This is a genomic window from Limosilactobacillus rudii (genome assembly GCF_014145455.1).
Taxonomy (GTDB): domain Bacteria; phylum Bacillota; class Bacilli; order Lactobacillales; family Lactobacillaceae; genus Limosilactobacillus; species Limosilactobacillus rudii.
In genome coordinates this window covers 1-56420 of sequence record NZ_JACIVB010000040.1, presented here as the reverse complement: position 1 = coordinate 56420, position 56420 = coordinate 1, and the positions used below count along the sequence as shown (strand labels likewise).

Genomic DNA, 56420 nt, shown 5'->3' with positions numbered 1-56420 from the left:
AGACTTCCTTCAGATTCCACCTCGCAGTGGACACCCTTGTCCTCGGCTCATGGTTCCGACTACTATGGCCCATAGCGGACTCTCACCGCCTAGCTAATATCCATGCCGGGCGCACTAACTTAAAAGGGAGAAGCATATTTCTACAGCTTCTCCCTTTTAAGCATTATTTAAACGATGTTGGCAAGTCAGACGTAAACACCAATTGCTTTAGCGTAAATGGGTCCTTAAAACTAATCTTACTAGCATGCAATAGTTGGTGGGCAAACTTACTAGTATCACCACCATACAAATGATCGCCAATTAATGGATGCCCAATTGACGCTAGGTGAACACGAATCTGGTGGGTACGTCCAGTATGCAACCGTAATCGTAGGAGCGTCCAATCAGCTCCTTCTTTCTCTACCCAGTACTCCGTCAATGCTGGCTGACCACCCTCATCTATTACCCGGGAAATTTCACCCTCACGACGAGCAATTGGTTTGTTAATTTCACCATGCCCTTCATTGAAACGTCCCTCAACTATCGCTGTATATTCCTTTAGCATTGTATGTTGCTGCACCTGTTGACTAATCATGCTTGACGCAATATGGTGCTTAGCCACTAATAACAACCCGCTCGTAAACCGATCTAACCTGGTTATTAGGTGTGGACGAAGGTCAGCTGAATTATTACGGATGAGGTAGCCTTTAACACGGTTCAAGACTGTTCCGTTTTTTATGGTTGGACCTGGGATGGAAGTCACCCCAGCAGGCTTATCAATCACCAACCAATTATCATCCTCAAAAATAATATTTATTGGTTCATCGCTGATCCCTACTGATTCATCTGGCAGCTCTGGTTGTGCTTTAATTGTAAGTGGCTGATTAGGTAAAATCTTTGTTGTAGGACGGACTGATCGATGGTCAACTAAAAACTCACCTTCACCATTTTTAAGATCGTTAAATAATCGATGGCCCATTCCTAGAGATTGTAAATATTTTTTAATTTTAATCGGTTCATTTCCCTGATACACCCATGTATTCTCCATTAGAACTCCTCCTATTAATGAGTACAAAAAAAGCTGGGATACCCCAGCTCTCACAAAACTATATACGGTCCGTACGAGACTCGAACTCGTGATCTCATCCGTGACAGGGATGCGTCCTAAACCAACTAGACCAACGGACCATTTGACAACAAATAAAAGTATACGAAACTTTAAAGTATTAGTCAATAACTAAATTAAAATTATTGCAAAAAAATCATTTTCCCTATCAGTATCGCCGATATCGCCAATAGTTTATAATGAAAAGTATAGGTATTTATTATTAAGGAGGAGTTTTTAATGCAGCAGTTGGGCAAACGCCTATTAAACTGGTGGTCTAAATATTCAAAAATAATAAAGGTTGTCTTTGTCACCTCAGTTTTAGTATTCGTAATCCTTGCATTAGGTAATTTTTTCAAAACTGTTAAATGGCATGAAGTCGGAACTGGCTTAGCTAATCTTTCATGGGAAAGTATTGTAGCTTTACTAATTGCTGGTTGCTTTGCTGTTACCCCGATGCTGGGTTATGATTTTGCAATTACCCATCTATTACCCGGGAAATTTAAGCTATCATATATTATTCGCTGTGGGTGGATAACCAATACTTTAACTAATATCGCTGGCTTTGGCGGTATCCTTGGTTCTACTTTACGAGCATATTTTTATCGCAAAAACGCGACTAAAAAAGAAATTTTACTAGCAATTTCAAAGATTGCTGTTTTTTTGCTATCAGGCTTATCAGTTCTCTGTTGGGTAGCTTTAATTATCATGTTCGTTTTTCATGATGGCGGACATTTTAACCAATATGCGATTTGGCTTGTCGGTGGCGGATTATATTTTCCGGTGGTCTTTTACGTTACCGTTATTCACAAAAACAAACTATTTAAAGATGTCACCCCTAAAGTCGGTCTCTTTTTAGTTACGAGTTCAACCTGTGAGTGGCTCTTTGTTGCCCTATTTTTCCTTCTTGTTGGATGGTGCTTAGGAATTCGGCATAACTTAATTAGTGTTCTGCCATTATACGTTGTTGCACAAGTGTTAGGGGTTTTATCCATGATTCCCGGTGCCTTAGGATCATTTGACCTTCTAATGATGCTTGAATTATCCTTACTTGGGGTTCCACGAGCAACATCCGTAATTTGGCTGTTATTATTCCGAATCTTTTACTACATTGTTCCACTTCTTATCGCTGGAATCTCATTCCTGCATAATCTGGCACACCAAGTTAATAATTTCTTTGATGGTTTACCAATCTTAATGGTCCGTAAAGCAGCTTATTTCCTGATTACGACCTTTATGTATGCTTCAGGAATTTTAATGCTTCTTACAGCTTCAATCCCTGATATCACCGCTCAAAACAAGCTTATTGCTCGGCTTTACCCCTATACGTTCTTCTTCCTTCACCAGCTTACGACAATCCTTTTTGCCCTAGCAATGCTTGCTTGTGCACGGGGATTACAATCAAAGGTCAAGAAGGCGTACTTACCAACTTTAATCCTATTGGTCATTGGAATTGCCAATACAATTTGGAACTTAGGAACATGGGGATTAACCATCTACCTTAGCATCGTCCTTGTCTTAGTATTACTATCCAGGCACGTCCTCTACCGCCAGAAGTTAGAATACTCAATTGGTAAATTTGCGATCGATAGTCTTATCTTCGCTGGTGCTTGCATTCTCTATGTTATTGTTGGTGTAATTAATGCTCCACAATATTCGAGTAAGCACCATATTCCTGATTTTCTTTTCTTCCCTGGTGAAAAGATTTGGCTTTCAGGACTATTCGGTTTACTAATTGGCCTTTTATTAATTTTTGTAATCCTGCGATACTTTATGGCTGGTACTGATCCGTTTAGTATGCCACTAGCCTTTAATGCTAACCGTGTTCGTGCCATTATAAAAGAATATGGTGGAAATGAAACAAGTCATCTCGCATTTTTACGTGATAAGTCTCTTTACTATTACAACATTGATGATCATGATAAGCTTTTCTTTATGTATCGGCGCAAATATGACCGTCTTGTTGTGATGGGAGATCCTGTCGGTGATAAAAATAGCTGGCGTCCGGCACTTCGCCAATTCGTAAGAGAAGCAGATAAATATGGCTATCAATTAGTCTTTTACGAAGTATCAAGTGATATGACAATGCTCCTCCATGAATTTGGCTTTGACTTTATTAAGACTGGAGAAACTGGACTAGTAAAGCTAGCTGACTTTACACTAGCCGGTAAAAAGCAACGATCACAGCGTGCCTTAATTCATAAATTTGACCGTGAAGGATATACTTTCTCCGTCGAAAAGCCACCATTTAGCAAAGAACAATTAGCAGAAATGAAACAGGTTTCTGATAGTTGGTTAGGTAATGAAACTGAAAAAGGTTTTTCTCTCGGCTACTTTGATTCTTACTATATCAACCAGGCTCCCGTAGGGGTGGTTCGTGATAAAGACGGTAAGATGGTAGCCTTTGCAACCTTTATGCCTACTGGTAGTAAAGAAATCCTCACTATTGACCTTATGCGTCATAGCAAAGATGCCCCTTCTGGAATTATGGATAAAATTTTTATTAGTATGTTCCAATACGGTCAAGAGAATGGCTATACCTACTTTGACTTGGGAATGGCTCCTCTTTCAAATGTTGGTGAATCACAGTTTAGCTTTATTGAGGAAAAAGCTGCCCACTTTATTTATGAATACGGCTATCACCTCTACGGCTTCCAAGGCCTTCGTCGTTATAAAGACAAGTACGCAACCGCTTGGTATTCACGATACACGGCCTTCCGAAAGAAAAATTCAATCATCGCTACCATGATGATTCTTGTCAGCGTTGTTAATCAGCGCGTCGACCAACAAACCCACCGCTCAATATTTTGGTGGTTAAATAAGTAATGACGCTATTGTTATTAACAATTATAAATAGGGTTCAAACATCCTGGAAAATTCTGGATATTTGAACCCTATTGTTTTTTATAAAATGGTAAAGTCAAAACTTGTCCACTATGTTATCGCTCATTCATTAAATAGTCATAGAGCATTTCATGTTTGATTTTATCAGTGTTATAGCCAAGTACTTCTGCAATTTGATAAGCAAATGCTAAGGCCGTAGCTGGACCACGACTAGTAATAATCTTTCCATCCTGGTCCACAACTGTAATCTCAGTTTTAAAGTTTGCCGTTGGCGCAACTTTGGCGATTTCTTCATTAATTCCGGGAAAACAAGTGTAATTATGGTCATCTAATAGTCCATAACGCGCTAAAGCAATTGGTGCAGCACACATCGCTGCATCCCACTTATTTTCTGCGTTTCGCTTTTGCATCAGTTTCATTAATTGGTCATTATCGCGCAATTTCTGGGCACCGCCACGACCACCAGGAAAAGCAACCACGTCATAATCTAAAAGCTTATCATCCATTATTTCATCACAGGTTAGTTCAATCCCGTGTGCCCCAGGAACATGAATACCCTCTAGGCCAACCATCGTTGTCTCAATTCCCATTCTTCGCAGAACATCAACAATAGTCAATCCTTCCACTTCTTCACAACCTGGTGCGAAAACTACAGCAACTTTTGGCATAATATCACCTCATTAATCATTAATAATAGTAACAACCTGTTCCATCACTACCTTAGCTTCGGGAAGCTGGTAGAGCGGATAAATATGAAATAGTCCACGGCCCACACTAAATTTGACTGGAATCCCTGCTTCACGTAACTTCTGTGCAAACAAGGCTGTATCCGGGTACATAATTTCTCTTGTACCAACAAAAATCGTCACATCGCGTAATTGGTCAAAATTACCATAAAGCGGACTCAATCGATAATCACGGTGACCAGTATCGCTCGCCCACATTGTGCCAATTTTCCGTAAACCATTTACTGCTAGTGTAACATCAGATGTGGAATATTTGTTAATAAGTGGGTTAGTTAAATCAAGGTCAAGCCACGGAGAAAATAAAATTAAGTGTCCCGGCTGAGGAAGACCCTTTTTGCCAAGATATTCGCAAAAACCAGCTGCTAGGCCACCACCAGCAGAATCGCCCATAATCGTAATTCGACTAGCCGGAAATAAATTATAAAGTTTACTATACAAGTTCGCTATCTCTTGATATGCCTGCTGATAAGTTGCTTGCGGAACTAGAGAATAAATTGGAACATAAATTTTAGCGCCACTTTTTCTAGCTAGACGGTCTAAATATTGCCAATGGGTCTTATCTGGCCGTTGAACATAGGCCCCACCTGTTAGATAGAGGATAACTGCCTGTTCATCCCCATGGTTATTTAATACATAAGTTGTTAAATTATGATCTTCTAATCGCTGTGTATTAACTTTCATTCCTATTGATGGCAAGTAATAGGGAACATTGTTATCAATCCGTGCATTGCTAATCATTGCATTAAACTTATTATTTTCTGCTAAATCTGCCTTAAAGCCACTTAGCTGAATTCCCATTTCTACAAAGGTCGCTTTGTTAGAGCGGTGTGCCCCACATCGTCGCAAGTCCCGAAGACTGTTTTCAAGATTATTAGCTAGGTGGCTAGCAACTTGAGCATTCAATTTTTTAATTTTCTCCACAAAAATTAGCTCTCCTTATTTTAATAACTGTTATTACTATCGTATCACGCTTTTAGATTCAGGTTCCTTAAATTTATCTAAAGCAGTTGGTGCTTCTTGTTGACAATGGTTTCTCCACCCTAACGAAATAACTAAGACTAGCGCAATAACAATTAAGATAACAGCTGCCACAATAATGTTATGGTATCCCGAATATAGGATTGTCCGCATCGTTGGCAATAATGTTGTCGGCAGGTTACCAGCAGTTTTCGCATTGGACAATTGGTTTAACATTTTAAGCGTGATGTCATGATGAGCCTGCACGCCACGGAATAATTCCTGATTAAGAATCACTCCATAAACTGCTGACATTAAAGTCTGGCTAAGAATTCGTAAAAGATAGCCTAATGAGGTAGCAATTGGTACATCACGCAACTCAGCATCAGTTTGCACGTTTATCTGTAAAATATTAAAAACTAAGCCAACGCCAAAGCCTTCAAACGCGCCCATGACTAAAAGCAACCAGAATGGCGTATGCTGACCGCCAATCATGATTCCTAAGTATGCAATAAAAATAGATGCAGCACCACAAGTAACAATCCAGTACTTGCCCCATCTTTCTTGAAGGACGGGTACTAGTTCCGAGCCAATAAAGTTAGTCACTGCCCCCGGAATTTGCGTCATTCCTCCAAGAAGAGCACTAAGACCTAAAATTCCCTGTGCCCACATTGGAATATAAGTCACAAAAGCAATAAATGAGCCCCAAATAATGACAAATAATGCAAAATCAATTACTAATTCGCGATTCTTAAATAGACGACTAGGGACAATCGGATCAGCTGCTTTACTGTCAACCTTAGCCATCCATCCTAGAAGGAATAAGCCAATAATCATTAGTATTGCCACTACCATTCCAGAAGTAGTACCGATTAATTGAACCGCCACAAGAATCATTACTAAACTGATTACCAAAAGACTTGCTCCCAAATAGTCAACCGGCTTACCAGCAGCCTGCATTCTAACATTCTTGTAAAATAAACTAACAATCGTAATCGCCACAAGCGCTATCGGAACATTAACGTAAAAGACCCAGTGCCAGCTTAAAGCATCAACAATCCATCCCCCTAATAAAGGACCGATAATTGAAGCCGTTCCAAAACAAGCACTAGCAATCCCCAAAACTTCGGCCCTTTTCTTAAGGTTTTCGTATAATTCAGCGAACACAATAAACGGGATGGTATTCATTCCTCCGGCACCAATTCCCATGATGGTTCGTGCAATTATAAACCAAAGAATATTAGGCGCTAACCCCTGAAAAATCGCCCCCACTAAAAACATTGAAGTGGCAATAATATATGCTTGCTTATTTCCTTTATGTTCACCAAATTTACTCCACAGTGGTGTTGCAACCGCCATTCCCAAAAGGAACGTAGCGATAATCCACCCCATATACTGCAATCCATGAAGGTCACTGGTAATTGCTGGTAATGCTGTATTGACAATTGTTCCGTCCATTCCGGCCATAATATTAGATAGTAATAATGCTCCAGTCACAATCGTCCGTCGTTGCTGCTGTTCCAACCTATCATCTCCTAAATTTATTAGCATATTATCTTTTCTCAATTAGCAACAATAGGGCCCCTAGCGCTCGGCTTTGCCAAACGTTAGAGGCCATAATTTTTATTTTCAAACTGTAGACCATTATACGACGACCATTCGTAAATGTATAATAATTATTTAAATCTTTTTATCTGTTGTCCCAATCGCTGCCAATCAGCTTTAATAGTCGGTTCTAATCGTCGAGCATAGAGAACGGCAGCTGGATGGTACATTGGCATTAACCAATACTTTTCTCTCGTCATTTGATAACCGTCATGATCATGATTAGCATGCTGGATTGGTTCGTGAAGTAATTGACCATGAAGTTCGCCGATATTGGCTTTCCTACCTAGTAATCGTTGTAAGGCGGTATTTCCTAACGGCACGATTACGCTGGGCTTTACAGTCGCCAATTCCCAGTCAAACAACGGCGCAAATGCTAAAACTTCTTTTTTTGTGGGAGTCCGATTAGGATATTTTTCTATTATCTCACCCGTCTTTTTATCACGAACCTTTTTTATACTATAAGGCCGTTGTCGTACCACACTCGTTATGTAAACAGTTGATCGTGAGTAGCCGATCGACTCAATGAAACCCATTAATTCTTGACCTGATGCACCGGAAAACGGGATGTTAACCTGTTCTTCATGCCTTCCTGGTGCTTCACCAACTAACATTAAGTCAGGCTCTAATAATCCTTGTCCAGGAGTAAAGCCCGTTAAGCGACAACCAATAGTTTTTTCTTTTACCTCTGCTAACAACTCTGGTGGGTACTCTGCAATCATACAATAACGGCCTCCTTACCCATTATGACGCCACTTGGTATCTGTAAGGATACGTGCAGCAATTAACCCCATTGGCAAGAATACGACAATCATTAATGCTTTAGTCATCCATAATGTTCCCACACTAATCGAAGTCAGTCCAATATTATACATTGCCCGATACATATATAGCCCAGGTACCATGATCACAATTGAAGGTACCGTAATGGAAATTTGCGGGTATTGAATCTTTTTCTTAACAACCGCCGCTAGTAATCCCGCGACTAATGCGCCAATAAAAGCAGCAGCACCCGCTGGAATTCCTGTTAAATCCGTTATCTCCAAACGAAGGGTATTTGCAATTGCCCCAATAAAACCAGCTGTTGCTGCCATCCTTGGCGTACTATTAAACATAATTGAGAAGCCAAACACCCCACAAAAACTTGCCGGAAGCCGGAGCAAAAACATCATTAACGCCGATAACGGTAAAGCTGCAAAGTTTTCCGGCCGAAGATTGACCATTAATGCAACAATCCACCCAACTAAGGTCGCAACAGTAATAATTGCAATTGCATATGTCATTCGCTCAAGCCCTGATCGCATATCCAGCTTAGAAATATCAAGGCCACTAGTAATAAATGGAAAACCGGGAATAATAAATAGCATTGCCCCAATATAGCCAGCTTCATGACGGGAACTAACATTAAATGCCAATTGCATTAAGCTTAATGCTAATAAGTAAGATAAGCAGGCGACCGCTACGGCAACGGCTACCCCCGCAAATAAGGTAATATGACGATCAATTAATTTACGACGAACATAATTACCTAACCCTGCACCAATAAAGCTGCAAAACATTTCAACAGGACCACCACCAAGTAAAAAGACGAAGGCGCTGCAAGCAAGAGCCGCCGCTAACCCTACCTGGTATGGGGCATAATTTCCCTTTGAATGGGCAATTTTTTCTAATCGTGCATGAATTTCGCCAATAGTCATCTCGCTTCCCTTTTTATCAAATTCCTTGATAAATCGTTCCATTTTAGAAAGCTTTGTTGTATTAACGCTTGTACTAGGAAGGGAGATTGCCTGAGTATAACTGTGATGCGCATCCATACAAGTATATTCAAGAGAAACCAAACCGATATCAACCGAACAAGTCATTTTTAGGGTTCGCGCAACTGTATTCATTGAGTCACGGACCCGCCATGCTCCAGTACCATAGGAAAGCATCATCAAACCAATTCGACCAACAATCGCCGCTCGTTCAATTAAGTTTGCTTCATATGCGGGAGTAAAATTATCATTCGTAAAAAAATCATGCCATGGGATTGCCATATGGTGCTTGTCTGACAAATGTTCCGTTGGTTCAAAATCATTTATCGTTGTGTCATTATCGATGCTCAAGCTAATCTAACTCCTTCATTAATTCTCTTAACTATTATACGGCGCTTGTCAAGCTGTTGGGGTAATTTTCTTTAATTGCGCGACTAATTGTTCTTCATCTTCACTCAAGATATAATCTTCCCTTGTCGCAATTGAAATATAGAATTTTTCTGGGATGGGATCAGTAATTTTTAATGCTACAATTCCGGGTTCATCTTTAACCGCGTCTTCAACCATTAAGCTAATTCCCTTATTCTGCCGAACTAATTCCTTAATCCACGAAATATTAGGAACTTTATACACTGCCGTTCGTGGCTTTATCTGAGCATAGGTACAATAAGCTTGAAAGGCTGCTTTATGAACATATTGCTGATCATAATTAATAAATAATTCGTTTGTTAAGTCCCGAAAACTAACTATTTTTTTCTTTGCCAAGGGGTTATCAGCACTTACAATTACACTAAAAGGTCGCGTTGTAATTAATTCCGCGAAGATCCCTGGTTGATTAATCGGGGCAGTCGATCCAAGTATCGCAATATCCAGTTTACCTTCCTGTAACTGGGTTAAAAGGTCATGCGAACCAACAGAAACAATTCTTATACGCTGTAAAAGGCTTTTAGAAAACTCTCCCACAATATGCGAAATATACATTTTTCCGATTATTGGCGGCAATCCAAATTTAATCTGGCGCTGATCGGAACGAGCAATTTCATAATGAGCAATATCAATTTTATTATTAATCGTAAGTGCCTTTTTATACAATAACTGACCGCTGCGTGTAATCATTTCATCTCGGTGCACCCGGTCTTTGCGCACCAATTTAGTATCAAACTCTTGTTCAAGGCGACGAATAGCTTGAGTAATGCTAGGTTGAGAAACATTAAAGTAATTTGCTACTTGGGTATAATTTTTTAGTTTTACCAACATAACAAAATATTGTAAATCACGAGTGTTCATCGTCTTAACCCTTTCTAATTGTACAAAACTTATTTTAACTGCTCTACAGCTTTCTCATAACAGCTAGTTGCTTCCCGCTCACTTAATCCACTGAACTTCAATACTGATAGAATTTGTTCCTTAGGTAGATGTTGTTTTACCATTCCCTTAACCATCTCAATTTTTCCTTCTGTTTTTGCTTCCTCAATTTCATGACGTTGATCCATTTCAAATAATGAAAGTCGCATATACTCAGCCCTCCATTCCTTACTTTGCTTAACAAGTCGTATTCTCTCCTTTAATTTTACGATAAGCGGGTCATGAGGTTCAACAGTTCTATTCGCCATCAAGTCAAGTAAATTTTGAAGTTGCGGACTCACAGCGTGTTTTTTACTTGGAATGTTTAGATAAATATCGGTACTTCCGTCTTTGACAATTTCATTAGGAAACTCACCAATGTGTTTATGAACAGTATAGTACTGATTTCCATAACCAAACTGATCAAAACAGCAAAAAAAAGATTACATACGAATCATTAGCTTTAAGATAGTCCTTACCTTTCTCATAGCTATCAAGAGCATTAACAGCTTGGTAATACCGCATTCGCTTAATCAAATTTGTCTTATTTTCCATTTGCATTTCCACATCATAACGATTATTATGGGCATCCTTAGTGTAAATATCAAATCGAATTCCTTTTGCATCTGGTGCAAATTTCATTTCTTTTTGTGCATTGGGAATTTCAATCTTTTGAATATCAAGGTCAGGCAACACTCGTCGAATAACCTCTAAGCAAATTTCTTCATCCAGCATTACTTTATTAAAAATAAAGTCATCAGTTAATCCCGCTGTTTTCCAATTACGAATTGTCTTCGTCATAATTACACCTCGTACTTTATTATTGGAGATTTCCCCCTATAATTTAAATACGTAAAAAATTTAAATTTGCACGAAAAATACCCAATAAATAACTGTATTAACAGAAATTTATTGGGTATCTTATATATTAAATTGTTAGCAGTGTTTTACCACATACCAAGTACCTTCATCCACAGGCTTCCAATTCCAATCCATACAACGAGATAGAAAATACCAAGGACAAAGTTTAATGACCACCACTTAGATTGAGGAACATAACCTGAACCAAAAAGTACAGGGGCAGGACCTGAAGCATAATGAGTGGTAGAAGCCATTAAGTTACCAAAGAAACCAAGCATTAAGGCGGCTAACATTGGTGGTACATTAGCAGAAATAGCAACAGCAAGGAATGCACTGTACATTGCCGTTACATGAGCAGTTGAACTAGCAAAAAGGTAGTGTGAGTAGAAGTAAACAACGATTAAAATAATTAATACTAATACCCAGTTCATTCCATGAAGTGAACTTCCGACAGCCTTACTTAACCAAGGAATAAAACCTAAGCTAGTTAATGAACCAGCCATCATGACAAGAACAGAGAACCATGTCAAAGTGTTCCAAGCACCGGTCTCATGAAGAACATCTTGCCAGCTAAGAACCCCACATAGCAGTAAGAGGCCTAATGCAATAAAGGCAGCAAGAGTAGCATCAATGCCAATAAAGCTACCAACAATCCAAAGAATCAAAGCTAATACAAAGATAACAGCCATCAACTTTTCTGGCAGACTCATTGGTCCCATTTCGGAAAGCTGATCTTCAGCCCATTGTTTTGCATTAGGTGTTTCTTTGATCTCAGGTGGATACATCTTATAGATCAACCATGGTACAACAATCAATGAAATAATTCCTGGTACCAAGGCTGCTAAGAACCAACCAATCCACGTAATATTTACACCGTTACTCTTAGCAAGAGTCTGAACTAGCGGGTTTGCAGCCATCGCCGTCATAAACATTGCCGCGGTAATCATATCACCATGGTATTCTGCAAAGATTAAGAACGAACCAATTTTTCGTGATGTTCCATTCTTAGGATCTGAGCCAAATGATTCTGACAATGATTTGATGATTGGATATAAAACACCACCAGCACGAGCAGTGTTACTTGGTGTGGCAGGAGCAAGAATTAAGTCAACTCCAATTAATGAGTAAGCCAACCCAAGAGTTCGCTTACCAAAAGCCTTAACAAAATTCAAAGCAATCCGTCGGCCAAGGCCTGTTTTAATGAAGCCTCGTGCAATGAAGAATGCCATGGCAATCATCCAAATTGAAGCATTACCAAACCCAACAATTGCCTTTTCCATTGGTACTGTCTTAGTCAAGACCGTTAATGCAAAGGCAATAATTGAAACCCCACCGATTGGTAATGGACGAGTAATACATGCAATAATCGTCGCAACGAACAAGGCAAACATATGCCAACCAGCAACCGGTACAGCAGCTGGTTTTATAGGAGTCATAAACCATAAGATCAGGCCAATAATGACAGGCCAAATAAACCCTTTATAATTTACACTTTCTAATTTTTTCATTTTTCAATTCCTTAATTTATATCAAAATAATTGCTTTGACGGCTATTAACCGCCATTAATCTTTTACTTTAAGCTACGAGCATAAACAGTAACTTGTTGACCGGCTTGCCGACCAAAGACAATTGTTTCGGCAATCGAGTTACCACCGACCCGGTTGTTACCATGTAATCCACCAGCAACTTCACCGGCAGCAAAAAGCCCCTTAATAACATTTCCGTTACCATCAAGCACTTGGGTCTTAGTATTGATATGAATACCACCCATCGTGTAGTGAATTGCAGGTGCAATGTGGATTGCAAAGAATCCTGGCTTACTAATTCCACGATCCATTCCTGTTGTCCGGTGGAATTGCTTATCATCATGATTTTCAACTGCTTCATTCCACGTCGTAACAGTCTTCTTTAAGTTTTCTGGATCCATATTAAGTTTCTTAGCAAGGTCTTCGATTGTGTCACCATGAACAACTAATCCTACCTTGTCGTAAAACTCAATTGCTTTAGCATGATCACGGATGCCTTGGTCAAATACCAAGTAAGCACTGTGTTCAGGTAACGCAGTAATTGCATTGGATACAATCTTTCGTGTATTTAATTCGTTCACGAAACGTTTACCGTCTGCGTTAACCAAGATTGCACCTTCACCACGCACTGCTTCACCAATTAAATAAACATGAGGGTTATCTTGTTGAACAGTTGGGTGTACCTGAACTAAGTCCATTTGCATTAGTTCTGCCCCAACACCTTCACCAAGTTTCAAACCATCCCCAGTAGCTCCTGGTTGGTTAGTTGTCTTGTAATCTGCAAGATCTGGTCGGAAACGTTTGATGTATTCCTTTGAAGCACCAAATCCACCAGTAGCTAAGATAACAGCTTTGGCACGAATAGTTTTAATCAAGCCATCGGCATTGGCTTCAACACCATTTACTCGTCCTGCATCATCTTGCAGTAATTTAGTAACTTTGACTTTATTGAATACTGGAATATTTTCCTTTTGAACAACCTCTAATAAACTCTTAACCAAGAAACCACCAATTGGCGCCATACTTGCTGGACGGTGTGTTCGCTTACGAGACATTCCTCCAGTAATCGTAATATCATCTAACTTGATACCATGATCTGCTAGCCAATCAATTGCTGGCGCGGTGTGATATACAAAATAGCCAAGCATATCTTTATCGTTTAACCGACCACCATCTTGGTATGTTTCGTGGTAAAAGTCAGCAACATTATCAATTACGCCATGATGTAATTGGACGTTGGTTTCAGCAGCGTTCATCCCCGAAGAAGCGCGATTAGTATTACCGCCAAGCTCTTCTTCTTTTTCTAGCACTACAGTCTTCATTCCCAATTCATTTGCTTGAATGGCTGCTGATAGACCAGTACCACCAGAACCAATAACAATAACATCATAATCATTATCTAAATTACTTACTGATAATGGTTGAAATTTTTCTGCCATGATATTGTTCTCCTTTATTTTGAATTCTCTTCTCACTAACAGCCAAAAGGAGTGGAATAAGTCGCTTTATTTACTCATTGCCACTCCTGCCAGAAGTCTTATAAACTCCTTAGCTTAACATCGTTATTTATTTGTCACGATCAACATTAGTCATCTTAAGCATGTTCATCCATTCATTGTATTGCTCTTCGGTAAGCTTGCCAGACTTCAAAGCGGCTTCCTTTAATGTACTACCCGCTTTATCAGCAGCTTGAGCAATTTTAGCACTGTCATGGTAACCAATGTGTGGTGATAATGCTGTTACAGTCATAAGTGAATTATCAACTAATTCAGCCATCCGTTCTTCATTAACTGTCATTCCGTGAATCATCTTGTCAGCAAAGCCCATGATTGTTCCAGTCATTAAGTCAGCTGATTCAAGGAATGCATCGATCAATACCGGCTTGTAAACGTTCATTTCAAAGTTACCTTGAGATGAAGCCATTGTTACAACAGTATCATTACCAAAGACCCGTAAAGCAGCCATTGTTACAGCTTCAGCTTGAGTTGGGTTAACCTTACCTGGCATGATTGAAGACCCAGGTTCGTTAGCAGGAATATTCAATTCGCCATATCCAGCCCGTGGACCAGAAGCCAAGAAACGAATATCTTGCGCAAGCTTAAACATGTCAGCGGCTAATGTCTTCAATGCCCCATGAACAACGTCTAAACCAGAGTGGTTAGCCAAACCGTAGAACTTGTTTGAGTCAGCTGTTAAGTTTAAGCCGTATACTTCACTAAGTTTTTCAGCAATTTTTTCAGGCATTCCTTCGGCAGCGTTCAAACCAGTACCAACGGCAGTACCACCAATAGCCAATTCATTTAATGTTGGTTCCAACGTCTTGATATAATTGAGATCATGTTCTAATGAAGCAACATAACCAGAAAGTTCTTGGCCGAATGTCAACGGAACAGCATCTTGTAAGTGTGTCCGACCAACTTTAACAGTCTTCATGTACTTTTCTTGCTTAACCTTTAATTCATCAATTAAGTGTTGAACAGCAGGCTTCAGCTTATCAAGTGCTTCTAACGCAACCACATTCATTGCTGTTGGGAAAGTATCGTTTGAACTTTGACCCTTGTTAACATCATCATTTGGTAGAATTTCAATGTCAGGGTTAATTTCGTGGGCCTTGTGCGCAACTACTTCATTAGTGTTCATATTAGTTTGCGTACCAGAACCAGTTTGGTAAACCTTTAATGGGAAGTCTTTCCGTAATTCCTCATCACTTAATGCTAATAATTCATCAATCGCTTTAACAATTAAGTTACCTTTTTCTTCTGAAATTGCTTGCGTTTCCATGTTAGCTTGAGCCGCTGCTTTCTTAATGTTCAATAAAGCACGAATAATAGCTAATGGCATGTATTGACCAGTTGGAAAGTTATTACGACTCCGTTCTGTTTGCGGTCCCCACAATGCGTCTGCAGGAATTTTAACAGGACCTAGCGTATCTTCTTCAGTACGGTATTCTGACATCTCAAAAACCTCCAATGTTTTGATTGAGCAATTATAACTTGTGAAATGTTACACATCATTTACACCTATATCCTACCTTGTAAATACAGGTATAGTCAAACGTTTATAATTCCATAAATTTCACTTATAGTTATCGCGTTGCTCACTGTTATAATAGCGTTTTCAAACATTACTTGCAAAAACTTCACAATTGATAATTACAAAAAGCACCCAAGATTTTTAATTTCTCAGGTGCCAATTTTTAAATATTGTATAGCAATTAACTTTTATTATTCACAAAGAAACCATTTGCATTATTTAGACTAAAAACAACTAATATTTTGGTAACCAAATATTTTTCTCAACCGCGGATCTGGCATCTGTAATTCCTTTACCAGCTAATCCTTGATCAATTGCCGATTGAGCTACTTTTTCAGCAACCCGCTTTGAGAATTCGGTAAGCTTGGAAACAGGTGGCAATACTGCGGCGCCTGGCTTGTTAGGATCCACAATACCACTTAGCGCATGAGCTGCAGCAGCTAGCATGTCATCATTTAATACCTTTGCTTCTGCTGATAATGCGCCGAACCCAACTCCCGGATAAATTAACGCATTATTAGCCTGACCAATTTGGTAGCGAACTCCATTGTAATCTAAGTCCTTAACAGGAATCCCAGTTGCAATCAAGGCTTTTCCATCGGTCCACTTAAGCAAGTCAGCAGCTTTTGCTTCCGCTAACTTTGTCGGGTTTGACAACGGGAAGATAACAGGACGTGGCGTATAAGCTGCCATTTCTTTTACTACCGCTTCATTAAAGCTACCTGGTTGCGTAGAAGTCCCAATCATTACCGTTGGATGAATAGCCTTAACTACTGCTAAGAGGTTCGTTAATTCTTCAGCATTGCTAAATTCACTCCGCTGACGAGTAAATGGCTTTTGCTTTGGTGTTAAACCAGGAGTATCGTCAAACAACAATCCCTGTTTATCAACTAAGTAAAAGTGTTGCTTTGCTTCTGCTGGTGTCAAGCCCTGACGAATCAATTCATCATATAGCATCTTGGCAATTCCCATTCCAGCGGTCCCTGCACCAAATGTTAAGAAGGTTTGATCGGTTAACTTTTCTTTAGAAATATTCATTGCGCCAAGAACCCCGGCTAAGGCAATAATACCCGTTCCTTGAATATCATCATTAAACGTTAAGATTTTATCTTGATACTTATCAAGAATTCTGGCCGCCGTTCCCCGACCAAAGTCTTCAAAGTGAAGAAGGCTCTTAGGGAACGATTCTTCTACCGCATCAACAAACCGATCAATAAAATCAAAATATTCTTCGCCTTCAACCCGCTTAATTCGATTGCCAAGGTAATTAGGGTCTTTCAATAACTTCTCATTGTTAGTTCCTGCATCAATTGAAACCGGTAAAACCTGAGAAGGATTGATTCCTGCAGCGGCAGTGTAAACCATTAACTTACCAACAGAGATATCAACACCATTTACTCCCCAGTCACCAATACCAAGGATTCCCTCCGCATCTGTTACCACGATCAGCCGGATATCACGGCCATCAGCAGCATCGGTAAGTTCTTCCTTAATTAGTTCCGGGTGTTCAATACTCAAGTAAGCTGCGTCTTGTGGCTTAATGTAACGTTCATTGTACTTTTCAATTGCCTCAGCGATTACAGGGTCATAAACGATTGGCATAAATTCAGTAATATGTTGCTTCATTAAATAGAAAAACAGCGTCCGATTATTATTAAAGACTTCCATCAATAAATGACGTTTTTCTATTTGTGAATCTTTCGACTGATATAGATTATATGTTTCCGTTGCTTGCTCTTCGATTGTCCGTACACAAGATGGCAGCAAGCCTAACAAACCATACTTTTTCCGTTCTTCCATTGTAAAAGCAGTACCCTTATTCTTAAACGGATCATTTAACACTTGCATTCCTTTACGCATTATTATCGCCTATCCTTTTTTTCTTCTTAATTTCTAACAATCTCAGGTTAAATCGGTTAATAATATATAGTCAAATTTATGCTATGATATAAATAAATTTGATAGTACTATCCTTAAATACTATTAGAAAGGCATTTTCATGAAGCTAAAAGACCTACAATATTATCAATCATTAGTAAAAACAAGAAACTTTTCCCGGGTTGCTAGCGCGTTTAATGTTAGTCAACCTACAATCACTATGGCAATTCAACGACTAGAAAAAGATTTTGGAACTACTTTTTTCGTTCGTGACCATGTCCATAAAGAACTACATCTCACTCCCGCTGGCAAGCAATTTGCAATGCACGTTAATGTTATCCTAAGCGAATTAGAAATTGCCCACCAGGAAATTGAACAAAGTAAATCTACTAAAATTAGTTTCGGGCTGCCGCCAATTATTGGTAATTATTATTTTCCACCACTTACGCCAGCGCTAATGAGACAGGGACTCTTAAGCCACCTTGAAACTTACGAACATGGCTCAAAAGAAATTTTAAAAATGCTTGAGCATGGTGACTTAGATATTGCTTTACTTGGCTCGCTCACACCGCTTAAAGAGTCCCGGCTTAAAACGATTGAACTAACTAAGTACCCATTCAAGGTTATCGTCAGTACACAACATCCCCTTGCGAAAAAAAACAAAATTGATTTTGCAACCCTTAAAAACGAGAAGTTCATTGTTCCTGACTCGGAATTTTTTCATGACCAAGCTTTTAAACAAATTTGTCGCCAAGCTCACTTTCGTCCACAGGTTATTTACCGTACTGCTGATATTCACGTCATTAAAGCCATGGTGGCGGAAAATCTTGGTATTGCCTATCTCACTAGTCTAGCAATCACCCCTGAAGATAACATTACTGCTCTCGATATATCCGCGCCGCTCAACCAATCTTTCCGTTTAGCCGCTGCTATACGATCAACAGAAGTGCTTACTCCTTATAAACAACAACTGTGGGATCTATTAACAAAAAAAGAGAGTAAGCAAAACTAGCTTACTAGTTCGCCTCCTCTCTTTAGATAGCTAAATTATTTTTCAATAGTAATTGTTTTAATTACGACATCTTTTTGTGGCTTATCGGCTGCATCCCGCTTAACCTTACTAATTTTTTCAACAACATCCATTCCAGACAATACTTGACCAAATACTGTATGATGAAAGTCCAGCCACGGAGTTCCACCGTTTTTTTCGTAATATTCAATAATCTCTTCTGGATAGCCAACCATCTTCATTTCACCAATCATATTTTCTGGAATATGCTTATTAGTAACAATAAAGAACTGACTGCCATTGGTATTAGGACCGGCATTAGCCATTGAAAGAGCTCCAGTAAAATTAAACAGCTCTTCTGAAAACTCATCTTTAAATGGCTGACCATAGATACTTTCACCGCCACGACCTGTTCCCGTCGGATCGCCCCCTTGAATCATAAAGTCAGGAATAACACGGTGGAAAATCACATCATCATAATAATGTTTCTCAGCTAACTTAACAAAGTTTTCAACTGTTTTCGGTGCCTGTTTAGGAAAAAGCTGGACCTTAATCGTCCCCATCGTCGTATCAATTGTTGCTTTGGGACCCTTAACTTCACTTAACGCTAATTGTGGATATTTCATAATCAAAACCTCATTTCTCATTTACCATCTCTTATTATCTTAGCAAGATGTCAGAGAATAAGGCAATCATTTAATCTTCACTAACGCGTAAAACACATGCCCCTTTAATATCGCCATTTTTAACATAACGTAACGCCTCATCAGCCTTAGCTAGCGGATATTCATGAACTTCTGGGTGAATATTAAGCCGGTCAGCCAACGTCAAAAACTCTTCACCATCTCGACGAGTATTACTTTCAACACTTGTCAGCGTCTTTTCATGGAAAATCTCTCGTTGGTAATTCATTGCCGGAATATCGGTCATATGAATTCCTGCTAATGCTAAAGTACCTCCAGGAACTAAACTAGCTAAGGCAGGTAATACCATGTCGCCAACCGGTGCAAAAATAATTGCTGAGTCAAGCGGAACTGGTGACGGGTCATACGAACCCTGGGCTGAAGCACAACCAAGTTCAAGTGCAAACTTCTTAGCATCATCACCACGGGTAAAAACATGTACTTCAATTCCTTGAGCCAAAGCAATTTGTGCTGTAATATGCGCCGACCCGCCAAAACCATACAGTCCTAGACGACCACCCGCTGGGATATTAGCACGTTCAAATGCTCGATAGCCGATGATACCGGCACAAAGCAGGGGTGCAGCTTCCAAAGAACTAAATTTCTCTGGAATTCGATAAGCAAATCCTTCAGGAACAGTTACATATTCAGCATATCCACCATCATGATCCCAACCGGTATAGATGGAATGAGGACACAAATTTTCATGCCCTGACCGGCAAAACTTGCAGACTCCGCATGCATGACGGAACCACGGAATTCCAATACGTTCGCCTAATTTAAATCGACTTGTCTCCGGCCCAAAACCAACAACCTTTCCAACTATTTCATGGCCTGGAGTTACATGCTCTTGATGAACCGGTAAATCGCCCTCAGTGACGTGAAGATCAGTATGGCAGACACCACAGGTAAGAACTTTAACCAGTACTTCGCCTCGCTTTGGCCTTGGAACTGGTTTTTCTGTGAACTCGATTGGGGCACTTTTCCCGTCAATTGGTCCCGGAGTTGTCACTGCCCACGCCTTCATCACATCTGGGATTATATTTTCTTGTTTTACCATTCAAAAGACCTCGATTAAATTAAAGTTATCACTATTATTGTAATGCTTTTTCCTATTCATAACTGTTACGAATTTTATCAATTTTGCGTAACCATTCTTTTTGAAATGCACTTACATCTAACTTTTTATTAATAGCCGGATCATCCTTTGCTACTTGGGTCAAACCGTCTGTCCCACCGATATCATCAAGAATTCCAGCACCAGCACCGTCTAACATCTTAGGATTAGCATGTGATGAGACGCGCTTAGGCTTAATTTCTTCGAAGCGAATATTAAACCGCCACATATCACCAAAATCATATATTAAAGTATATTCATCTTTTATATCACAATCACCCATCCAAATCTGGGTCAAGTCCTTTGTCTGACCAAACCCACTATCAAAAATTGGTAACTGGTAATGAATATCAGCTTGTTGTAACTCAAATAAATGTGTCCCATCGGTATTAAATGCAGCTAAAATCATAAAAGAAAGCATATCTAACCGTGTATCACCGCTAACTGTAAAACGTCGCCACATTTTAGGCGCATAATCAGCTAATTCGACGTAAACAACGTATTGTTTGTTAACATACTGAATAGCATGTTCCCGTTGTGCTCGCACTTCCCGCCGCATATCGCGAATAATTCGTTGTAAATGATACATTCGCTGCTTTGAATTGAGGTCCTTTACTCCTTGATTAATCGCCTGAACGAACTTGTCGTAATCTTCACTTGAAAATAAATCTTCAGCTCTCAAGAACCGCCCAAACGTACGAAAGGCATCACTCACCGCCCTAAAACTTGTTTCGGTTGGCCGAGTATTATGCAGCTTTTCATAATTGATAAAGTAATGATACGCCAAGGTAATATCATCAAGCACCGACTCACCTAACGCCTCACAATATCCCAAGTAATCAGCAGCACAATCTAAATCCCGTTCAATCACACTTTCGCTCTGATTATGACGCTCTAGGTACTCCTCGTAATCGTCTAAAATCTTTTCCCCCACTGCTGTAGCATTCATAATGTCATTAATTGAAAGTGAGCGGTAAAGATACCGCCGATTATGCTCATTAAGCTTAGGATGAGAAGCAACCTTAAAGTCCGTTACCGAATAGTCTTCAAAGATATCCATCACAACGTATTCGTCATCCGTCGATTGATTTCTAATTTGTGTCTGTTCAGCAAGCTGCAGGGCAATCTCAGCGTTACTTGGATCTTTTTCCCAATCGATTACCGAATTAGGACCCACCATCATATTTTGGTACATTTGTAGTTGCTGTTGCGTCTCCGGCTGTATTTGCTTAGTAAATGTAACTTTTCCGAATTGTTCATCACGAATCATTCGAATTTTTGCATGAGGGATTGGCGATATCTCTAACAATTGTAAAAATTCACGTTTAAATGCCGTCATAAACGAACGTGAATCATTAAAGCGTTGCGGGTAACGAACAATAATTGGCAATGCCATTAAATTGTTCATTACAATCATAAACTCACCAGCAACTCGAACTGTCCATACATTAGTGTCTAGTAGCTCAGATGATGATATTATTTGCGAATTAACATGCAAATGCTGAGCCAGTGAATTTTCTACTGCAATAATCACCGTATCGATTCCTCCTATTATTTTTCTTATATTAATTTTATTTTAAAAACTACTATTTATCAACTTAATCAAACCATATTTACAAACAAAATAAAAGAATTAAAATAGGGTATAATGTACCGTCACTGAAAGGATGAGCCGCTTTTGCTTAATCAAAAACTCGATATATTTGATTTACGAAAAATTCAAGTTACACAAACAAAATCTGAACTCGAAAATATGGGGAAACGTCAGCAAAAAGAGATTACTAGCGATATGCTCGGAACCTTTGTTGCTGTTGATCGTGATCCGGTCAAAACAATTCAAATTACGGAAGCCAATATGATTACCGAATTATTATCATTACGCCATCAACGAATGATTACTAATCGGTTTGCCTTTTTCCGTGGTACTGCAGAATTGATGGAACATGACTTAAAACAACAATACCAAAGCCATTTGCCGGTGATTATATGTGGGGATGCTCACGTAAATAATTTTGGTTTCTATGCATCTCCCGAACGGAAACTTCTTTTTGGTCTTAATGATTTTGATGAAGCACGGATTGGTAATTGGGAAAGTGATCTTAAGCGTCTCTTGGTTAGTGCTGAACTAGCTGGTGAAGAAAATAACTTTACTCAAGAAGACCTCTATCAACTTTTGCAAATTACCGCTAAAACTTATCGTCACACAATTAAAAACGCCAATAAGATGAGTCTTTCCCAACTTTTTTACTTTTCATTTGACTATGAGACCATGGGGAGAGCAATTGAATCGTTTGGTGATATCTCTACCCAAATGCAAACAGTACTCAATAAAGTCCTGAAAAAGAGCCAACGTAGCAATTCAGAAGAAATTATCCAAAAAATGGCAACAGTTAATAATCAAGGACAACTGGTCTTCCAAGATAATCCACCGCGCGCCCGCCACCTTAGCGCAATCCGTTATCAACAAATTGTTGAAGGATACAATAAATATTGTAAAAATATCCGCCAAGATGTCCGCGTTTTGTTAGCCAACTTTCATATTTCTGATATTATTCGTTATAGTGTCGGTGTTGGCAGTTTCGGAACCCGGTGTTACTTGTTAATGCTGACAGGCAATGACGGCAGCCACATCGTTCTCCAAATTAAAGAAGCAATGCCATTGAGATATAATATGCTCTCATTACCCGTCCAGCAAGTAATTAAAAACGGTGGAATTGCAGGACAACGGATTGTTACCGCTCAGCGTGTTCTCCAATCATCTTCAGATCCCTTTCTAGGAAGTACTACATTTGGTGGGCGAAGTTACTACATTCGTCAATTCCGCGATATGAAAGAATCAATTAATGTTAGCAAACTTGACTTTGAAAGTTTCCAATTCTACTGTCAAACATGTGCTTATCTTCTTGCAATGGCTCATTTTCAAAGCCCTACAGCACCAATGATTCGTGGCTATTTAAAGCACCAGAAAAAACTAGACTCCCTTTTGGCAAACTGGGCACTTAAATATGTCGACCAAGTAACGAAGGACTATGAATTATTCAAACAAGCAATCGCTAACGGTAAACTAATTAAATAGTCATTTAAAAAATAGGACTTGCAGTCATTTCTCGCAAGCCCTTATTTCTTTAACTAACCTATTTATTTTCGCTTAATCGTTTGCGATATTCAGCCCGCGTCATCTTCACAGACGCTGGCTCTTTTTTCTTCTTTGGCACTGGTCGTGGTGCTTTTTTAGCAAGTTTAATTTCTCCATAACTTGTTGAAATCCGTGTATATGGTTCTTTCAGCGGTTGCTGGTTTTCTTTTTCCACTTTTACTGCCTTTTTAGCGTTTTCCAAGTTCATTCGCGCCGCCTTAACGTTCTCCTTAGCAACCAATAAGTTTGCAGAGATACGATCAAGGTTTTCCTGGACGCTTTTAAGGAGTTGTGTACTGGCGGCAATTGTTGTCTTATCGCCAATATTTTGTACACCAGCAAACGTACTTTGCGCCGAAATTACCACTTGCTTCGCTTCATGATACTTTTTATTGAAATTATCATATGATTTTTGTGCTTGCTCATACGTTTCCTGAGCTTGCTTCAATGTTGCTGTTAAATCAGCCATAGTTTTCTCACCCAATTCAGTTCTAGATAAACTAAAAGGCTGTGGCAAAGTAAACCTTCGTCACAACCCTCTAGTACGTCCGAACAAATTATATATTAAACCGTCAATTATTTATAATGAAGATTAGTATTCGCGCTTCTTACCAGCTAAGCCAAAACCAAACATTGCAGCAGCAGCACCTAATGCAACTACAGCAGCACTGTTTTCGTTACCAGTTTGTGGTAATGTTTCAGCCTTTGCACTGTTTTCCTTGTTAGCCTTGTATTCGGCACGAGTAAGGTTAGTAGCAACCTTCTTAGCAGGAGTTACTTCACCATTCTTAGTAGCAGCTACAGTACCTTTGTTTGCTGTAGTTTCCTTGTTAGTGTTAACTTCACCCTTATTGGTGTTTTCTTCACCCTTGTTAGTGTTGTTATCACCTTTGTTAGTATCTTCTTCGCCCTTATTAGTGTCATCACCAGTTGATGGCTTATCAGCAGGCTTTTCACTGGCAGCCTTCTTAGCAGCTTCAAGGTTAGCCTTAGCTGTATCTAAGTTAGCTTGAGCATTCTTCAAGTTAGCCAAAGCGTTGTCGTAGTTAGTTTGAGCAAGCTTTTGAGCAGCTTCGGCATCCTTAACAGCAGGGAAGTCACTGAAGTCACCGTTGTTTACACGATCAAGGATTGCCTTGGCAGCATCAGCGTTCTTTTGAGCATCTTGGTACTTAGCTTCAGCAGTGTCCTTGGCATCATTAGCCTTCTTAACAAGGTTGTTAAATACATCTTGGGCTGCTTGGATCTTGTTCAAGGTAGGAGTCTTGTCAGCAGGAGTAGTTGGGTTAAGGTAGTAGTCCTTAAGAGCACTTACTAATGCTTCAGCAGCGTCAGTTTGTGGTGAGTTGTAACCATAAACCTTTTGTACCTTGTTAAGCATATCTTGAGCAGTATTCAAGGCGTTTTCGTTGTGATCAGCCTTCAATTCGTTGTATGCAGCAGCTGCATCAGTAGCGAATTCAGTGTTTTGATCAACAGTTGTTTGGGCCTTCTTAGTAGCAGTTTGGGCATCATTCAAGGCCTTAGTTGCATCATTTACCTTAGCAGTTGCATCATCGTATGCCTTTTGTGCATCAGTAACTTTTTGTTGTTCCTTAGCAAGAGCAGCCTTAGCATCATTAAGCTTTGAACCTGCTTGGTTAGCAGCTGTTGATGCATCATCATAGGCCTTTTGTAAAGCAGCCATGTCTGGATTAGTAGTACCAGCCTTTTGAGCAGCTTCTGTTTGAGCATTAAGAGCAGCATCTGCAGCAGCTTGGGCAGCCTTTTGAGCCTTTTGTGCATCATTTAATTGTTGACCAGCCTTGTTTACAGCTTCAGTAGCACTTTGATATGCCTTAGCGTTGGCAAGGTTATCAGCTGCAACAGTTTGAGCGTTTAATGCGTCGTCTGATGCCTTTTGAGCTGCAGCTTGAGCGGTCTTAGCGTTTGTGTAAACTTCGCTAGCCTTGTTTGCAGCTTCGGAAGCAGCATTAGCAGCATCTTGAGCCTTAGTGTAAGCTTCTTGAGCTGGGGCTAATTCTGCGGCAGCCTTATCAGCGGCGGCTTGAGCATTATTGAAGGCAGTCATAAGTTCTTCGTAGTTAGGATTGTAGTTAGAACTATCCTTATCTGGAGATGCATTCTTAACTGCATCAGCAGCCTTTGCAAGAGCAGCTTGAGCTTCTTCATTTGCTTGGCTTGCAGCGTCAAATGCTGGCTTTGCACTAGCCAAAGCATCATCTGCTTTAGTTTGAGCGTTTTTAGCTGCATCATACTTAGCAGTAGCATCCTTTAATGCAGTATTAGCATTTGCTAAAGTATTCCCGGTTTCGTTAACCTTAGCTTGGGCATCATTAGCAGCCTTTTGTAATTCAGCAACACTTGCATTAACGTTACCAAGCTTATTAGCTGCGGCAGCTTGATCATTACGTGCGTTATCAAATGCCTTTTGAGCTGCATTAACGGCATTATTTGCATCGTTTAATGCCTTAGTAGCTGCGGCAGCCTTAACTGATGCTTGTTGGTAAGCCTTAGCATTAGCAAGCTTATCAGCGGCAGCGGTTTGAGCGTTTACAGCTTCATCGTATGCCTTTTGTGCATTAGCAACATCTTGTTGAAGTTGATGAGCATGGTTGTACTTGTCAGCGGCAGCAGTTTGGGCATTTACAGCTTCATCTGCAGCGGCTTGAGCCTTCTTTTGAGCACTTTGAGCATCATTTAATTGTTGGCCAGCCTTGTTTACAGCTTCAGTAGCACTTTGATATGCCTTAGCGTTGGCAAGGTTGTCAGCTGCAACAGTTTGAGCGTTTAATGCGTCGTCTGATGCCTTTTGAGCTGCAGCTTGAGCAGTCTTAGCGTTTGTGTAAACTTCGCCAGCCTTGTTTGCGGCTTCAGAAGCAGCATTAGCAGCATCTTGAGCCTTAGTGTAAGCTTCTTGAGCTGGAGCTAATTCTGCGGCAGCCTTATCAGCAGCGGCTTGAGCATTATTGAAGGCAGTCATAAGTTCTTCGTAGTTAGGATTGTAGTTAGAATCATTCTTGTCTGGAGATGCATCCTTAACTGCGGCTTCTGCCTTAGTAAGATTTGCTTGAGCATCGTTGTTTGCTTGACTTGCAGCGTCAAATGCTGGCTTTGCACTAGCTAAAGCTTCGTCTGCCTTAGTTTGAGCGTTTTTAGCAGCATCATACTTAGCAGTAGCATCCTTTAATGCAGCATTAGCATTTGCTAAAGTATTTCCAGTTTCGTTAACCTTAGCTTGGGCATCATTAGCAGCCTTTTGTAATTCAGCAACACTTGCATTAACGTTACCAAGCTTATTAGCAGCGGCAGCTTGATCATTACGTGCGTTATCAAATGCCTTTTGAGCTGCATTAACGGCATTATTTGCATCGTTTAATGCGCTAGTAGCTTGTTCTGCCTTAGTTGAAGCATCTTGGTAAGCCTTCTTCAAAGCATCAAGGTTAACAGCTAACTTAGCATTATCAAGAGCAGTCTTAGCTTGTGTTTGAGCACTAACAGCAGCATCTAATTGTTTTTGAAGCTTAGCTTGGTTAGCATTTGCTTCATCAAGAGCTTTTTGTGCTGAAACAATTTGTTCATTAGCGTACTTTTCGTATGCGTTAAGAGCATCAACAGCCTTACCCTTGTTTGAAACAGTTGGGTTTTGGTTGTATTCATTAATTGCGTTAATTACGTTTTCAGCAGTTTGTGCTTGTGAACTGTTATTACCAAAAAGCTTTTGGGCTTGGTTAACAGCAGATTGAGCAGCGTTTAATGCGTTGTCAGTCTTGCCATCCTTGAATTGATTGTAAGCAGCAGCAATGTTAGTCGAAACATTAGTTGTTGCATCAGCAGTTGACTTAGCGGCACTGTAATCGCTAAATGCTGAACTTGCAACTGCTGAAGTTGAAGTAGCGTTGCTTTGTGCAGTTGAGGTAGCGGCACTCTTAGCATTAGCTACATTTTCTTGAGCAGTACTATTTGCTGCACTAGTTGTAACAACTGCACTTGAAGCAGCAGTAACAGCGTCACTCGCAGCATTTACTTTTTCTTGAGCTTGTGAAACTACATCAGATGAAACGTTAGTAGCAGCCTTGTTTGCTTCAGGTGCTTTAGTTTCTGTAACAACTGGTTGTTGAGCATCGGCGTGAACATCAGTGTTGTTTACGTTTGCTAATGTAAGACCTGCTAAAGTAGCAGTTGTCATCAAACCAGCATATACAATATTTTTCTTAGCTTTATACATTTTGTAATGTACTTGATTATTCTTCATAAAGAATCCTCCCAAAATAAAACTTCAAAATAAATAATTGCCTTACAACACCTCATTTTATGTAATCGCTTCGCCCATTTCAAGCCATTTTCATTTATCTTTCGATTGATAAAAATAAAAAAAAAAAAAAAAACGACCTTATTTCAATAACAGCAACAATCATTTTATAAATAAAGAGATTTATTTTTTGCGTATTTTATTTTTCATAAGATAAAATTCACATATTTTGTTATCACAAGATAATTAATATTAAAATATAAAATCCACTAATTTGCCTAGAAAGCAATGTAAATCAGTGGATTAATCGCCTATTTTACAACTGAGAGATTAAATATCAAGCGATTAGCCTATCTATGATATTTAGCAAACAACTTTTTATTATTTACAATGTTTCTTCTCGCTCTACCATTATTCATCATTTTTTCGCTGATCACTGCCATAACGTTTCTGTTCCTTGATAACACTACTTTTGTGACGATGTTTATTAATAAATTGGTCCTCAGCAGCAAAAATCATCAAAAAGTCGATAAAATTTTTACTAAAATTCTTTTTAAATTGTTCCCATTTACCTTTAGCCATTATTTTCCCCTATAAATACTAATTAATTTACTTCTTTTATTCTAGCATATCTAAAAATGTGCAAACGATTGCACAACGATAAAATAAAATTGTGGTAAAATAGGAAATGTACTAAAGCGCTTACTTTAAGGAGGATACAATTATGGAAATTTCTAAAGTACCATTTGGAACTTACAAAGGAAAACCGGTTACTAAGTACATACTAACCAATGATAATGGGGTTCAAGCAGGAATCCTCGATTTTGCGGGTCTACTACAATCATTTAAGGTCCCAACAAAAGACGGTGGCAAAGCAGATATGATTCTAACTTCAGAAAATTTAGATGAATTTACTAATAACGGCTTTTGTACTAACCGCCTAATTGGTCGTGTTGCAGGAAGAATTGCAAATGGTGAATTCAGTATCAACGGAAAAGACTATCATATTGAACAAAACGAAGGCAAAAATGCGCTCCATGGTGGTAGCAATGGTTTCTATAGCCATATCTGGCACGTTGATGAAACGAACGCAACTTCTGATTCAGTATCAATCACCCTTAGCTTAACATTAAGCCCTGAAATTGATACTTACCCTGGTAAAATGCATGTTACTGCAACCTATACCTTAACAAATAATGACTTCTTATCACTTAAGATGTCAGCTACAACTGATAGTGATACATTATTCAATCCAACTAATCATACTTATTGGAATATGGCAGCTGCCAGTGTACCAACAGTCGACCAATTAAAACTATACGTTAACTCTGAAAATCACCTTGCAGTCGATGATGGTAAGATTCCTACCGGCGAAAAACTTGCAAACGAAGGAACACCATTTGATTTTAGTACCCCAACTAAACTTGGTGACGCACTAGAGCAAATGAGTACAACCAAAGAAAATGGTTTTGATGATATTTGGGAAGTTACCCCTAGCCTCACAAAGCCAGTTGCAACTCTTGAAGATCCAGAAAGTGGTCGCAAGATGAGTCTTTACTCCGATCGAAACGCTTTGGTTATGTACACCATGAATTCTGACGATGCAGCTGTTTACAACCATGGTCAAGTTCATCCACACCTCGGTCTAGCAATGGAAGCACAAAATCTTTCAGATGCTCCTCACCACCCAGAATTTGGTGATATTAGCTTACATCCTGGTGAAGAAAAAACCTATACAATTAAGTGGCACGTTGAATATTAGAATCAAATAATTTAATGAAATACACATCAAAAGTAGGAAATACTAGTTCATCTAGTTTCTTTCCTACTTTTTTATTTAAAAAATTTAAAGAGGCCAGAATTTTCTGACCTCTCTAAATTCATTCGTTAGGAATTATAAATTAATCTTTGTCATCTGGGTTAAATTTTCCAGCTTTTTGCAAAATTTCTTTTGCCTTTTCAAGGTAATGGTGTTCTGCCCGGAAAGCCTTAATCTTACCACCTTCATCATCAGGAAGGTCAGCAAGGTTCTTCTCAAGTTCCTTGAAGCCTTTTTCAAGGTCCTTAATTACTCCTTCTTCATCTTCCATGTAGATGTAGTGGTTTTCAGCAGGATCCTTATGACCTTCGCCTGCTCGCTCTTCAAGCTTATCTGCATCCTTATCTACTTTTTTAGCATGCTTTAAGATTGACTTAATATCCTTAATTGTTTCGTGTTGAGCAGTACGGTGCTTCTTATTATCAACACTATCTTCAATCTTTGTAAGGTGCCCTTCAGCATCTGCAATCTTCTTTGCAATACGATCTAAAGCCTTAAGTTGACGCTTTGCATAATCAGCCATAACTAATTACCTCCTATAAATAATAACTATAATTCCTAATTCACCTTATATTATATTTTTATAATTTAAATTATACAAACAATAAGCCTTATCTATGATAAATATTTTTGCATAGATAAATTTTTCCTTACAAAAAGTAATAATTTTATAATTATAAATTAAAAAGAAGCCCGTATTATTAACAAACGGCTTCCTTAGTAATTATCAGAAAATTAATTTCTTGGCTATCGTCTGGTTAACACTCACTGGGACATTAAAATTCGGTAATCCTGGAATGTGAAGTTCAATGCTTCCCACTTGTTGGTCTTTCTTAAGCGGGGCTCGTAATTGATTACCCTTTTGATACCGCTTAGTAATCTTTAGTGATGGTTTTGTTGTTTCCACTTTCATATTATTAGGAAGCCATACAGCTGTCGCCCGGGATAGCTTAAGCTTTGCTTTATTCTTATCCTTAGCATTTGCTACCTTTACCTGCTTAAATTTTGGAGAAATATTACTTATATTTTTGATCTCTACAGGCCGGTACTCACTGGTTAGTTTATTATAGAAATCCTGCTGCATCTTAGACTGATCATTCCACTCACCCTTAGTATGCAAAGCGACAAGGATAATGCGTCGCCCTGAAAACATCCCCGTCGATACGATACACTTACCAGCCCGATCTGTATTTCCGGTCTTAAGGCCATCAATCTCACCAGTTGACGGGGCAAAACCATTTTGCGGTAACAATGCGTTTACATTAGTCATCAAATACTGCTGATCCTTTGTTACATCAAAATTAGCAAATTTTTGTTTTGTAATTTCAAGAGTTTCTGGGTACTTTTCAACTAGATATTTTGAAATAAGGGCAACATCTTTAGCAGATAATAGATTTTCTGCATCCTTATCAACATTCTTTAACTTATGCTTGCCTAGATCTCCATTGGGTAAACCAATCATATTATATATTTTTGCATCTGTTACCCCTGCTTTTTTTGCGAAGGCCTGCATCTTCTTATTAAATGCTGCTGTACTTCCTGCATCAGCTAATGCAAGAGCTTCTGTACTACCATCTGCAGAAACCAACATCATCGAGTCAACAAGCTGTTTGACAGTATATTCCTCGCCATTCTTTAATGGTACATTTGAAAAGTGCCAATCATCAGCCATTTTAGCAACTGCTGGAGTAATCTTAATCTTTTGGTCCCATTTCAAATGATGGTTACGAATGTCCTGTTCAATTACTCCTAAAGTCAAAATCTTAATAACAGAAGCAATCGGATACTGTTTAGTTGCATTCTTTTGGTATAATACCTGTCCGCTTTGCGCATCAATTGCGTACACCGCACGAGCATCCATATTAAAGGCAGAAGAATCTGCATGGACACGCGAAAAAACACTTAATCCACCTAAGCAAAGATTAATGGTCGCAATTAACAACACTATTTTGGAAAACAAGACTTTAATTTTCTTCATTGTAATTACTTTCTCTCCTTTATTCACCTCCCTATCATATCCTATCAACCCCCGAAATTGTATAAAGTTTTAATGAAAATTCATGTAAAGTCTTAATTTTCATTAAATTCCCCGAATTACATCTTTTATTTTTAAAAATTACTTGTATCATTAATTAAGTACGCTAATTTTTAATTAGAAAGGGTCGTTGAAGAATGCAAAGGTCGCAGCATAGGCGTCGAAAAGGTAAACTTTTCCTTATCATTATCGCTGTTATACTAATTATCTTAGGAGTTCACCATTTTACATCAACGAGTGCACGACTAAAATCAGCGTGGAACAAGATAATTTTCACTTCTAATAATAATGTAAGCATTGCAGTTTATTCTCCCAAGACCCATCAAATATATACTTCTAGTAATGCTCCCCACCATAAGTTTCGAACAGCTAGTACGGTTAAAGTTAGTATTCTAGCAGGTATCCTTGCTAATCAAAAGGGCCCACTTACCAGTCACGAAAAATCATTAGCTAAAAAAATGATTGAACAAAGTGACAATGATTCTACAAGTGAATTATTTGAAAATTATCTTGGTGGCAAGAATGGTTTACAGCAAACCTTTGAAAAATTTAACATGACCCAATCGCATGCAAATAGTAGCTGGGGGTTAACTGTTACTACCCCTAAAGATCAGGTTAAGTTATTAAATAATATTTTCTATAGTTCTAAAATATTATCCGATGCAGATCGTGCTGAGATTCGCGCACTGATGAGTAACGTTGAAGACGATCAAGCGTGGGGGATTTCTGCCAGCAGCGATAATTTTGCCTTAAAGAATGGCTGGCTTAGCTACGGTAAAAGCGGCTGGATTGTTAATAGTATCGGCTATGTTAAAAATAGCAATGGAACTGACTATACAATCGCTGTCTACACCGACAAAAATCAAACAATGGCTGCTGGGCAACAAGTAATTGAACAACTCGCCCGGGTAACTAAGCCAATATTAGATTAAGGTTCAAAACTGGTTAAGGTGAAAATCCTTGCCAGTTTTTTTATATCTACCTAAAAAAAGTAAAACGTTCAAATAATGTTATTTTTTTCACAATAATGATCTAATAGCTATGGATACCATCGTATCAAGTTTTCATTTTGTTTCATAAAAAGAGCGTACTAATCACAATGTAACTGATTACAGTTTTTTAGTAAAAATCTTTGTTAAACGTTTGACATTCTTAAACAGATATTATATATTGTAGTTGTACATTACATGATAAACGTTTATCAAAAATCTAATAGAAAGAGTACCTACTAATTATGAATAGCAAAAATTCTATTATTACCAAATTAGCGTTCTTGTCAGTTTCATTCATGGTTACGAGTGCTTACGCCATCCAAGGTTCGTTGCCACAGCTAAAGGCAGCACTCGGAATCTCGCAAACACAGTCAGAATATCTAGTTACTACTCCTTCATTTGCTGTAATGATTTTTGTTGTCCTTTCGCCATTACTTCAACAATGGTTTAATATTTCAGACAAAAAGATTATCATGGCTGGGGTAACTATTGTTGGTCTTGCCGGAATCGTACCGCTTTTTGCGGATAACTATACGACCATTTTAATTTCTCGTCTTATCTTGGGTGCTGGGTTTGGTTTGTACAACTCACAAGCCATCTCAATGATTTCCGTTTGGTACGAAGGAACTACTCGTGCCCAAATGCTGGGCTGGCGTGCTGCTGCTGAACAAATTGGTCAAGCATGTACCTTAGCAATTGCTGGTCTAATTTTAAGTTATGCTGGATGGCACGCTTCATTTGCCGTTTATCTACTTGCGTTCGTTGTATTATTCTTCTTTGCTATCCGTGTCCCAGATGATAGCAAGGCCCAGGATAACAGTGTTACTGAAGATAATCTTGCTGATGAATTGACAGACGAAAGTGAACCAATCAAAAAGATTAGTCCGGTCGTTTACCTTCTTGTTTTATTTGCTTTCCTTTTAGTTGTCGACTATGTTGGAATGGAGAATCGGTTCCCTGGTTTAGCCGTTGCAATTAAAGGAAGTAATTATACAGGTTCATCAATGTTCCTGTCACTAATGTTAATTGGTGCAACCCTTGGTGGTTTATTCTACGGTTCAATTAACAAGGTCCTCGGTTTTAATACTGTTTACCTTGGCCTTGGACTAATGGCAATTTCAAACTTCTTATTTGCCTTTGCCAACGGGAATTTCGTAATGTTAGTTATTGGATTACTCCTTATTGGCTTCCCACTTCAATTAGTTTCACCTTTGATTTTCAACCTTTTGCCTGATTTGGCACCAGCTAAACGGCAACCACTTGTTACTTCAATGGTCCTAATTGGATTTAATTTTGGGGCATTCTTCTCGCCAACAATTGCTGAATGGATGAACCGTTTAATGGGTCGTCCACTTAGCGGTATGAATTTGGCCGCTCCATTCTCAATCTATGGAATAATGTTAATCGTTATTGCCTTAATTATTTTCTTTGCAACTCGTCGTTCGAAACAAACAAATTAATTTTAATCGGAGGTTTTTATTATGCCAATCAAAAATGAAGCTATGTTAATCACCTACTCTGACTCAATGGGTAAAAACATCAAGGAAACTCATGAAGTATTAAAGAAGTACATCGGTGACGCTATCGGTGGTGTCCACTTGCTCCCATTCTTCCCATCAACTGGTGACCGTGGTTTTGCCCCTTACCGTTATGACGTTGTTGACCCTGCCTTTGGTAACTGGGACGATGTTGAAGCATTAGGTGAAGACTATTACTTAATGTTTGATTTCATGATCAACCACATTTCTAAGAAATCTGAAATGTACCAAGACTTTAAAAAGAAGCATGATGATTCCAAGTACAATGACTTCTTTATCCGTTGGGAAAAGTTCTGGGAAAAGGCTGGAAAAGATCGTCCAACCCAAGAAGATGTCGATTTAATTTACAAGCGTAAAGATAAGGCTCCTGAACAAGAAATCACATTTGATGATGGAACTAAGGAACACCTTTGGAACACATTTGGTGAAGAACAAATCGATATCAATGTTAAGAGCAAGGTTGCTAATGAATTCTTTAAGGAAACATTAGTCGACATGGTTAAGCATGGTGCTGATATGATTCGTCTTGATGCCTTTGCTTACGCTATCAAGAAGGTTGGTACTAATGACTTTTTCGTTGAACCTGAAATTTGGGACCTTCTAAATGAAGTACAAGACATTCTTGCCCCTTACAAGGCAACGATTCTTCCAGAAATCCACGAACACTACACAATTCCACAAAAGATTTCTGAACACAACTTCTTCATCTATGACTTTACCTTACCAATGACTACTCTTTACACCCTTTACTCTGGTAAGACTAACCGCCTTGCTAAGTGGTTGAAGATGTCACCAATGAAGCAATTTACTACTCTTGATACTCATGATGGTATTGGGGTTGTTGATGCTAAGGATATCTTAACTGATGATGAAATCGAATATGCATCAAACGAATTGTACAAGGTTGGTGCTAATGTTAAGCGGAAGTACTCCAGTGCTGAATACAACAACTTAGATATCTACCAAATCAACTCTACTTACTACTCCGCACTTGGTGACGATGACAAGGCTTACTTGCTTTCACGGGCATTCCAAATCTTCGCTCCTGGTATTCCAATGGTTTACTACGTTGGTTTACTTGCTGGTTCAAACGACTTGGAATTACTTGAAAAGACTAAAGAAGGTCGTAACATCAACCGTCACTACTACACCAAGGAAGAAGTTGCTAAGGAAGTTCAACGACCAGTAGTTAAGAACCTCTTAGACTTACTTTCATGGCGGAACAAGTTTGCAGCCTTTGACCTTGATGGCTCAATTGATGTTGAAACACCAACTGAAACCACTATTAAGATTACTCGTAAGGATAAAGATGGTAAAAATGTTGCTATCCTTGAAGCAGACGCTGCTAACAAGACATTTACTGTTACTGCTAACGGCGAAAAAGTAATGGAACAAAAATAATTACAAAATAATCTCTCTCAAAATAAATAAAAATAGGTAATATTCCTTTCCATTAACGCTTTATCTCTCTCAAAAGTTACCTATTTCGAAAAAGCACCCCTGCAAATCAATTTAGACTTGCAGGGGTGCTTTTTAGCAACTTTTAATCGATACACAACGCTTTAATTGCTTGCGCGTAAATTTCCATTGCTTTGAACATATCAGCTAATGGCCATTGCTCATTTGCTTGGTGCATATAATCAGGCGTTGTTGGCAACATTCCACCAAAGGCAACACAATTATTCATTGTCCGGGCAAATGTCGCACCACCTGAAATTTGGGGCTGAGCATCTTTATCGCCTGTTTGCTTCTTATAAATATCCATTAATGTCTTAACCAGCTTGCTATCTTTAGGTACATACAGAGGAGCTAGGTAATCAAAATGGACATATTCAAGATCATATGGTGCAACTTTCTCGCTCAATTTAGCAATTAACTTATCACGATCCACAGTAACAGGAATTCGTAAATCAATCTGCATCCGTGTTTCTTTTTCGTTGATCTCTAAACTTGAAATATTAAAGGTTAGCTGACCAGATTCATCTTTTACTTCACCGAGAACATTACTACCAGTAGCGTCCTCTTTAAATAACTTACCAATGAAATCTAACGGTTTAAAGTCAAAAACATCATCAAGAGCAATTGCTAATCGTAATACCGCATTAGTTCCCTTAGGCGCCATCATGGCATGAACTGATTTTCCAATAACTGTGATTGATTGACCATCACTAGTATACTCAAAACCATGTTTATCGAGGGCAGCCTTTACTTCATCCTGCTTTGGACCATCATAAACTGCGCTATCGGGAACCGCATTGAATGCGTTCTTCAAACTAATCTTCAACTTGTCAGTTCCTGGCCCTACAAGATATGACTGTTGAAGGCCTTTTTCAGCATAGATTAACGGAAATTCGGCGTCTGGTGAAATTCCACTATCAATTGGCGCTTCTTTTTTATTATATTCAGCAATTCCCCGCCATAAAATTTCCTCGTCAGTTCCATAGATAAAACGAATCCGTTGATTAAAATGATAACCTTGGTCCATCAATGCTTTAACTGCAAATAATGCCGCAATCCCCGGACCTTTATCATCTTGTGATCCACGACCGTAAACTGCATTATCGATCACTGTCCCTTTAAATGGGTCATGATCCCACTTGCTTAAGTCACCAGCAGGAACAGTATCAAGATGGCAAATAATTCCGAATACCTTCTCACCACTACCAACTTCTGCATAACCATAATAACCAGCTGGATCCTCATAAGTCTTAAATCCTAATTCATCACAAATCTTCATCATTTCATCGAGAGCATTCCGAATACCACGACCAAATGGTGCTCCGTCTTCTGCAGGCTGATTATATGACGGTACTGAAATCAATCGTTCCAACGTCTTAGTCGCAGCTTGCTGGTCTTTTTCTGTAATAATCTCTGTCATTATCTTAACCTCCTACAACAATGCAGCAACGCCTAGAAATACACACGTTGCAATAAAGAGATAGATCATTAATTTAAGCATCCACTTCCACCAAATACTGATATTGATGTGAGCAATTGCTAGTGCCCCCATTACCACGGCAGACGTTGGTGTAATCAAGTTAACCCAACCTGAGGCAGCTTGGTAAGCAGTAATAACAAGACTACCAGAAACGTGGGCAAAGTGCCCCATTGGTCCGATAATCCCCATTGTTGCTGCTGCTAAACCAGAAGTTGATGGAATTAGGAATGACATTGGGATATAGAAAATATACGTCAAAATAATAAAGACAGTTTGTGATAAGCCATTTAGACCTACTTCTGCCCAGTGGAGAACCGTCCCAGTAATCATACCGTCATTCATGACAACCTGGATTCCCCGGGCAACTGCCACAATAATTGCAACGCTTAAGAAATCACTCATTCCAGACATAAAGGCATCAATAAATTCGCTTTCCTTCATGTGATAAACTGCCATGATCAATACTGACATAAAGAGGAACAGCATCGTGATTTCATTAAAGTACCATGTTCCTAGCGGGGCCATATCATGACCAAGTAGGTCACCAAGGAATGGGATATTAACTAACCACTTAGTTAAATTATCAAAAAATGTCCAGTGACTATTTAGGTTCGTCCATGGAATCAACCCTAAAATCATAATGACAAAGGTAATTCCAAATAGCCAAATAACCGTTTTTTGCCGCCCAGTCATCTTATGGTCATCATCTAAATTAGTCTTAATCAAGAACCGCTTTTCGTCTTCAGCACGTTGGTTGTACACTAGCGACTTAGTTGGGTCCTTTTCAATTACTGATGCATAATGATAAACATAAGCAATACTAATAGCAATGGTAATAATCAACAATATTACCCGGGAAACAAGTCCGTCCCCTGGTGAAATATTTAATGTTTGTGAGGCTACCCCTGTCGCAAACGGGTTAACAGTTGATGCAAGGCAACCAACCTGACTACCAACAAGGGCAATTGCAACTGCCACAATTGAATCAAAACCGACACCCATCATTACTGGAATTAACAATGGATAAAAAGCAATCGTTTCTTCCCCCATTCCATATGTCGAACCACCGAGCGCAAATAATAACATCAAAATCGGAATTAATTGCTTTTCACGACCCTTATAGCGACGAACAATCGAACTAATTCCTTCGTTTAAGGCATTAGTTTTGTTTACAACCCCAAGAAAGCCACCAATAACTAAAATAAAAAGCGAGATTGAGATTGCTCCATCGGTCTTTTTATCACCAACCATCCCAATCACTGGTGCCATAAAGATATTCCAAATTCCCTGTGGTTTACTCGTTACTGTCTTATAGGTCCCAGAAATAATATTTCCTGCTTTATCGGTTGCATATGTCCCTGCTGGAATAATCCACGTTAAAATTGCAATTAAAATTATAATAATGAATAAAATTGTAAACGCAGATGGCATATGAAAGCGATGTTTCTTTTTTTCTTGCGCTTCTTGCACAATAGTCACCCCTTTTGTAAAAAAATAGATACACTTTTATTTTAATTCACCTTGAAAACGGCTTCAACTTAATAAGGCAATTATTAAAATCAAAGATAAAAAGAATGCTATAATTAGCATGTAATACGATAACTTACTTTAAGGAGGAGAACATAATGGCAATGGATCCAAATAAAGCCCAAGACGTTTGGAAAGACGCGGGCGAACATGTTCAATTCACAGTACTAGAGTTAAAACGGCAAGATCGAGAAAAAGAACAAGAGGCAATCCAAGAATTTGTTGATCGCTTCCAAGCAATTACTCGCTCTCTCCGTATTCGTGATAATAAAGGGAATCTAAAGGTCTCACTTGGTTTTAGTAATGATGCATGGGATTACCTATTCCCAAATGCACCAAAGCCAAAAGAACTTGAAACATATCAGACACTAACCGGGCCAAAATATAAGATGCCAGCAGCGGAAGGTGATATTTTCCTTCATATCCGTGCAAATGACGAAGCAGTTGTTTATGAATTTATGGCCCAATTAATGCTTTTCGTAAAGGATATTACTAACGTTGTCGATGAAACTAAGGGGTTCCGCTACTTTGAAGGTCGAGCAATCATTGGTTTTATCGATGGAACGGAAAATCCTGAACCACAAGATGCAGCGGACTACGCCATTATCGGTGATGAAGATCCAACATTTGAAAATGGGTCATATGCCTTTGCACAAAAGTGGCGTCACAATATGGATATCTGGAATAAATTAACCACCGAAGATCAAGAAAAAGCGGTTGGTCGAAAGAAATTCTCTGACCTTGAACTTAGTGAACAAGAAAAGTTCAAAAATGCTCACAACGTTACTTCTCAGGCCGAAATTGATGGGGTTGAACAAAAGATTGTCCGGATGAACGTTCCTTACTCCGACCCTGCTTCTGGTAATACTGGAACATTCTTTATCGGTTATTCACGTCACTGGACTGTCACAAAGAAGATGCTAGAGAATATGCTAGAAAAGAATGATTACCTGCTAACATTCTCTGATATCCTCGGTGGTCAATTATTCTTTATTCCATCGCGGCCAATGCTTGATAAGATTGCTGACGGTGAATTAAATTAAGTTATTGACAAGATAATCCTAAATTGTTATATTAAGTGCATCAAATTTTAGGAGGGGTCATCCATTGAAATTTTAATTCTACACAATTTAGCGTATCTATTACTGTCTGATAATGCAGGGAGATACTATGGGTAGGATTTTATATTTCAATGCTTGACTGATAAGTGTACTAGTGGTTTAGTGACACTACTTTTTAAGGTCTACCCAGTTGGGGAGGCCTTTTTTATTTTCCTACTCTTTCCTGCTGTCCATGAAAGGGTGATTTTTATCGAACCAATTATAATCAATGACTTAACTTTTGCCTATCCAGGGCAAAAACCACTTTTTAACCATTGCGACCTCAACCTAAGCAGTGACTGGAAGCTTGGCCTCTTAGGACGAAATGGACGTGGTAAAACAACCCTCTTTAGAATTCTCCAAAATCAATTAGCTTACCTGGGGCAAGTTCAAGCTAGCCTCAACTTTGGCTATTATCCATTAAAAATTATCGATCCCAATGAGCTAGTCTGGAATAACATTAGTGAAGTTGCACCACAAACAGAACAATGGCAAGTGGAGCGAGAATTAAACTTAATGGCTACCGACCCTGCTTTATTATGGCAACCAGTAAAAACGTTAAGCGGTGGCGAACAAACGAGGATAATGCTTGCTACCTTGTTTGCACAAAATGATTTATTCCCATTACTTGATGAACCGACAAACCACCTTGACCAGCACGGGCGAAAATTAATTGCGCAATACTTAAAACAGAAACAAACCGGCTTTATCATTACCAGTCATGACCAACATTTTCTTGACCAAATCATTGACCATACACTTGTAATTGAACAGCATCAATTAATACTTGAACACGGTAATTACAGTAGTTACTTTAAGCAAAAACGCGTCAGGGATAAAGATGCAATTAACTCAAATGAACAGCTGCTTAAAGAGATCCACCATCTAAAGAAAGTGCAATCTACTAAGAAGCAGTGGGCACAACGAGCTGAAAGCGAAAAGAAAAACAATTCTCATGCAGACAAAGGATTCATCGGCGCAAAGGCAGCAAAGATGATGAAAAAATCAGTAATTGTAAATAATCGGCTCAATAAAGCAATTACTGAGCGTGAAGGATTACTCCAAGACGTTGAGACTACCGTGCCATTAACCATTAACTTACAGCCAACGCACCTCCAAGAATTACTTCATATCACTGATCTTTCACTTAGTTATCCGGGGCATTCGCTATGTTCCAATTTATCATTTACCGCCAATTCTCACGATCAAATTCTTATCTGTGGTAATAACGGAACAGGAAAATCTAGTCTTTTTCACGCAATTTGTGGTAATTTCACGGGTAACCAATCAGGTGAAATTAGATTGAGCAGTAAGCTAAAAGTGAGCGTTGTTCGGCAAGATTATCATCATCATGGAACCCTCCGTGAATTCGCAAAGTATTATCAACTAAATTATGCTGACTTTCTCAACCTCCTGCGAAAATTTGGAATGAAACGAGAGAGCTTCAATACGCCAATTGAAGATATGAGCATGGGGCAACAAAAGAAAGTTGAATTAGCTCGTTCACTCGTCGAACCAGCACAATTCTATTTATGGGACGAGCCGCTTAATTACCTCGACACCTATAACCAGGATCAACTAATTAAATTAATTCAAACTGTCCGTCCACCAATGTTAATCATCGAACATGACCAACACTTTATTGATGAAATAGCAACTAAACAGATTAATATTTAAAATTCCCCAGGAAATAAAATAAGAAGCAAGTCTTAAAAAACTTACTTCCTATTTTTTACGCCAAGTGCAATTCATTGAGCCAATCAAGAAACAATGGGAACCATTTTCCCATATGTTCATCAACCCGGTCACCATTAACAATTCCCGTATATTTATTTGCCAAGGCAATCCCATGTCCACCAGTACCAAATTCATGGAGTTCAAACGGAACATCATGGTGGGCTAATGCATTGGCATATACTTGAACATGATCAACAAATGGCGTTAAATCATCTTTTATTGAGCCCCACATAAATGTTGGTGGAGTTTGCTTAGTTACTAGCTCAGCAACATTTTCTGTCGTCACGCCCATCCGTTCATCAATGGTTGGTTGGATAACAGGATAGCCAAGTGCCGCAAACTTGGCTTTTGTCTCTTTAATGTTACTATATGCCGCCGCCAATTGACCGCCTGCTGAAAAGCCAATAATACCTAAGCGCTTTGGATCTACTTGTAGTTCTTCAGCATGGTCAACAATATAGTCAAAGGCCTCACTAATCGCAATTTTAGCATTTTCATAATTTTTATGTTCTACTACCGGATATCGAACAACAAATGACTGCCAAGCATGAGTAGCCATGGTTACTGCTACCCGCTCTGAGTCCCTTTCCATAATTTGGTTATAACTGCCTCCTGGAACAATAACAATTCCTGGTAACGGCCGATCTGTCTTACTCTGATAAATATCAAGCGATGAATAAGGCTGCATCAAGGTTATATTTTTAATTTTCATTTTGTCACCTCATTTGATTTAAAATGTCCCTGCTTTAAGTCTACTTTAGCTAACGATACAAGATGAGTTCGATACCGTAATTTATAGTATAACCATAAAATAAATAAAAGCGGAACACTAAGATAAGTCAAAATAACTTCTTGCCAATTACCATGTAAAATTGCCGTTGGATTTTGGCCAATAATCACCACTGCACATAAAAGTAAGGCTAGGATTGGACCAACAGGATAAAAAGCAGCATGGTACCGCAAGTCATTAGCATTATATCCCTGAATCTTTAGAGCTCGCCGAAAACGTAGGTGCGCAGCGGCCATCCCCATCCAGGTCAGGAAACCAGCTAAACCACTTGAATCAATCAAAAACTCGTAAATGCCCGGACCAAATATTCCTGTTAAGAAGGTTAGCGATGCCACTAATGTCGATGCTAATAATCCATAAATAGGAATTCCACGCTGATTGGTTACACCAAAAATTCGCCAGGCCTGTCCTTCATGTGCCATCGCATAAATCATCCGTGTTGAAGCATACATTCCTGAATTAGCGGCTGATATTACTGCCGTCAAAATCACAGCATTCATTACACTGGCTGCAAATGCCAACCCCGCACGCCGGAAAACAAGGGTAAAGGGGCTAATTGTAATGTCCTTAACTGAAGACCCGAGTAAGTTTGGACTAGTATAAGGCAAAATACATGCAATTACAAAGATTGATAAAACATAGAATAGTAAAATCCGCCAAAAAGTAGAATGAATAGCCCGTGGGATACTCTTTGCCGGTGTGGCTGATTCACCTGCCGTAATTCCAACCAATTCAGTCCCTTGAAAGGAAAAACCAGCAACCAAAAATACACTTAAAATTGCTGGAAAGCCCCCCACAAATGGTGCTTGCTTATAGGTTAAGTTATGAAAGCCAATCGTTTTTCCACCCATAATGCCTAAAATAACTGCAAATCCAACAATTAAAAATAAAATAACGGTAATTACCTTAATAATCGCAAGCCAATACTCAACTTCGCCAAATGAGCTAACCGCTAACGCATTAACAATAATAATATAAACCAATACGGCCAAGCTAAATAGCCAACTAGGAATATTAGGAAACCAAAAATTCATCACAATTCCTGCAGTTGTACTATCAACGGCAACAGTTAACGCCCAGTTAAACCAGTATATCCAGCCCATTGAAAATCCTAATGCCGGATCAATAAACTTAGTACAGTAAGTCGCAAATGAGCCACTAACAGGCATAAAAGTTGCCATCTCACCAAGGCTAGTCATTAAGAAATACACCATTATCCCCATCACTGCATAGCCAATAATTGCTCCTCCTGGCCCCGCAGTATGAATAGCTGAACCACTAGCAACAAATAATCCGGTTCCAATCGAACCACCAAGGGCAATCATTGCTAAATGACGGGTTTTTAATAAACGCCGAACATGATTTTCTTTTTTATTATCCACACCAAATCATCTTCTCTCAAATTTCAATAATTAGTTTTTTACGCGACATGAAAGGGCTTTTATTAGGATTTACCCTTGTTTATTATAAAACTTTTGCTAAAGTGTTAGAGGATATAATAAATCGAGGGGATTGATTATTTTATGAGTATCATGAAAACAAGGTCATTTTGGCTAGCAGCTATTATGACCTTGATTTGTTCTGTTGCCGGGGTACTTCTTGCTAAGCTACCCTACGTTAACTTAATTGGGGCATTAGTAATTGCCCTGTTACTAGGGATTGCAATGCAGTTAACACCCGCTAGCCTACGCAATGAAGCGCAAGGTGGAATTGGCTTTATTTCTAACAAGTTTTTACGACTTGGAATCATCTTGCTTGGTTTTCGGTTAAATCTCGAAAAGCTAGCAGCTGCAGGTGTTAAGACAATCTTAGTTGCTGCGGTCGGTGTTGCTGGGACAATTGTCCTCACTTACTGGTTAAGTCGTAAATTCGGTGCCGAAGATGAACTAGCGATCCTTTCTGCATGTGGTTGCGGTATTTGTGGAGCAGCCGCGGTAATGGGGGTTTCACCACAAATTGAGACTGACGATGAAGAACGAAAACGAGAAAATGAAGTTCTTGCTGTCGCCGTTGTCTGTGTAATGGGAACTGTCTTTACGCTTCTAGAGATTGGAATTAAGCCTCTGCTTGGCCTTACTGACCCCCAATTTGGAATTGTCGCTGGCGGATCACTTCATGAAATTGCCCACGCGGTCGCTGCCGGAGGTGCCTTTGGTGAAGCTAGTCTTGATAATGCATTAATTATGAAATTATCACGGGTGTTACTTTTAGCACCAGTTGCATTGATTGTTGGTTACTGGTATCAACACCGACTAATCAAAGAAAGTGAAGAAGAACATACAAAGGAACCAAAGAAACTACCAATTCCATGGTTCTTAGGCGGTTTTATCCTAACCAGTGTTCTTGGGACTTTCTTACCATTCTCAACTGCTTTCTTGGATGGATTAGTCCAAGCCGCTTACATTTTCCTTGGAATGGCAATGGCTGCCCTTGGTGTTTCGGTAAACTTCAAAGTTATTTTCAAACGTGGCGGTGCTGTTTTCGGGGCGGCCGCAATTAGTTCTGTTTGTTTACTAGTATTTATGATTATTATGAGTAAAATATTCTTTTAACTAAAAGGATGAGGCTGATGAGAAATATGCTTTCTCGCCAGCCCCGTTTTTTTATTTAACTGATTTTCCTAATCGGTATGCTTCATCAACATGCTTAGCTAATTTTGCGTCATTCCATGAATCAGCTGCTAAGACACTGCCAACATGCTCCCACCGCATATATTTTAATAGCTGATCAAAATATAAATTAAGTGAAGCAAACGCATCTTCTTGACCATAACCGCTGACCAACGTAATTGATTTCTTATCGCCGTGTAATTCATGATTGTAGTTATAGAAACGATCAATTACAGCTTTTAATGCTGCATTAATACCATAGTAATAAAGCGAGCTAACTAGGACTACCAAATCTGCATCTAATAATTTGGGCATTACTTCATTAGTCACAATATCATTAGGTTCAATTGCTACTTCAGCACCAGGATGATTATCTTCTAATTTAATCGGCGAAAATTCATCAGTCCTTCTTCCGGCATCAAAGCGATAAACCTCATTACCAGCTTCAACAGCACCCTTTTCAAAAGCATCAGCTAGTTGCTCTGATGTACCGGGATGATGGGGACTTCCTGTTAACATAACAATTTTCATCAAATCGCATCCTTTCTTACTTTATTATAGTAAGTTTGCAATTAAAAAGATAATACTTTAATTGGATAGTAATAGATAGCTAAGTTGTATCATTGGTTAGTATACTTAGCAAAATACTCTGCGGCTTTTTCCTTCGGTATATCAAGAATCTCCCCAATCCCTTGAATAATTTGTTGATCATCCAAATGCTGCTTATAAGAAAAGTTAATATAGTTCTGAACAGCTTCTTCTTTTCCCTCATTCTTACCAGCACGACGCGCATCCATTAAATCTAGTTCAAATTTCATATAGCCCCGTCTCCTCTCTGGATTATTCTTCACAGCTTGAACTTCCTTTTGAACCTGTTGAACAAGTAAATCATCTGGAACTACTTGATTTCGCATTAATTGAAGGAAGCCCCGAATTTGCTCATTACCATTAAATTGTTTTGCTTTTGCATTAAAAATAACAACAGTCCGATTATCACCAAGTTTTAATTGACGATCTTCAACACAAGTACAATCAAAACGATATTTTGCCCACCCACGACCAAAGTAATCAAAATTACAAAACATAATCACGTATGTCGGATAATGGGCTAATTTATTGTAGTCTGCTCCCGGTTCTAATAAATCATTATCAATTTGCTCTTGATAATATCGTAATCGTGATGGAATATTATGCTCATTTTTCATTTGCATTTCGACTACATAAATGCGCTGATGGTCATCTTCTGCATAAACATCATAACGGACACTACGATCAACCGCCAAAGTTGCCACTTCCTTTTGAGTTGTGATCTGTTTTATCTTATTAATTTTCAATTCTGGTAGTGCTCGCTGAATTAAGTTAAGGCAAATAGCCTTGTTCTGCATTACTAATCCAAACATCGGATCACTTGTAATCGTCATGTTATACCATTGCTGCTCAATTCTGCGAATATCTTGTTGACGTACACTTTCTCTACTCATTTACTTAACTCCATTATATAAGATTTAGGTCAAATTATCCCCCTACATAATAAATACGTAAAAAAATAAGATTTGCACTCTCAAAATTTCAAAAAATTAAATAACTTTTTCCAGAACGATCCTTTTTCAAGCTGATTACTTGGACTTTTGATATACGCTTGCGCAGTAATAAAACGAAAAATATTCATCCCCTACACCCCATAAATATTATTACTAAGATAGCGTTCACTGGAATCTGGAAAGACCGTCACAAGATTAGCGCCTTCTGGTAATTCTTTTGCAACTTCTAAACTAGCCGCAAGTGCTGCACCACTCGAACTACCAATAAAGAGGCCGAGATTCTTAGCAGCCCAGCGGACATAATAAAAGGCATCATCATCACTAATCGTCTTCACACCGGTATATTTTAACTCTTTGAAAAACGGTGGAATGAATTCAACCCCAATGCCTTCTGTGCGGTGACTGTGGGCAGGTCCACCATTCAGGATTGATCCCGCTGGCTCGACTACGTATCCCTTTAATTGTGGGTAAACATCATGAAGGGACTTATAAATTCCAGCAAAGGTCCCACCACTTCCGGCGCCAGCTACAAAGGCATCAATTGGCTCATCTCTAAGATCTGCAAGAATCTCAGGCCCTAATGTACGTTGGTAAACATCAGGATTAGCGGTATTTTGGAATTGCAATGGAACATAAGCATCCCCAATCTCAGCAGCTAATTGCTTTGCCTTTGTAATCGCCCCTTTAATGCCATCCTCACTAGGGGTATTAATCACTTCTGCACCCAAAGCACGCATCAAAGTCTGCTTTTCAAAACTAAACTTTGCTGGCACAACCAGTTTAACTGGCAAACGATATTTTAAGGCTGCAAGTGCTACCCCAATTCCCGTATTACCAGCGGTCGGTTCAATAATCGTTGTGGTCGAATGAACCTTACCTTCATTAAATCCCCGTTGAATGAGTGCCATTCCCAAACGGTCCTTAATGCTTCCACCTGGATTAAACATTTCAAGCTTGGCGTAAATGTTAACTTTATTAGGTGTTTCCATTGGTAAATGCATCAGCGGGGTGTGACCAATTAAATCATATGTATTTTCAACTAACATCTGAGATCCTTCTTTCTCAAAGTATACAAAAAAGGCGCAAATTCAAGATTAGTTCTTGGATCTACGCCTTATGTGATATCAACTTGATAGTAATTCAGTTAAAAATGAGTATACCAAAAAGTGAGTCGCATAAGACGCGATTCACAACAACAAGTATTTGCGTTAACAAAATAATTGTTTTTCATCAGTATTCCCTCGTATTTCAAATTACAGTTATCATAACGAGCAAAAAGTAAGTTGTCAAGATTTTTATCAAGGTTGATCCAAAAGCAGGTGTAGAATAAGATTAATTACTTTTTACGAGGAGTTATTTTCATGAAAGAACACGGATTGTTGTTAGTTAACCTTGGATCACCGGCCAGCCCGACGACTCCTGACGTTAAACGCTACTTACAGGAATTCCTTAGTGACCGTAACGTAATTGAGATGCCACCAGCTCTATGGCAACCACTTCTCCGAGGAATTATTTTGCCAACACGATCATGGCGATCGGCTACTTTTTACCGTAATTGCTGGATGAAGGAAGGCTCGCCACTAATTGTCTACACCCAACGACTTACTGCCAAAGTTCAGGCATTAATGCCCGACTGGGTGGTTAAAATGGCAATGAACTATGGTCGACCATCAATTACTGATACTCTCGCTGAGATGAAAAAAGAATGCAAAAAAATAGTTGTCCTCTCCCTCTTCCCTTTCTTCACGCAAAGTACTACCCAAACAATTATTGACAAGGTTCATGCGGTTGATCCTAACATTCAAATTATTGATCGCTTTTCAGCCGAAGATCATTACTTATCACTGCTGACAAGGCAAATCCAGGACGCCTGGGATTACGGAAACTACGACAAGCTCTTAATCTCCTACCATGGAATCCCGACTGCAATGGTTAAACATGGTGACCCCTACCAAAAAGAAACAGAGGCGGCCACGGCTGAATTAATCAAGCGACTCGATATCCCCGAAAAACAAATTAAGATGACCTACCAGTCAAAATTTGGGCCAATGCCCTGGTTGAAGCCCTATCTTCGTAATGTCTTATTAAACGAAGCCCAGCTGGGACACCGTAATATTCTAGTGGCGGCCCCATCCTTTGTCGCTGATTGTCTTGAGACGCTTGAAGAAGATAGTACCCAAAATTATCAAGTATTCCGGGAAAATGGTGGCAATGACTTAACAATGGTCCCTTCGCTAAACGATTCACCAGCGTTTGCTAAGTTTATCGTCGACCTGGTAAGACAAAAGGTGACACAATGAAGCAAAAAAGTTTAGATGAAATCAATGGAAGTGTTGATGTTCCGAACGTATACGAAAGTGCATTCTGGCAAAAGTTTCTAGCATACAGCGGTCCAGGAGCCTTAGTGGCAGTCGGCTACATGGATCCTGGTAACTGGCTGACTTCGCTTGCTGGGGGTAGTCAGTATCGTTACCAGCTACTCGTAATCCTATTCACCGCAATTCTCATTGCCATGTTTATGCAATCATTATCAATTAAACTCGGGGTAACAACACGGACAGACCTCGCGCAGGCAATTGCTGATCACTTACCGACACCTCTCCGGATCGTTATGTGGCTGCTAAATGAAGTAGCGATGATGGCAACTGATTTAACTGGAGTTGTTGGGACAGCCGTTGCGTTAAACATGCTATTTCAGTTACCGCTCCTGATTGGCGTAATTTTAACGATTGCTGACGTACTTGTTGTCCTCTTCTTCCTTCATTTTGGAATTAGACGAATTGAGTTTATCGTCCTTGCTGCGATCTTAACGGTTGGAGTAATCTTTGCTATCGAAGTATGCCGGGCACATCCCCAGTTTGCTGCAATTTTGGACGGCTTTATTCCCCGTCAAGTTATCTTTACCAACCACAGTGAACTATTGATCAGTCTGGGAATTGTCGGCGCAACAATCATGCCCCATAATATCTACCTACATTCATCCCTTGCGCAAAGTCGGCGCTACGATGAACATGATCCAAAACAAGTCAAAGAAACGCTGCGTTTTGCAAACTGGGATTCTTTGATCCACCTTTTCATGGCCTTTATCGTCAACGCTCTTTTGTTAGTGCTTGGCGGAACACTTTTCTTCCACGCTGCTAGTCTTGGTAGTCTGGAGGATGTCTTCTTTGGTCTTAAAAATCCACATATCGTTGGTAGCCTCGCTAGTCCGCTCATGAGCTGGCTCTTTGCCTTTGCCCTGCTGATTACCGGGTTAATTTCTTCAATTACCAGTACTCTTGCCGGACAAATCGTGATGGAAGGTTTTATCAATATTCGCTTACCGTTATGGCAACGACGGTTATTAACCCGGGCAGTTACTCTTGTCCCTATTCTGATCATTGGTTTTATGATTAATTTCAATGAAGAGCAGTTCGAACAATTAATCATTTACGCCCAAATTGTCTTGAGTATTGCGCTCCCATTCACCCTATACCCCTTAGTAGCCCTAACCGGAAGTAAAAAGATGATGGGCCAGCATGTCAATTCACTTTGGCAAACTGTTCTGGGGTATTTGTTAGCCAGTTTGGTTACCGGGTTAAATTTGCTTATTCTGTTTTAATTTTTTCACTGTTCTGCTCTTAATTTCAGTATTCTGCATTTTCTCTGCAATTTCAGTATTTTTCCTTTATTTTCAGTAAGTAGTAATGATATATTCAATACTGAAATTTGTCATTGTAAGGGATAGACAGCTTATGCTAAACGTATTTATTCTGGAAGACGATCCAATTCAGCTCCAACAAATGAAAAATAATATTGAAAAGATTGGCGCCAATTTAGATATTGAAGTTGACTGCAAAATCTTCGCTGATATTGATGACTTAAGAAAAAGCCTTCCTCAACCAAGTCGGTCTAATGTCTTCATTTTAGATCTCGAAATTAATGGTATTAAAAATGCTGGTCTTGAGTTCAGTAAGAAAATACGAGCTCATGACCAGCTTGCTTCGTTAATTTTTATTACGGTTCATGATGAATTCTTATACCGTACTTATAAGTATCGAGTTAGCGCTTTAGACTTTATTGCAAAAGACTATAGTGATATTTATGCTGAGTTGCAAAAAGATATTCAACAAGTTCAAACGCAACTTCAAGCAAGTAATAATGAAAAACCATTTGTTTATAAGGATTATTCAAATATAATCAAAATCGACTTTATGAATATCAATTATTTTGAATCGAATTCATCCAATTCCCATTCATCAATCTTAAATACTGTTAATAATCAGCAACGACAATTAAACCATAATCTCCGTGATATTGAAAAAATGGACCATCGTTTTTTCCGTGCTCACCGGAGTTATTTAGTTAATTTACGACAAATAGATCACGTGGACCCCCGAAAAGGAATTATTTATTTCTATAATGGGGAAACTTGTCCCGTTAGTAAGTTACATATTCGTCACATTTTAAAATTAATCAATTAATAATTTGGAGAAAACTCACTATGCCTTTTTTTGAATTTACTTTCCCGCTCCCTTCTAACTTTGGATCTATTTTTAATTACCTATATGGATTCTGGTTAAATAGTTTCCTAACATCTTTTATATTTTTTAAACTTTTTAGCCTTACTTCTGATATTAAAATTCCAATATACGTATATATTTTAATGACGTTTAGTCTTTCTGGTATATTTGCCCGTTCTCTAGGCGGAATTTTAATTATTATTATTGTTTACTCGTTAATTTTTTACTTTTTTCTCAATCAAAATTATACATATAATCCAATTATCTTTTTCTTGTTAATTGGATTGGGATATTTCTATTATTCTACTTCACTAATTGGATCCCAATACGTCTCATTAGTCTCCTATTTCACTGGTAAATATTCAACGGCTTTTATTAATTATGGCATTAATTTCATATTATTAATTAATTTTGGAATTGCCTATTTTATTTTATCTAAAATGAAGCCTTTAATTCAGCAATATAGTAAAATTGTGATTTCATTGCACCCCGTTATATCTTGGATTGTTAATCTCTTTTTAATTTCATTTCTCGTTTTTAGAAATATTTACCATACCCAATTTTTTAAAGTGAATAATCTTCAGTACGGTCTTACGGGGATTGTCTATGGAATACTAACCTACTTAATCATCAAATATATAACACGTTATTTTCTTTACCAACAGCGTTCAGTTAATCTAGAAAACGAAATGAATAGCTTACAAGTCTATACAAGTCATATCGAAGAAATGTACGATAATTTACGACTTTTCCGTCACGATTATAAAAACCTATTATTAAGCTTAGATGATGCCATTAAACAGCGCAATATTGATCAAGTCGAATCTATCTTTAATCGTGTTATCTTACCAACAAATACAAAAATTGACACACAAAATACTGTTCTTAGCAAATTATCTCAAGTGCAATCATTAGAAATCAAAAGCCTATTGTTTGATAAAGTTTCTTTGGCATTAGAAAAAGGAATCAAAGTTAATCTCGAAATTGAAAAACCGATTACTCCTTCTTCTAAAATCGATACTATTGACCTGATAAGAATTATTTCAATTCTCTTTGATAACGCAATTAACGCCGCTACAAAAGCAAAAGACGGCAAGATTAACTTTGCATTCTTTGATGACCAAAATGATCAAATTCTTATCATTGGTAACACAACTACTGAAGAAAAAGTTGACCTTCAACGATTAACAAAACAATCGTCACGGATTCTTACCCCAGCTGTCCACGGTCTTGGTCTTCGCAATCTCCGTCAACTTCTTTCTCGTTATCCCTTTATTGAAAATCGTCTTGATTCTCATAATCACTATTTTGAGCAAGCTATTATTATCCACCCGAATTAGCTATTAGCACTAATAGCAACCGGGATAATTTTTATAAAATGTACTTGTTGATTTTTACTTTTGCATTTTAAAATATTCGTTGCAGGGACATGGGTGGGATTAAATCCGTTTATTTGCCTTGCTGGAAGTACAATCGCAGAAGATTCTTTAATCGTAATAAATTGTGGACCGGTCAAATAAGTTACCTTCTTGTGAATTCTCAATTGATAATGAGAGGTGTGGGTAAACCTTTTGCCCATAGTAGTAATGTCATTATCGCGAATTAAGTTTTTCCCCCGTTTTCCTCGGCCAAGGTAACCAAGAATAAATTTGTGTTGTGCCTTTTTATTAGAAACATTTTGCTTTGCTACATAATAATCAGTTTGCAATATCCTTTTCTGCTTATTATAGTAATTTATTTGCACATATATGTAGGGACTTAGGGAATTATTGGTAATAGTTTTATTTTTAAATAGCCATCCCAGCCCAACAGCAAATAGAATAACCAAAATAATTGCCGTACCTTTTAATATTTTTGACTTCTTAGTCGCGGTTGGTGAAGTCTGGAAATTATTACTTAATGTATAATGTGGATCTTTTAGCTCGTGGTGACAATTGGGACACCGCTTTGTTCCTAAAGCACAGGTTCTGCCACAGTAAGGACACACAATTCCTAGTATTGAATGATTATTCTTTGAATCAGATGGCATTAAAGTTTCATTCCTTTATTTAATTTGTTCTTAGCAATAAAAATACGACTCCCATTTTGGTGAGCCGTATTTTCATTATACACTTAAAGATTACGTTTTCTTAATTTTAAGCAGGGGTAATTGTTTCATTTTTAACTACGCAAGGTTTTAATGAAGTTACCGTAGTGTCATAGGCAGGATGGATAACCATCCCATCATCATTAAACCCAATTGCATAAACTTTTGCTGGGTTTATTTTAGAATCTTGTCGTTCCTCAATTTCCCGTAAAATGTCTTGTCGATATTCCTGATGCTTGGCTAAAATTCTCTCAGTTCCAACACCCCAGGCAAGGATAATTATGTCCGCCTTTTTCACCTAGTATTTGATCAATTCTTTATTTTTAGAAAGGGTTTGCGAATTCATTGTCTGATAAGCCTTATTAGTTCTGTCAGCAAATAAATCTAATTGAACGAATTTATCAACATACATGTCACTGTCCCGTAAAGTATAGATGGTTTTCTTTAATTCAACTTGTCTCGTTGGTTCAAGAGAACATTTTTTCATATCTTTTCGTGCCGTGTTATTCTCATTATCTCCCTTTGGATTAGCACCAATCGCAACGACAGTTAAAGGTTTTTTATTACCATGATTGGACGACTGGTCAAATAAAAGCGAAATAGCATAACCAGCACTACGAGAGTCGACAACCTCATATGCCGCATATGTAGGAATTTCATCTAAGTTAAAGATTTTCTTTACTTCCTCTTTCGACTTAGAAGTAAATAAGGCTTTTTCCCCTGGCACAAATTTATCTGAATTTTTCAGATTCTTTTCTGTAAAAATTTCATCAAACTCACTCATGATTTAATACCTCCACAGTCGATTAATAACGACGCTTACGAGTTAGACCAAACAACGAAACAAAGGTAGCGAGCCCCAATCCGATAATAGATAGATCTTTATTAGTATAATTTCCTGTTTGTGGAAGGGTAATAGCACTATTATTACTTGCCTTTTGCTGTTTTAGTTGAGCTGTCTTATACTCTTCACGAGTTACGAAACTAGAATTAGATGCACTGCTTTCCACTGCTGTTCTTTTAACAGTTATAGTAGCTGGAGAAGCTAAGCCCGCCTTAGTTTCAAGCGGTTGTTGAGTAACTGTACTTTCATTAACGATTGGGTCATTATCCTTTTTACTATCGTTACCAGTGTCCTTGTTTTGAGCAACAGGAAGCACAATTTGATTAGTATCCCGATTACCGTGAGTAGCCTGTTGGATAGTAAGTTCTTGTTGGGCCTTGGCTAATGCTTGGTTAGTGGCAACTAATGCTTTTGCTGTATCAGCCTGTTTTATCTCTGCATCATTAAGCTTCTGCTGAATATTATCAAGTTTTGTTTGTGCATCCTTAACTGCCTGATTAGCAGCATCAAGATCTGCTTGACTAACATTATCCAATGCCGCTTGTAAGTCATTAACCTTTTGATCAGCTGCTTGCTTAGCATTCTTCCAGTTGTTCAGTGCCGATAAGGCAGCTTGGAGCTTGTTCTTAGCATCCTTGAGGTTACTATTCGCATTATCCAAAGTAGCTTGAGCTTGATCAACTTTTGTTTGTGCATCCTTAACAGCTTGTTGTAATTGGGCAACCCTTGCAGCATTTGATTGGGCAGTTTGCTTATTATGGTTGAATGCTGCCTGTACATCTGCAAGATGTTGGGTTGTTTGCTTAAGCTTGTTTTGCGCATCCGCTTGAGCTTGCTTACTGTGATCAAGCTTCGATTGGGCAGCTGCTAATACTTGCTTAGCATTAGTCAATGCTTGGACAGTTGTTTGTTTAGTGACTGCTGCATTCTTAACACCCTTTTGCGCTTGGGCTAGTGCTGATTGTGCATTGCCAACAGTTCGTTGTAAAGCAGATAAGTCAATTTGACTGCTGATGGTTGAATCAAGCTTGGAAGTGTAATCTGCTGACTTAATTTGATTGGCAGCTTGATCATTTAGTGCAGTAATACCAATGTATGAATGCGCAGTTGCTAAGTTTGAACTACTAGTGGGATCAGTCGCAATCGTAATATAATTTGCAGCACCCGAGCGATCGTTTAAACGATTGCCAAGTAATGTTGCTGCATGATCACCTTGTGTTTGAATCGATGAATCATCTTTAAACATTGCTTGCATTAATTGTAAAAAGATGTCGTACTTTAATTGATCCATTGAATAAGTATCTGGTTCACCCATAATTGGATATGCCAGACTAATACCACGAAGTAATGTAATATTAGAAGCACCAACAACAGACTGATCGATTAATCGACTATTAGAAGGAAGACTATGGCTATGATCTTTATAGTAATAATTCGTATTAAGATCAACATCGATATTAACTTTAACTGGGTTAAGTCCTAACTTAGCGCCAAATGCATTCAACACGTCAGCTGCAAATACTTCTAATTCAGCTTGAGCGTTCGTTCCATGCCCCTGTTTATCAGTCACGTTATAACTCTGTCCGCTAAGGTCATAAGTCGTATCATAATCAGCATCTGACATCACGTCATCCATATGGTTGGTAAAGGCATTGACATTCTTAGTATAAAGCTCATTAAGCATGTCTACTTGCTCTTGACTAAGGTGAGCACCTTCATCAAAGGCTCCTTTCATTAACGTTCCAAAATTGGATGGAATCCACAGAATGTCGACAACGTTCTTCTTAGCCGTTGTAGTTGAACTACTTTGCGCTTGGGCATTCTTCAACGCGGCTTGAGCTTGTGCTAACATTTGCTTTTGTTTATTAGCATCATTAAGGGCCACTGTGTAGTCAATATTAGCCTTATTTACAGCAGTTTGCGCTGCATTTACATTTGAATCCGCAGTTTGAACTGCTGCTGAATCAGCATTAACTTGCTGGTCAGCAGTATTTTTATTTTGTTCAGCAGTGTTTACAGCTGATTGCGCAGCATCAACATCTGCTTGGGTTGTCTCATGCCCTGCACTATCGGCACTCTTTAATGCTTGTTGAGCATTAGCTAAGTTTGATTGGGCTTGACTGCTTGCTACTTGAGCATTACTTACAGCGGATTGAGCCTGCGCAACATTCGCTTGAGCATTAGCAACAGCATTATCTAATTGGCCTTGTGCATTTCCCTGCGCAATAGCCGCTTGACTTTCTTCCGCCTTCTTCAACTCAGTTTCAACTTGACTATGCTTGTCAACCGCTTTTTGAATAGTCGTTTGCTTTGCTTGTGCTTGATTTAAATCAGTTTTAGCTTGAGTAACTGCTTGTCGATCAGTAGCTACTTCAGCCTGTGCCTGATTATTGGCTGCCTGAGCGCTTTGCTGAGCAGTCGTTGCATGCGCTACCTTATCCTTTGCTTGTTCAATTGCATCATTAGTTGTTGCTTCACCAGCAGCTGGCTTAACATCTGCATGAACAGTTGAGGCAGTTAGTCCCCCCCCCC

The 56420-nt window shown here is 38.8% G+C and carries 46 protein-coding genes and 1 tRNA gene; 14 read left to right on the top strand and 33 right to left on the bottom strand.

The genetic code is table 11. The features are described from left to right. Window positions 1-163: 163 nt before the first annotated feature. Both H5S39_RS02610 and H5S39_RS02605 read right to left on the bottom strand, forming a co-directional pair. A complete protein-coding gene (locus H5S39_RS02610; protein ID WP_182596914.1) occupies window positions 164-1027 on the bottom strand; it encodes an RluA family pseudouridine synthase in 864 nt (287 codons plus the stop codon). Window positions 1028-1092: 65 nt separating this feature from the next. Further along, window positions 1093-1167: transfer RNA gene (locus tag H5S39_RS02605), tRNA-Asp, on the bottom strand. A 157-nt stretch (window positions 1168-1324) separates the two neighbouring features. Between H5S39_RS02605 and mprF the strand changes: the two genes are divergently transcribed. Further along, on the top strand, window positions 1325-3910 hold the full coding sequence (mprF, locus tag H5S39_RS02600; protein WP_182596913.1) for a bifunctional lysylphosphatidylglycerol flippase/synthetase MprF: 2586 nt from the start codon (window positions 1325-1327) through the stop codon (window positions 3908-3910). A gap of 113 nt (window positions 3911-4023) precedes the next feature. Here the strand turns inward: mprF and H5S39_RS02595 are convergent, their stop codons facing one another. The 12 genes from H5S39_RS02595 to H5S39_RS02540 form a co-directional block, all read right to left on the bottom strand. Then, window positions 4024-4596 (bottom strand): DJ-1 family glyoxalase III, encoded by a 573-nt coding sequence (locus H5S39_RS02595; RefSeq protein WP_182596912.1) that lies wholly within the window; start codon window positions 4594-4596, stop codon window positions 4024-4026. Between the two features lie 12 nt (window positions 4597-4608). Further along, the gene (locus H5S39_RS02590; protein ID WP_182596911.1) at window positions 4609-5595 is read right to left on the bottom strand and encodes an alpha/beta hydrolase fold domain-containing protein; all 987 of its coding nucleotides are present in this window, start codon (window positions 5593-5595) and stop codon (window positions 4609-4611) included. 36 nt (window positions 5596-5631) lie between these two features. Then, a complete protein-coding gene (locus H5S39_RS02585) occupies window positions 5632-7182 on the bottom strand; it encodes an MFS transporter (protein WP_375139107.1) in 1551 nt (516 codons plus the stop codon). Window positions 7183-7307: 125 nt separating this feature from the next. Beyond that, a complete protein-coding gene (locus tag H5S39_RS02580) occupies window positions 7308-7958 on the bottom strand; it encodes a uracil-DNA glycosylase (RefSeq protein WP_182596909.1) in 651 nt (216 codons plus the stop codon). A gap of 15 nt (window positions 7959-7973) precedes the next feature. Then, window positions 7974-9272, bottom strand: a complete 1299-nt coding sequence (locus H5S39_RS02575; protein WP_375139106.1) for a threonine/serine exporter family protein — start codon at window positions 9270-9272, stop codon at window positions 7974-7976. A 117-nt stretch (window positions 9273-9389) separates the two neighbouring features. After that, window positions 9390-10277 carry a LysR family transcriptional regulator gene (locus H5S39_RS02570; protein WP_182596907.1) on the bottom strand — a complete coding sequence of 296 codons (888 nt, stop codon included), beginning with the start codon at window positions 10275-10277 and terminating at the stop codon, window positions 9390-9392. Window positions 10278-10306: 29 nt separating this feature from the next. Further along, window positions 10307-10504: a hypothetical protein gene (locus H5S39_RS02565; RefSeq protein ID WP_182596906.1), complete on the bottom strand. Its 198-nt coding sequence runs from the start codon at window positions 10502-10504 to the stop codon at window positions 10307-10309. 253 nt (window positions 10505-10757) lie between these two features. Then, complete coding sequence (locus tag H5S39_RS02560; protein ID WP_182596905.1) at window positions 10758-11135, bottom strand: Rpn family recombination-promoting nuclease/putative transposase; 378 nt, start codon at window positions 11133-11135, stop codon at window positions 10758-10760. A 146-nt stretch (window positions 11136-11281) separates the two neighbouring features. Continuing rightward, window positions 11282-12703 (bottom strand): anion permease, encoded by a 1422-nt coding sequence (locus H5S39_RS02555; protein ID WP_182596904.1) that lies wholly within the window; start codon window positions 12701-12703, stop codon window positions 11282-11284. A 63-nt stretch (window positions 12704-12766) separates the two neighbouring features. Beyond that, on the bottom strand, window positions 12767-14161 hold the full coding sequence (locus tag H5S39_RS02550; protein ID WP_182596903.1) for a flavocytochrome c: 1395 nt from the start codon (window positions 14159-14161) through the stop codon (window positions 12767-12769). Window positions 14162-14288: 127 nt separating this feature from the next. Continuing rightward, window positions 14289-15677 (bottom strand): class II fumarate hydratase, encoded by a 1389-nt coding sequence (locus H5S39_RS02545; RefSeq protein ID WP_182596902.1) that lies wholly within the window; start codon window positions 15675-15677, stop codon window positions 14289-14291. 312 nt (window positions 15678-15989) lie between these two features. After that, window positions 15990-17618 carry a malolactic enzyme gene (locus H5S39_RS02540; RefSeq protein ID WP_182596919.1) on the bottom strand — a complete coding sequence of 543 codons (1629 nt, stop codon included), beginning with the start codon at window positions 17616-17618 and terminating at the stop codon, window positions 15990-15992. 136 nt (window positions 17619-17754) lie between these two features. Here H5S39_RS02540 and H5S39_RS02535 point away from each other — a divergent pair, with 136 nt between their 5' ends. After that, window positions 17755-18645, top strand: a complete 891-nt coding sequence (locus H5S39_RS02535; protein ID WP_182596901.1) for a LysR family transcriptional regulator — start codon at window positions 17755-17757, stop codon at window positions 18643-18645. 35 nt (window positions 18646-18680) lie between these two features. On the opposite strand, the gene H5S39_RS02530 is transcribed toward H5S39_RS02535, so the two are convergent. From H5S39_RS02530 to H5S39_RS02520, 3 genes are all read right to left on the bottom strand, one after another. Further along, window positions 18681-19268: a peptidylprolyl isomerase gene (locus H5S39_RS02530; RefSeq protein WP_182596900.1), complete on the bottom strand. Its 588-nt coding sequence runs from the start codon at window positions 19266-19268 to the stop codon at window positions 18681-18683. 70 nt (window positions 19269-19338) lie between these two features. Continuing rightward, a complete protein-coding gene (locus tag H5S39_RS02525; RefSeq protein WP_182596899.1) occupies window positions 19339-20385 on the bottom strand; it encodes a zinc-dependent alcohol dehydrogenase family protein in 1047 nt (348 codons plus the stop codon). Between the two features lie 52 nt (window positions 20386-20437). Further along, window positions 20438-21976 (bottom strand): plasmid pRiA4b ORF-3 family protein, encoded by a 1539-nt coding sequence (locus H5S39_RS02520; RefSeq protein ID WP_182596898.1) that lies wholly within the window; start codon window positions 21974-21976, stop codon window positions 20438-20440. A gap of 144 nt (window positions 21977-22120) precedes the next feature. On the opposite strand from H5S39_RS02520, the gene H5S39_RS02515 reads away from it, so the two are divergent. Then, window positions 22121-23518, top strand: coding sequence for a DUF2252 domain-containing protein (locus tag H5S39_RS02515; protein WP_182596897.1), 1398 nt, complete (start codon window positions 22121-22123; stop codon window positions 23516-23518). 58 nt (window positions 23519-23576) lie between these two features. Here the strand turns inward: H5S39_RS02515 and H5S39_RS02510 are convergent, their stop codons facing one another. From H5S39_RS02510 to H5S39_RS02500, 3 genes are all read right to left on the bottom strand, one after another. Then, the gene (locus H5S39_RS02510) at window positions 23577-24047 is read right to left on the bottom strand and encodes a hypothetical protein (protein WP_182596896.1); all 471 of its coding nucleotides are present in this window, start codon (window positions 24045-24047) and stop codon (window positions 23577-23579) included. A gap of 123 nt (window positions 24048-24170) precedes the next feature. Beyond that, a complete protein-coding gene (locus H5S39_RS02505) occupies window positions 24171-27833 on the bottom strand; it encodes a KxYKxGKxW signal peptide domain-containing protein (protein ID WP_182596918.1) in 3663 nt (1220 codons plus the stop codon). A gap of 408 nt (window positions 27834-28241) precedes the next feature. Then, window positions 28242-28412 (bottom strand): hypothetical protein, encoded by a 171-nt coding sequence (locus H5S39_RS02500; RefSeq protein WP_182596895.1) that lies wholly within the window; start codon window positions 28410-28412, stop codon window positions 28242-28244. Between the two features lie 142 nt (window positions 28413-28554). Here H5S39_RS02500 and H5S39_RS02495 point away from each other — a divergent pair, with 142 nt between their 5' ends. Next, window positions 28555-29592: an aldose epimerase family protein gene (locus H5S39_RS02495; RefSeq protein WP_182596894.1), complete on the top strand. Its 1038-nt coding sequence runs from the start codon at window positions 28555-28557 to the stop codon at window positions 29590-29592. 139 nt (window positions 29593-29731) lie between these two features. On the opposite strand, the gene H5S39_RS02490 is transcribed toward H5S39_RS02495, so the two are convergent. Both H5S39_RS02490 and H5S39_RS02485 read right to left on the bottom strand, forming a co-directional pair. Next, the gene (locus H5S39_RS02490) at window positions 29732-30172 is read right to left on the bottom strand and encodes a hypothetical protein (protein WP_182596893.1); all 441 of its coding nucleotides are present in this window, start codon (window positions 30170-30172) and stop codon (window positions 29732-29734) included. Between the two features lie 204 nt (window positions 30173-30376). Further along, window positions 30377-31627 (bottom strand): D-alanyl-D-alanine carboxypeptidase family protein, encoded by a 1251-nt coding sequence (locus H5S39_RS02485; RefSeq protein WP_182596892.1) that lies wholly within the window; start codon window positions 31625-31627, stop codon window positions 30377-30379. Window positions 31628-31821: 194 nt separating this feature from the next. Here H5S39_RS02485 and H5S39_RS02480 point away from each other — a divergent pair, with 194 nt between their 5' ends. From H5S39_RS02480 to gtfA, 3 genes are all read left to right on the top strand, one after another. Next, window positions 31822-32616, top strand: coding sequence for a serine hydrolase (locus H5S39_RS02480; RefSeq protein ID WP_182596891.1), 795 nt, complete (start codon window positions 31822-31824; stop codon window positions 32614-32616). A 302-nt stretch (window positions 32617-32918) separates the two neighbouring features. After that, a complete protein-coding gene (locus H5S39_RS02475) occupies window positions 32919-34136 on the top strand; it encodes an MFS transporter (protein WP_182596890.1) in 1218 nt (405 codons plus the stop codon). Between the two features lie 21 nt (window positions 34137-34157). Then, a complete protein-coding gene (gene gtfA / locus H5S39_RS02470) occupies window positions 34158-35615 on the top strand; it encodes a sucrose phosphorylase (protein WP_182596889.1) in 1458 nt (485 codons plus the stop codon). 142 nt (window positions 35616-35757) lie between these two features. On the opposite strand, the gene H5S39_RS02465 is transcribed toward gtfA, so the two are convergent. Together H5S39_RS02465 and H5S39_RS02460 are read right to left on the bottom strand one after the other, a co-directional pair. Further along, on the bottom strand, window positions 35758-37092 hold the full coding sequence (locus H5S39_RS02465; protein WP_182596888.1) for a dipeptidase: 1335 nt from the start codon (window positions 37090-37092) through the stop codon (window positions 35758-35760). Between the two features lie 12 nt (window positions 37093-37104). After that, entirely contained in the window at window positions 37105-38622 is a 1518-nt protein-coding gene (locus H5S39_RS02460) for a YfcC family protein (RefSeq protein WP_182596887.1), read from the bottom strand. 155 nt (window positions 38623-38777) lie between these two features. On the opposite strand from H5S39_RS02460, the gene H5S39_RS02455 reads away from it, so the two are divergent. Both H5S39_RS02455 and abc-f read left to right on the top strand, forming a co-directional pair. Continuing rightward, entirely contained in the window at window positions 38778-39722 is a 945-nt protein-coding gene (locus H5S39_RS02455) for a Dyp-type peroxidase (protein WP_182596886.1), read from the top strand. 153 nt (window positions 39723-39875) lie between these two features. Continuing rightward, the gene (gene abc-f, locus H5S39_RS02450) at window positions 39876-41456 is read left to right on the top strand and encodes a ribosomal protection-like ABC-F family protein (protein WP_220477028.1); all 1581 of its coding nucleotides are present in this window, start codon (window positions 39876-39878) and stop codon (window positions 41454-41456) included. Between the two features lie 55 nt (window positions 41457-41511). Here the strand turns inward: abc-f and H5S39_RS02445 are convergent, their stop codons facing one another. Beyond that, window positions 41512-42228, bottom strand: a complete 717-nt coding sequence (locus H5S39_RS02445) for an alpha/beta hydrolase (RefSeq protein ID WP_182596885.1) — start codon at window positions 42226-42228, stop codon at window positions 41512-41514. Next, entirely contained in the window at window positions 42225-43688 is a 1464-nt protein-coding gene (locus H5S39_RS02440; RefSeq protein WP_310735856.1) for an amino acid permease, read from the bottom strand. The genes H5S39_RS02445 and H5S39_RS02440 overlap by 4 nt, the downstream gene beginning before the upstream one ends. Before the next feature lie 141 nt (window positions 43689-43829). On the opposite strand from H5S39_RS02440, the gene H5S39_RS02435 reads away from it, so the two are divergent. Then, window positions 43830-44858: a YeiH family protein gene (locus H5S39_RS02435; RefSeq protein WP_182596884.1), complete on the top strand. Its 1029-nt coding sequence runs from the start codon at window positions 43830-43832 to the stop codon at window positions 44856-44858. A gap of 51 nt (window positions 44859-44909) precedes the next feature. On the opposite strand, the gene H5S39_RS02430 is transcribed toward H5S39_RS02435, so the two are convergent. From H5S39_RS02430 to H5S39_RS02420, 3 genes are all read right to left on the bottom strand, one after another. Next, on the bottom strand, window positions 44910-45449 hold the full coding sequence (locus H5S39_RS02430; RefSeq protein WP_231832885.1) for a flavodoxin family protein: 540 nt from the start codon (window positions 45447-45449) through the stop codon (window positions 44910-44912). Window positions 45450-45535: 86 nt separating this feature from the next. Further along, a complete protein-coding gene (locus H5S39_RS02425) occupies window positions 45536-46396 on the bottom strand; it encodes an Rpn family recombination-promoting nuclease/putative transposase (RefSeq protein WP_182596882.1) in 861 nt (286 codons plus the stop codon). Between the two features lie 191 nt (window positions 46397-46587). Continuing rightward, on the bottom strand, window positions 46588-47502 hold the full coding sequence (locus H5S39_RS02420; RefSeq protein ID WP_182596881.1) for a PLP-dependent cysteine synthase family protein: 915 nt from the start codon (window positions 47500-47502) through the stop codon (window positions 46588-46590). 315 nt (window positions 47503-47817) lie between these two features. On the opposite strand from H5S39_RS02420, the gene hemH reads away from it, so the two are divergent. From hemH to H5S39_RS02400, 4 genes are all read left to right on the top strand, one after another. Then, window positions 47818-48756 (top strand): ferrochelatase, encoded by a 939-nt coding sequence (hemH, locus tag H5S39_RS02415; protein WP_182596880.1) that lies wholly within the window; start codon window positions 47818-47820, stop codon window positions 48754-48756. Further along, on the top strand, window positions 48753-50057 hold the full coding sequence (locus H5S39_RS02410) for an Nramp family divalent metal transporter (RefSeq protein ID WP_182596879.1): 1305 nt from the start codon (window positions 48753-48755) through the stop codon (window positions 50055-50057). The genes hemH and H5S39_RS02410 overlap by 4 nt, the downstream gene beginning before the upstream one ends. A 133-nt stretch (window positions 50058-50190) precedes the next feature. After that, window positions 50191-50919: a LytR/AlgR family response regulator transcription factor gene (locus H5S39_RS02405; protein ID WP_182596878.1), complete on the top strand. Its 729-nt coding sequence runs from the start codon at window positions 50191-50193 to the stop codon at window positions 50917-50919. 728 nt (window positions 50920-51647) lie between these two features. After that, window positions 51648-52298, top strand: coding sequence for a GHKL domain-containing protein (locus tag H5S39_RS02400; RefSeq protein WP_182596877.1), 651 nt, complete (start codon window positions 51648-51650; stop codon window positions 52296-52298). Here the strand turns inward: H5S39_RS02400 and H5S39_RS02395 are convergent. The 4 genes from H5S39_RS02395 to H5S39_RS02380 form a co-directional block, all read right to left on the bottom strand. Continuing rightward, on the bottom strand, window positions 52295-52987 hold the full coding sequence (locus H5S39_RS02395; RefSeq protein ID WP_182596876.1) for a hypothetical protein: 693 nt from the start codon (window positions 52985-52987) through the stop codon (window positions 52295-52297). The two genes, H5S39_RS02400 and H5S39_RS02395, sit on opposite strands and share 4 nt — an antisense overlap. A 106-nt stretch (window positions 52988-53093) precedes the next feature. Beyond that, window positions 53094-53342, bottom strand: a complete 249-nt coding sequence (locus H5S39_RS02390; RefSeq protein WP_182596875.1) for a hypothetical protein — start codon at window positions 53340-53342, stop codon at window positions 53094-53096. Then, on the bottom strand, window positions 53343-53828 hold the full coding sequence (locus H5S39_RS02385) for a hypothetical protein (RefSeq protein ID WP_182596874.1): 486 nt from the start codon (window positions 53826-53828) through the stop codon (window positions 53343-53345). Between the two features lie 22 nt (window positions 53829-53850). Then, window positions 53851-56420, bottom strand: a 2570-nt coding sequence (locus tag H5S39_RS02380; RefSeq protein ID WP_182599956.1) for an LPXTG cell wall anchor domain-containing protein, incomplete at its 5' end; no start/stop codon positions are given.

Bases quoted from the DNA above. Each gene is read 5' to 3' on its own strand.
- H5S39_RS02610 (WP_182596914.1), bottom strand. From the start codon at position 1,027: ATGGAGAATACATGGGTGTATCAGGGAAATGAACCGATTAAAATTAAA.
- mprF (WP_182596913.1), top strand. From the start codon at position 1,325: ATGCAGCAGTTGGGCAAACGCCTATTAAACTGGTGGTCTAAATATTCA.
- H5S39_RS02595 (WP_182596912.1), bottom strand. From the start codon at position 4,596: ATGCCAAAAGTTGCTGTAGTTTTCGCACCAGGTTGTGAAGAAGTGGAA.
- H5S39_RS02585 (WP_375139107.1), bottom strand. From the start codon at position 7,182: ATGCTAATAAATTTAGGAGATGATAGGTTGGAACAGCAGCAACGACGG.
- H5S39_RS02580 (WP_182596909.1), bottom strand. From the start codon at position 7,958: ATGATTGCAGAGTACCCACCAGAGTTGTTAGCAGAGGTAAAAGAAAAA.
- H5S39_RS02575 (WP_375139106.1), bottom strand. From the start codon at position 9,272: ATGGCAATCCCATGGCATGATTTTTTTACGAATGATAATTTTACTCCC.
- H5S39_RS02570 (WP_182596907.1), bottom strand. From the start codon at position 10,277: ATGAACACTCGTGATTTACAATATTTTGTTATGTTGGTAAAACTAAAA.
- H5S39_RS02565 (WP_182596906.1), bottom strand. From the start codon at position 10,504: ATGCGACTTTCATTATTTGAAATGGATCAACGTCATGAAATTGAGGAA.
- H5S39_RS02560 (WP_182596905.1), bottom strand. From the start codon at position 11,135: ATGACGAAGACAATTCGTAATTGGAAAACAGCGGGATTAACTGATGAC.
- H5S39_RS02555 (WP_182596904.1), bottom strand. From the start codon at position 12,703: ATGAAAAAATTAGAAAGTGTAAATTATAAAGGGTTTATTTGGCCTGTC.
- H5S39_RS02550 (WP_182596903.1), bottom strand. From the start codon at position 14,161: ATGGCAGAAAAATTTCAACCATTATCAGTAAGTAATTTAGATAATGAT.
- H5S39_RS02545 (WP_182596902.1), bottom strand. From the start codon at position 15,677: ATGTCAGAATACCGTACTGAAGAAGATACGCTAGGTCCTGTTAAAATT.
- H5S39_RS02535 (WP_182596901.1), top strand. From the start codon at position 17,755: ATGAAGCTAAAAGACCTACAATATTATCAATCATTAGTAAAAACAAGA.
- H5S39_RS02530 (WP_182596900.1), bottom strand. From the start codon at position 19,268: ATGAAATATCCACAATTAGCGTTAAGTGAAGTTAAGGGTCCCAAAGCA.
- H5S39_RS02525 (WP_182596899.1), bottom strand. From the start codon at position 20,385: ATGGTAAAACAAGAAAATATAATCCCAGATGTGATGAAGGCGTGGGCA.
- H5S39_RS02510 (WP_182596896.1), bottom strand. From the start codon at position 24,047: ATGGCTGATTTAACAGCAACATTGAAGCAAGCTCAGGAAACGTATGAG.
- H5S39_RS02505 (WP_182596918.1), bottom strand. From the start codon at position 27,833: ATGAAGAATAATCAAGTACATTACAAAATGTATAAAGCTAAGAAAAAT.
- H5S39_RS02500 (WP_182596895.1), bottom strand. From the start codon at position 28,412: ATGGCTAAAGGTAAATGGGAACAATTTAAAAAGAATTTTAGTAAAAAT.
- H5S39_RS02495 (WP_182596894.1), top strand. From the start codon at position 28,555: ATGGAAATTTCTAAAGTACCATTTGGAACTTACAAAGGAAAACCGGTT.
- H5S39_RS02490 (WP_182596893.1), bottom strand. From the start codon at position 30,172: ATGGCTGATTATGCAAAGCGTCAACTTAAGGCTTTAGATCGTATTGCA.
- H5S39_RS02485 (WP_182596892.1), bottom strand. From the start codon at position 31,627: ATGAAGAAAATTAAAGTCTTGTTTTCCAAAATAGTGTTGTTAATTGCG.
- H5S39_RS02480 (WP_182596891.1), top strand. From the start codon at position 31,822: ATGCAAAGGTCGCAGCATAGGCGTCGAAAAGGTAAACTTTTCCTTATC.
- H5S39_RS02475 (WP_182596890.1), top strand. From the start codon at position 32,919: ATGAATAGCAAAAATTCTATTATTACCAAATTAGCGTTCTTGTCAGTT.
- gtfA (WP_182596889.1), top strand. From the start codon at position 34,158: ATGCCAATCAAAAATGAAGCTATGTTAATCACCTACTCTGACTCAATG.
- H5S39_RS02465 (WP_182596888.1), bottom strand. From the start codon at position 37,092: ATGACAGAGATTATTACAGAAAAAGACCAGCAAGCTGCGACTAAGACG.
- H5S39_RS02455 (WP_182596886.1), top strand. From the start codon at position 38,778: ATGGCAATGGATCCAAATAAAGCCCAAGACGTTTGGAAAGACGCGGGC.
- H5S39_RS02445 (WP_182596885.1), bottom strand. From the start codon at position 42,228: ATGAAAATTAAAAATATAACCTTGATGCAGCCTTATTCATCGCTTGAT.
- H5S39_RS02435 (WP_182596884.1), top strand. From the start codon at position 43,830: ATGAGTATCATGAAAACAAGGTCATTTTGGCTAGCAGCTATTATGACC.
- H5S39_RS02425 (WP_182596882.1), bottom strand. From the start codon at position 46,396: ATGAGTAGAGAAAGTGTACGTCAACAAGATATTCGCAGAATTGAGCAG.
- H5S39_RS02420 (WP_182596881.1), bottom strand. From the start codon at position 47,502: ATGTTAGTTGAAAATACATATGATTTAATTGGTCACACCCCGCTGATG.
- hemH (WP_182596880.1), top strand. From the start codon at position 47,818: ATGAAAGAACACGGATTGTTGTTAGTTAACCTTGGATCACCGGCCAGC.
- H5S39_RS02410 (WP_182596879.1), top strand. From the start codon at position 48,753: ATGAAGCAAAAAAGTTTAGATGAAATCAATGGAAGTGTTGATGTTCCG.
- H5S39_RS02405 (WP_182596878.1), top strand. From the start codon at position 50,191: ATGCTAAACGTATTTATTCTGGAAGACGATCCAATTCAGCTCCAACAA.
- H5S39_RS02400 (WP_182596877.1), top strand. From the start codon at position 51,648: ATGAATAGCTTACAAGTCTATACAAGTCATATCGAAGAAATGTACGAT.
- H5S39_RS02395 (WP_182596876.1), bottom strand. From the start codon at position 52,987: ATGCCATCTGATTCAAAGAATAATCATTCAATACTAGGAATTGTGTGT.
- H5S39_RS02385 (WP_182596874.1), bottom strand. From the start codon at position 53,828: ATGAGTGAGTTTGATGAAATTTTTACAGAAAAGAATCTGAAAAATTCA.